Source organism: Pseudomonas sp. 2995-3 (genome assembly GCF_002742565.1).
In the GTDB taxonomy this organism is placed as follows: Bacteria; Pseudomonadota; Gammaproteobacteria; order Pseudomonadales; family Pseudomonadaceae; genus Aquipseudomonas; species Aquipseudomonas edaphica.
The window spans coordinates 1-56,086 of record NZ_LJSB01000462.1 but is presented as its reverse complement, the minus strand read 5'-3'; the positions used below and the strand labels follow the sequence as shown (position 1 = coordinate 56,086).

The following is a 56,086-nucleotide window of genomic DNA, read 5'->3' as shown; positions in this document are numbered from 1 at the left end:
GGCCTCTGGGGCATCACTATTCCCAAGGCCTACGGCGGCGCCGAGGTGTCTTATGTAACGGTGGCCGAGGTGATCAAGTTGATCTCCGCTGCCGACCCGTCGCTGGGGCAAATCCCGCAAAACCACCTGGGCGTGGTGGACATCCTGCTGCAAACCGCCAGCGAGGAACAAAAGCGTCACTATTTCGGCAAGGTCCTGGCCGGCTATCGTTTCGGTAATGCCTTTTCTGAAGCCAAGAGCAAAAACGCCGGCACCTTCGACACTCAGATTCGTTTTGACGGCGACACGGCCTCTATCAACGGCGAGAAGTTCTACTGCACCGGCGCGCTGTTTGCCCACCTCGTGCCCACGGTCGGCAACAACGAGAACGGCCAGGCGTTTATTGCCTTTGTCGAACGCGATGCGCCGGGCCTAACCGTGATTGATAGCTGGGACGGCTTCGGCCAGCGCACCACCGCCAGTGGCGGCGTGACCCTCGACGGCGTCAGTGTGCCCCTTAGCGCGATCATTCCTGCGCACCAAGCCTTCGACCAGCCCACCGCCAACGGCCCGATCTCGCAGATTATCCAGGCCGCCGTCGACACCGGCATCGCCCTGGAGGCCCTCGAACAGGCAAAAATCTACGCACGCCAAGCTCGCCCCTGGATCGACAGCCAACAGGACCACGGCTGGCAAGACCCGTTCACCATCGCCGCCATCGGCGACCTGCAATGGCGCGTGCATGGCACCGAAGCGATCCTCGCCAAGGCCGGCAAGGCCGTCGACCTGGCCCTGGCCGAGCCCAACGAAGACACCGTCGCCAACGCCTCGCTGGTGGTTGCCCAGGCCAAAGTGCTGTCGGCCGAAACCGCCTTGCTTGCCAGCAGCAAACTGTTCGAACTGGCCGGCACCCGCTCGGTCACCGGCAAGCACAACCTCGACCGCTTCTGGCGCAACGCGCGCACCCACACCCTGCACGACCCGGCCCGCTGGAAATACCACCTGATCGGCAACTTCGTGCTCAACGGCGTGAAGCCTGCGCGCCACGCCTGGAACTGAGGATATTTATTCATGACCGCCCTGAATCAAGCGCGCCAACTGCTGGAAAGTACCCGACGGTTTGTACACGCCAGCGATGACCCGTACGTGATCAGCCGCTTTGGCGACTTGCAGATCCGCGTCGACGTAGCCGCCGCCTTGTTTGAACGCGCTGAAACCCACCCAAGCCCGGTGGCGTTGACCGAAGCACAAATCGCCGCTGCCGAAGCCTTGATTGCCGCCAGTAATGCCGAATTTGAACTCACCGGCCAACGTACCGCGCTGGCGTCGACCCTCGACGACCCACTGCGGCGCAAATATCAGATCGTCGGCAGCTACCACCTCAACGGAGTGCTTTGATGTCCCGTGAAATCCGCTTGAATGCCTTCGACATGAACTGCGTAGGCCATCAATCTCCCGGCTTGTGGGCGCACCCGCGTGACCGCTCGTGGCAGTACAAGGATCTGGAGTACTGGACGGACCTCGCCAAAATTCTTGAGCGTGGCAAGTTTGACGGCCTGTTTATCGCCGACGTGCTGGGCATCTACGACGTGTACAACGGCAATGGCGACGCGGCGATTCGCCAGGCCGCACAAGTGCCGGTCAACGACCCGCTGTCGCTGATTGCGCCGATGGCGTTGGTCACCGAACACCTGGGGTTTGGCCTGACCGCTTCTTTGTCATTTGAACATCCGTATCCGTTCGCCCGCAGGCTCTCGACCCTCGACCACCTGACCAAAGGGCGTGTCGGCTGGAACATCGTCACGTCCTACCTGGAAAGCGGCGCCAAGAACCTCGGTCAGAAAGCCCAGACCGAACACGATGCGCGCTACGACTATGCCGAGGAATACCTGGAGGTTTGCTACAAACTCTGGGAAGGCAGTTGGGAAGAGGGCGCCGTGCTGCGTGATCGCGAGCGTCGCATTTTCAGCGACCCGAGCAAAATCCACGAGATCCGCCACGTCGGCAAACACTTCCAGGTGCCCGGCATTCACCTCTGCGAACCGTCGCCGCAACGCACGCCGGTGCTGTACCAGGCCGGGGCCTCCAGCCGTGGCAAGCAGTTCGCCGCCGAACAGGCCGAGTGCGTGTTCGTGGCCGCACCGTCCAAGGTGCTGCTGAAAAAAACGGTGGCCGACATCCGCCGCCGAGCCGCTGAGGCCGGGCGAGATCCGAAGAAAATCCTGATCTTCAACTTGCAAACGGTGATCGTCGGCGAGACCGATGCCAAGGCCAAAGCCAAGTTTGACGAATACAAATCCTACGTCAGCTACGAGGGCGCAATGGCGCTGATCTCCGGCTGGACCGGCATCGACTTCAGCCAGTTCAAGCCCGATGAACCGCTCAAGCATGTACACACCAACGCGATTCAATCGGCGGTGGAAGCCTTCTCCACGGCGGACCCGAACAAGGTCTGGACGCCGAATGAACTGGCCGATTGGGTTGGCATCGGCGGCTTTGGCCCGTTGTTCGTGGGCGGCCCGGAAACCGTGGCCGACCTGTTGCAGGAGTGGGTCGAAGAGACCGACGTGGACGGTTTTAACCTGGCCTACGCGCTGACCCATGAAACCTTCATCGACGCCGTGGACCTGCTCGTGCCGGAGTTGCAAAAGCGCGGCGTATACAAGACCGAGTACGCCCAGGGCACCCTGCGCGAAAAGTTATTCGGCGACGGTGCGCGGCTGGCCCCAAACCATCCGGGTGCAAGCTACCGCGACCTCAAAGCCACTGCAATCTAACTGAAGCACCTCGGTCAATGTGGGAGCTGGCTTGCCTGCGAAAGCGGTAGATCAGTTAGAAATGAGCCAACTGACAAGCCGCCATCGCAGGCAAGCCAGCTCCCACAGTTGATTGGTGTTGATCCAACTGACTAGGCCAGCGGACCACCGCGACCTCAAAGCCAGCGCAATCTAACTGAAGCACCTCGGTCCATGTGGGAGCTGGCTTGCCTGCGAAAGCGTTAGGTCAGCCAGAAATGAGCCAGCTGATACGCCGCCATCGCAGGCAAGCCAGCTCCCACAGTTGATTGGTGTTGATCCACCTGACTAGGCCAGCGGACCACCGCGACCTCAAAGCCAGCGCAATCTAACTGAAGCACCTCGGTCCATGTGGGAGCTGGCTTGCCACAGTTGATCGCTGTTGAACCACCTGACCTGGCCAGCGGACCACCGCACGCACACTACTTGAATAGGAGCGTTACCCCTATGAGCGTGCACGAACTCAAACGTCCGCAGGCGCTGGAATGGCCTGCCGAACTGCTCGGCAACCTGCCCAAAGCCTTGGAGCATTTGCAGCACTGGGCGCAGCTCACCCCGCTGCACATCGCCCTGCGTCACAAGCGCCAGGGGCAGTGGTATGCCTGGCGCTGGATCGACGTGCTGCGCGACGTCGAGCGCCTGGCCGATGGTTTGCGCCAGCAAGGTTTCAGCGCGCAATCACGCTTGGCCTTAAGCGGCACGTTCGAGCCTGACCTGCTGCTGTTGGCGCTGGCCGCGCAGTCTGCCGGCGGGCAGGTGTTGACCCTGGCCGATGACCTGGAGCCAGAAGCCCTGTACCAACAGCTATGGCGCATTCACCCCAGCCATTCGTATGCCCAGGGGCGGCAGCAGGTGCGGCACTGGCAGTCCGCCAATCCGTTGGATTTCACCCAATTGCTCGGCCCGGCAGACCCGGCGCAACACCTGCAGCGCTGGTGGCAACCGAGCGGTGAAACCGTGTTGTGGAGCGAGGAGGGCACCCACTGGCAAGGCGGCCTGGCGGTAGTCCTGGAGCAATGGTTGAACAGCGGCCACGGCCTGGCTTTTCCGGAAAGCCCGGCCTCGGCCCGACGTGATCGCGGTGAGGTCGCGCCGACCGGCCTGCTGCTGTCCCCCGAGCGTTTACAGCACCTGGCCGACGATATCGAAAGCCGCATGGCGCCCCACGGTACCTGGCGCCGACGCGTGTGTGAGTGGGCCATCGCTCACCCGCAAAGTGGCCTGCGGCGCCTGTTGAAAAATCGTGTACGCAGGTTGCTGGGCTTCCAACGGTTGACCTATATCTGGCAGCCAGCCAGCGCGCAAAAAACCAGCCGCGATCCAGCATGGCTGGCTGAATTCAAACGGGACATCGCATGAGCCAGACCATTCTCCAGGTGCGCGAGATCTCGCTGTCGTTCAAAGGCGTCAAGGCCATCAATGCCTTGTCCTTTGAGGTGCAGCGCGGCGAAATCTGTGCGCTGATCGGCCCCAACGGCGCCGGTAAAAGTTCGCTGCTCAATGTGCTTAACGGCGTGTACCGCTTCGATGCCGGTGAGATTGTGTTTGAGCAACAACACTTGCACCGCATCGACCCTTTGGGTGCGGCGCGTCGAGGTATCGGGCGTACTTTTCAGAACAACGCACTGTTCAAGAAAATGAGCGTGCTCGACAACATCCTTACCGGCCTGTCGCGGCATATGCGCACCAGCTTTATCGAGCAAGCCCTGGGCTTGCCCCGCGCCCGCCGTGAGGCCGAAGCCTTTCGCCTGCGCGGCCAAGGCATCCTCGAATTCCTCGAACTGCAAGCGCACCGCGATGTGCTGGTGGGCAACCTCTCTTACGGTTTGCAAAAGCGCGTAGAGCTGGGCCGTGCCTTGATCGCCGGCCCCAGCCTGTTGCTGCTGGACGAGCCCATGGCCGGCATGAACGCCGAGGAAAAACAGGAAATGGCGCGCTTTGTCGCCGACGTCAACCGCGACCTCGGCACCACCGTGGTGTTGATCGAACACGACATCGGCGTGGTGATGGGCCTGTCCGACCATGTGGTGGTGCTCGACTACGGACGCAAAGTCGGCGACGGCACACCTGCGCAGGTGCAGGCCGACCCCGAGGTGATCGCGGCGTACCTGGGAGTTGCACACTGATGACGTTCTTCTTTGAAACCCTGCTCGGCGGCCTGCTCGCCGGCACCATGTACTCGCTGGTCGCCATCGGTTTCGTGCTGATCTACAAGGCCAGCGGCGTGTTCAATTTCGCCCAGGGCTCGATGCTGCTGTTTGCCGCGCTGACCTTTGTCAGCCTGCATGACCAGGGCGTGCCCTTTGCCCTGGCGTTGCTGCTGACGGTAATCGTGATGATCATCGTCGCCTTGCTCATCGAGCGGCTGGTACTGCGCCCGCTGGTGAACCGCTCGCAGATCACCCTGTTCATGGCCACCTTGGGCCTTTCGTTCATCATCGAAGGCCTGGCCCAAGGGCTGATGGGCTCGCAGGTGCGTGCGCTGGACTTGGGCATCGACGACGTGCCGCTGTTTGTCGGGCCGCTGATGCTCAGCCAGTTTGATTTGATCGCCGCGGCGGCTGCCGTGGTGCTGGTAACCCTGCTGGCGTTGCTGTTCAACAAGACTCGCATCGGTGTGTCGTTGCGCGCCGTGGCGGATGACACCACGGCGGCGCTGTCCATCGGCATCAACCTCAACCGTATCTGGCAGATCGTCTGGGCCGTGGCCGGCATTGTCGGGTTGGTGGCGGGGTTGCTGTGGGGCGCACGCCAGGGCGTACAGTTTTCCCTTTCGCTGGTGGTGCTCAAGGCCTTGCCGGTGTTGATCATCGGCGGCTTTACCTCGATTGGCGGGGCGATTGTCGGCGGGCTGATTGTCGGTGCGGCGGAGAACCTCGCCGAGGTGTATGTCGGCCCCTTGATCGGTGGCGGTATCACGCCGTGGTTCGCTTATGTATTGGCCTTGGCCTTCCTGTATATCCGTCCCGCCGGCCTGTTCGGCGAGCGCGCCATCGAGCGAGTCTGAAACCATGTCGATACCCGTTGTTCAAGAAACCGCGCCGTTATTACTGATTCAGCGGCGTTTGCCCTGGGGTCTGATCGGCTTATTGGCCGTGGCCTTTATCGGGGTGCCGCTGTGGGGCAATGACTATTGGCTCAATGCGATCCTGATCCCGTTTCTGGTGCTGTCGCTGGCCGGTCTGGGCCTGAATCTGCTCACCGGCTATACCGGGCAAACCTCAGTGGGCGCGGCGGGTTTCATGGCCGTTGGCGCGTTTGCCACCTACGGTTTTCTGCTGCGTCTGCCCGAGCTGGGCCTGCCGGTGGCGCTGCTCGGCGGTGGGGTGATCAGCGCGCTGGTTGGGCTGCTGTTTGGTTTGCCCAGCTCACGGATCAAAGGCTTCTACTTGATGGTCACCACGCTGGCGGCGCAGTTCTTTTTGGAGTGGCTGTTCGTCAAATTCCCCTGGTTCTACAACTACGGCTCCTCCGGGACCATTTCGGCGCCGAAGCTTTCGCTGTTCGGCCATGACCTCAATACGCCGCTGGGCCGTTACTGGCTGACGTTGGTCACAGTGCTGCTGTTGACCTGGACCGCCATCAACCTGGTGCGCAGCCAGGTGGGGCGTAACTGGATGGCGATCCGCGACATGGACACCGCCGCCGCCGTGGTCGGTATCCCGGTGGTGCGCTACAAGCGCCTGGCCTTCGCGGTCAGTTCGTTCTACTTAGGCATCGCCGGCGCGTTGTGGGCCTTTGCCTACCTGGGCACGGCCAGCGCCAGCAGCTTCGATATCAACCGCTCGTTCCAGATCCTGTTCATCATCATTATCGGTGGCATGGGCAGCATTGCCGGCAACTTTGTCGGTGCGGCATTTATCAGTTTGCTGCCGATTTTTCTCAGCCATGCCGGGCAGGCGCTGTTCGGTGGCTCGGTGGATGCGGGGCAGTTGCAGAACCTGCAAAAAATCATCTTTGGCGTGTTGATCATCGTGTTCCTGATCAAGGAACCCGAAGGCTTGATTCGCCTCTTGCACAACCTGCGTGACCGTCTGCGGCAATGGCCGCTGCGTTTCTGACCTTGATGAGAACTCCTATGCGTACATCCTTGAAACGTTCCCTTGTCGGCGCTGCTTTTGCGTTGGCAGCTTTGGCCGGTGCTGTGCCCCAGGCAATCGCCTCGCCCGACCAGCAATTTATCCCGCTGGCCACCTACCGCGTCGGCGCCTATGCCTCCAGCGGCGTGCAGGTGTGGGCCGGGATGATCGACTACCTGCGTTATATCAATGAGGTCGAAGGCGGCATCAACGGCGTCAAACTGGTGTGGCAGGAATGCGAGACCGAATGGACGGCGGAGAAGGGCATCGAGTGCTACGAGCGCTTCAAGAATGGCCTGGATGGCGCGCCGGTCGCGGTCTACCAGCCTAACGGCGCACCGGCGGCGTATGCGCTGAGCGAGCGTGCGGAAGTCGACAAGATCCCGTTGATTACCCTCGGTTATGGCCGCACCGAAGCCACCGACGGCACGGTGTTTCCGTATAACTTCCCGGTGATGCTGACCTTCTACAGCGAAGCGTCCACACTGGTGAATTACATTGCCCAGCGCGAAGGCGGCTTCGACAAACTCAAGGGCAAGAAGATCGCCACGGTCTATCACGATTCGGCTTACGGCCGTGAAACCCTCGGCCCGTTGAAGTTACTGGCCGAGAAATACGGCTTTGAAAATATCCAGATTCCCGTGGCCGACCCGGGCAACGAGCAGTCGGCGCAATGGCGCCAGGTGCGCCAGGCCAATCCGGACTGGGTGTTTTTGCGCACCTGGGGCGTGTCCACGCCGGTGGCGGTGAAGACCGCTGCGCGCTTTGGCTTCCCGGTTGACCACATCATTGGCGATATCTGGGCCAGTTCCAGCGAAGACGTGCTGCCCGCAGGTGCCGCCGCCAAAGGTTACCTGGCGCTCACGCCTTACCCGGCAGGCGCTGATTTCGAGATCCATAAACGCCTCAAACAGTACATCCTCGACAAGGGCCACAGCGACCTCAAGGACCTGAAAAACTTCGGCAGCGTCTACTACAACTCCGGCCTCGTGAATGCCGCCGTGGCGGTGGAAGCGATTCGCACTGCCCAGGCCAAGTTCGGCAAGCGCCCACTCAATGGCGAGGAAGGCCGTTGGGGCCTGGAACACTTGAATATCGATGATGCGCGCCTTAAAGACATGGGCTATCTGGGCCTGATGCAGAACCTCAAGCTGTCGTGCCGCGACCACGAAGGCGGCGGCTCGGCGCGTGTGCAACAGTGGGACGGCGCCAACTGGACGCTGATCAGCGACTGGATCGCCGCCGACCGTGCGCTGCTGCGCCCGCTGATCGATGAAAAGTCCGCCGCGTTCGCCAAGGAAAAAGGCCTGACGCCGCGTACCTGCACCGGGGATGAATAAGCCATGAGCCAGCCCGCCGCTGAACCTGCGAGCCCGTCACTGTTAAACGTCAATGACATCGAAGTGATCTACGACGGCGCCATACTGGCGGTGGCCGGGGTCTCGCTGCACGTGCCCAAGGGCGCCATCGTGGCGTTGCTGGGTGCCAACGGTGCCGGCAAAAGCACCACGCTCAAGGCCATTTCGGGGCTGGTACGCGCCGAGCGCGCCGAAGTCAGCCGTGGCGTGATCGAGTATGCCGGCCGCGACCTGGCCGGCATCGACCCCAGCCAACGGGTGCGCCAGGGCATGGTCCACGTATTGGAAGGCCGCCATGTGTTCGGCCAACTGAGCGTGGAAGACAACCTGCGCAGCGGCGGCTTCGTGCGGCGCCTGAGCCGCCAAGACATGGAGCACGACCTGGAGCGTATCTACGCCTGGTTCCCACGGCTCAAGACCAAGCGCCACACCCGCGCCGGGCTGACCTCCGGCGGCGAGCAGCAAATGGTCGCCATTGGCCGCGCCTTGATGACCCGGCCGACGTTGGTGTTACTCGACGAACCCTCCATGGGTTTGGCGCCGATGATCGTGCAGGAGATTTTCGCAATCATCGCCCAGCTTAACCGCGAGCAACAGGTGAGCTTCCTGATCGCCGAGCAGAACATCAATGTCGCGCTCAACTATGCCTCCCACGGCTATGTGCTGGATACTGGGCGCGTGGTTTTGAGCGGCAGTGCGGCTGAACTGCTGGCGCGGGGTGATTTGCATGATATTTATCTGGGCAAACAGTAAGGGCGAATGTGCATGACTGAATCCATCCGCAACGCTGATGTGCTGATCATCGGCGGCGGCTTGAGCGGCACCATGCTGGCGGTGCAACTGCTGCGCCAGCCTGGCAAGCGGCAGATCCTGGTGATTGAACCACGCAAGGAACTTGGCCGTGGCGAGGCCTACAGTGCCGTCGAACTGGGGCACACCCTGAACGGCAATGCGGCGCGCATGAGTGTCGACCCGGACAACCCCGATGACTTGACCCAATGGCTCACCGACTACATCGGTGCTGGGGGCTGGCCGGAGTCGAATCAGCAGCCTGTACCCATCAGTGAGTTGTTCCCGCCACGCGGGATTTTTGGCGTGTATGCGCAACAGCGTCTGGCTGAGGCCAAGGCGCTCTCGGCTTCCACGGTCGAGCATATTCGTGCCGAGGTGGTCGACCTGCAAGTGGATGCCGACTCAACTCGGCTGACGCTGGATAACGGCCAACAATTGCGCGGTGCTCAGGCCGTATTGGCCACTGGCATGTTCCCGGCGGCACGCACGCCGCAGACCGAATCCAGCGGCTTGAATGCAGCGGCAGTGGACCCGTGGGACGTCAAGGCCATGCGCCAGATCGAGCCGCAGTCGACGGTGCTGATCATCGGTTCCGGGCTTACCATGGTGGATGCCGTGGTGTCCCTGGAACAGGCCGGCCATCGCGGGCCGATCGAGATATTTTCGCGCCATGGCCTGCTACCCCATGTGCGCCGGCAACCGCCGAGCTGGGTGGACTTCCTCGCCGACGACCACAACCTGCGCAGCCCTCGACAGTTGCTGCGCGAGGTGCGGCGCCAATGCCAACTGGCGGTGGAACAGGGCATTGATTGGCAAGCGCCGCTGGACACGGTGCGAGCGCATATCGGCCGCTTGTGGAGCCAGGCCAGTGAGCGCGAGAAACGCCAGTTCGTGCGCCATGTAAGGCCGTGGTGGGAGAGCCATCACCATCGCTCGCCGCCATTGAGCGCGCAGTTGGTGGCGCGGTTGCATGAAGCAGGACGGTTGCGGATTCAGGCGGCGTCGTTCAAGGGGCTGGTGGCGTCGGACAACGGCGTGACGATCAAGCTGCGACGGCGCGGCGAACAAGCTGTCACCCAGGTGTCGGGTGCTGCGTTGATTAACTCCAGCGGTATTGAGTACGACTGGCGGCGAGTGGCCAAACCGCTGCCGCAGCAGTTGCTCAAACGTGGGTTGATCAAGCCTGGGCCGTTGGCGTTGGGAATTGCGGCGGATACATCAGGTGCAGTGCTGGATGCTCAAGGCCAGGTCAGCCAACGCCTGTTTGCCATGGGCCCGCCCTTGCGGGGGATGTGGTGGGAGAGCACGGCAGTCACCGACGTGGCGATTCAAGCCAAGGCCCTGGCCGCCAAACTCACCTCAGCATGAATGTGGGAGCTGGCTTGCCTGCGATAGCGGTGGGTCAGGCACAGCTGTTCTAACTGACAGTCCGCCATCGCAGGCAAGCCAGCTCCCACCTTTGGATCTCCAGCTATTTTGATGTTTTTACAAACCCCGGCTTGAGCCCAAACACCTCGACACCTTCGGCGGTTGACTGTCCTGTGGTGACTTTCACCCGCTCAACCGGCTTATCCATCGCGGCCCGATATTCCACGCTCATGTCCGGCTGGATCGCCTGGCTCGGCACCACAATCGCCTGCGCATTGTTGTAGGTGACGATGGTCAACCGCGCACTCATCCCCAGCCGCACCCGCTGCAATTGCTGCGCAGTGAGCGTGGGGATCGACAAGGTGACCGGAAACTGCGCGCTGCCCTGGCTATCGCTGGCAATCGCCAGGCCGCTGACCACGCTGACGGAGCCGGTCAGGCGCTCGCCGTCAAAGCCATCACCCATCACTTCCACGGCCTGGCCCTGATGCAACTGGTTGATGTCCAGTTCCGACACCTTGGCGACAATTTTCAGCCGTTCGATATTGGCCAGCCCGAACAGCACCTGCCCCTGGCTGACCTTGCTGCCGGCCTGCACCGGTGCGTTGTTATTGGCTCCCCCTGGCGAGGAGTTATTGCTGCCCGGCGCCGGCACGACGATGCCGGAGAAGGGCGCCTTGACCTCTTGGCCGTCGAGCAGCTTGTGCAGGGCGTCGTATTTCACCGTGGCGTTGGTCAGCTCCATCTCGGCGATTTGTCGGTATTCGCCTTTGCCCTGATCTTGCGCCTGCTGCAGCTCGCTGCGGGCCGAGGCCAGGTCCAGTTGTTGCTGTTGGGTCTGCTGCTTGAGATCGTCCAGCTCGTTGCGCGGGATGATGCCGCGCTTGAACAGGTTTTCACTCTCGGTGAGTTTGCGCTGGGTGTTGCCGGCGGTCATTTCTGCGGTGCGCAGGCTGCGGCGTGCGCGGCTGACGGCGGGGCTGCTGTCCCAGTCTTGCATCTCTTGCACGGTGCGTCGGGCCTTGAGCTGGGCGGAAAGCGCGTCGCGCAGTTGCACTTCGAGGGTGGAGGGGTCCATGCGCAACAGTACCTGGCCGGCCTCGACGCGTTGGCCTTGTTCAACCAGGTTGACCAGCACATTGCCGTCGAACGGCGCGGTGAGGGTGATGGTGGTGTCGGGTTCGATCTTGCCCACCAGGCCTATCTGGTGCACCAACGGGTCGGGCTTGACTGCCAGCCATTGCTCGGTTGCGGCCGGCTGATCGGTAGCCGGGCTGCGCAGGGCAATGCCTGCGCCCGCCAACAGCACGACGATCACGGCACCCAGCAGGTATTTTTTATTAGTAGTCATTGAGGGCGATTTCCCAACTTTCCAGCGTCATGCCCAGGGTCAAATCGAGCTGGGTCTGGGCGTTCAGATAAGCGATCAGTGCATTGAGCCGCGCGTTTTCGGCGTTGCGCAGGTCAGTTTCGTAACTCAACACCTGGAAGTTGGTGGAGCGCCCGGCACTGAGTTTTTCCCGCTCGATTTCGATCTTGCGCCGCGACAGCTCGACGGCGCGCTGGGAAATTTCATATTGGCGCCAACGCGTGCCCAGGTCGCGCACCACGTCGTTGACACTGCGTTCCAGTTCCTGGCGCGCATCGGTGATACGGATCTCCTGGTCTTCCACATTGACCCGCGCGCGCACCTCGGCCTGGCGGGTGCTGATGTCGCCGATGGGAATCTGCACCTGCACCCCGGCGTAGCTGTTCCAGGTGCGGTTATTGTTGTTGCCGCTGTCATTGTTGCTGTAGGCATCGCGCAGCTGGTTGGCGCCTGCCACCAGGTCCACCTGCCAGCGCCCGGAGTCTTTGGCGATCACCAGGTTGAGGTCGGCCTGTTGGCTGCCGAGCAGGGCGGCGAGGTACTCCGGCTGCTGGGTCTGCGCCAGGCTGAAGGCCTGGCGTTTGTCGATGGTCATCGGCTTGGCTTCCAGGGCTTCGCTGGCGCGGATCGGCGTCGACAGGTCCAGCGCCAGCAGGCGCAGCAAGGCCAGGCGGCTGGTGTCGAGTTGGTTCTGGGCCTCTTCCACGCCCAATTGCTGGGTGGCGATATCGGCTTCGGTCTGCACGATTTCGAACTCAGCCATGCGCCCCGCGCTGATCAGCGCCTTGTTCACGTCCAGCAAGGTGTTGGAGCGCTTGAGTGCGTCCTGGACGATGCTCAACTGCTCTTGGGCGCGCAGCAGTTCGCGGTAGGTGGCGATGATCTGGCTGATGGTCTGCGCCACGGTGGCCTTGAGGTTCAGGCGGTTGGCCTGCTCCGACAGGCGCGACAGGCGCAGCGGCGCGGTGGTGGCGTCCCAGCCGCCGCCGCGCATCAGCGGTTGGATCAGCGTGAGGTCGAGGCCGTCGCTGCGGTAGCGGCCGGCGCGGTCGGCGTTGTTCAGTTGTTGGGTCCAGGCCATGCTCAACTGGGTGCCGTACTCACTGAGCAAGGTCGCTCTCGGCGCCAGGTTGGCATTGCGCGCGTTGTCGGCCGAGCCGCGACTTTGGCGGTAGTAACTGTTCAGGGAGAGCTTGGGGTTGAAGGTGTCTTCGGCCACCCGCAGGTCGAACTTTTGCGCCACGCGTTGCAGGTACGCGCTGCGGATCGCCGGGTTTTTGCGCAGGCCCAGGTACACCGCATCACCCAGGGTCAGCGTCGTGACCTGGTTATTGAGCGACACACTGCGGTCATAGCCACTGCGGGTGGTGCTCGGCGCCGATGGGTTGATCACCACATCGGCGGCCATGGCTGGCAGGCTTGCCAGGGCGAGTAACCACAGCCATTTATTCATCGCGCAGGGCCTCCACCGGCTGCAGCCGCGAGGCCGAGACCGCCGGGTAGATGCCAAAGAACAAACCCACCAGCAAGGTGCTGCCCACCCCCAGCGGCAGGGCGGCGGCGGCCAGGGCAAATTCCCAGCCCGACAGCCAGGCGTAGAGCCACGCGGCGGTCATGCCCAGCACCGCACCGCACAGCGCACCCACCGCCGTCAGCGTGACCGCTTCGAGCAAAAACAGATTGCGGATGTCACGCTGGCGCGCGCCCAGGGCCATGCGGATGCCGATTTCGCGGCGGCGCTCCGAGACATTCATCAGCATCACGTTCATCACGCCGACACCGCCACCGACCAGGGAAATCGCGCCCAGCGCCAGCAGCAAGTAGGCGAACGTGCGGCTTTGCCGGGTCATGCCATCGATCATTTGCTGGGGCACCTGAATGTCGACATCGTGGTCGGTGAGCTGGCTTTTCAGGGCAACTGCGGCCTCACGGGCGATGCGCTCCATGTCCTGGCCGGGTGCGGCGCGGATGATCACATTGCCGATCTGCGGCGTCGGGTAGATGCGCCGCATGCCTTCGGCGGGGATAAACAGCGATTCGTTGGCCTGCACCGGCATCAGCATCGCGCGGGGTTGGTTGTGCAGGATGCCCACCACCAGGAACAGGTAATCGTTGATACGCACACGGTCGCCCAGCTTCAGCGGGTTGCCCGGCGTGCCCAAGGCCTGGGCGACTTGATCGCCGATCACGCCGTAGGTTTCGTTGGCGTCGAAGGCGGACAGAAATCGCCCCTCGCGCAGGGCCAGGCGCATGGCGTCCTTGATATCCGCGGTGCTGCCGACGAAGTTGGCGTTGGCCGTGCGGCCTTGGAACACCAGCGGCCCGCTGAACAGGCTGAGCGCGCCGATATGGGCAATGCCCGGCACCGCCTGGCGCACCGCGTCCAGGTCAAGGCTGGCGCGCATCGGTGCATTGCTGTTGCCTTTGGACGGGAACTGGGCGATCAGGGTGTCGGTGCCCATGTCCTTGAAAATCATCGCCGCGTCCACCGCCGCGTTATGGCCGATATTGATCAGGGCCACCACCGATGAGCTGCCGATCACGATGCCCAGCAACGCCAGGATCGAACGTTTGCCCAGGGTGCGCAGGCTCACAAAGGCTTCATGCAGCAGTTGGCTCAGGCTCTGTTCGACCCGCTGGCTCATAGGCGCCCAGCCTCATGCACCACGCCATTGCGTACCAGGATCTTGCGCTCCAGGCGCTCGGCGATGTGTGCATCGTGGGTGACGATAATCAGCGTCACCTGCTGCTCGCGGTTCAGGGCCAGGAGCAGGTCCATGATCTCCTGGGCAGTGGTGCTGTCGAGGTTGCCGGTGGGTTCGTCGGCGAGGATCACCGACGGCTTGCCGACCAGCGCGCGGGCGATCGCTACGCGTTGGCGCTGGCCACCGGAAAGATCGGCCGGGCGGTGGTGGGCGCGCTCGGCCAGGCCGACTTGCGCGAGCATGCGCAGCGCCTGTTCCACCGACTCATGGCGCGACACGCCACGGTAACTGAGGGGCAGGGCGACGTTGTCCAGGGCACTGAGGCGGGGCAGCAGGTTGAAACTCTGGAACACAAAGCCGATCTGCTGGTTGCGGATCGCCGCCAGCTCATCCGGCGTGGCGCTGAAGATATCGTGGCCGGCAAAGTGGTACTGGCCGCCGTCGGGCAAGTCCAGCAGGCCAAGAATATTGAGCAGGGTACTTTTGCCGGAGCCTGAGGCGCCGAGAATGCCGCAGCTGTCGCCGGGGGCGATGGACAGGCACACGTCATTGAGAATCGACAGGTGTTGCCCGGCGAGCTGATAGCTCTTGCCGATGCCTTGCAGGGAGATCAAGCCTGGGTGCGCGGGGGTATCTGTCATCATGACTACGCCTGCAGTCTCGACGCTATCGCCACGCCCCCGGCAAAGCCTTGTAACAAGTTCGGGAACTGCCTGATACGCGCCACGGACTGGTTTTATTTCTTGTTTTTAAAATATTGTTTGAATAGTAACCGCGATCAACGCGCTTCGCCAGCCATGGATGTAGAGCGGTTTCACCTCTTGTGACGATTTGCCGGTCGTTCGGCTGCGGCGCCTGAAAATCCCTTCGGCTACCCTCGACAGGCCTGTTTATACAGGCCTTTCGTAGCATGGCGCAGTGTCACTACTTGCTTTCGAAGGGCTGCCCCGGTATAAAAAATCAAATTATTTTTTAAAACAATATTTCCCACGTGGAACCTTTCATGGTCGCGAAGAAACTCAGCGCTCCAAACGTTACCAAGACTCGACTGCTGGATGCGACAGAGGCTCTTTTCATCAAATACGGCTATGACGCCGTGTTGCTCCGGCAGATTACCGAGCGCGCCCAGGTGAACCTGGCCGCCGTGAACTACCACTTCGGGGACAAGGACTCCCTGATGAAAACCCTGCTGATGCAACGCCTGGAGCCGCTCAACGAGCAGCGCCTGGAACTGCTCGCGCGCTGCGAAGCCGAGGCCGATGGCCCGCTCGACTGCGACACCTTGCTCGGCGTGCTGTTCGCCCCGGCCATGGGCCTGGAACGCAGTGACCCGGCCAGCGGGGAAGGGCGATCATTTATCCGTTTCCTGGGCCGGGTGTACAGCGACACCTCGCCGTTTATCCAGGAATACCTCAAGGTGCATTACCAGCCGGTGTTCCAGCGCTTCTTCGAAGCCTTCGCCCTGGCCCTGCCGGATCTGCCACGCAATGAGCTGGGCGTGCGCCTGCAATTTGCCCTCAAGGCGATTTCCGGGGTAATGGCCGGCACTGAACTGCGCCTGCTGATGAACTCCATGAGCCTGGGCCGCCCGGCCACGGATGCCGAGGTCATGGCCAAGCTGATCACCCTGGTCTCGGCCGCAATTCGCGTACCGCAGCAAAGCCCCGAAGCGGAAACCGCACTGGCCAAGGTGCTCGACACCCAGCGCGCCATTCGCGAACAAGCCGCTGCGCCCGCCACCAAAGCCGCACGTTAAATCCCTAAATCCAAAGCAAAAAAAAACCCGCTGGGGCGGCGGGTTTTGATGTGCAGCGTTTGTAACGGATGAGGCTTCACCCTACGGCTGCGGATGTGAATAAATCGTGAAAAAAATGTAAGAAAATGGCTGGGGTAGACAGATTTACGCTGGTCGCGTGGTCTGTCGGATTTTACCTACGCGCCAGCCACTCGTCGCCACTGTCAGTTCTGACAGTAGATTTGCCGATTGCTCCAAGCGCCTTATTTACCTTGCTCGTCGCGCTATTCCTGCGCGGCCTTAATCCAGCAAGGTGATAGTTATGTCTACCCCTCCAGATAACTTCGATAGGCTAGATGTTGGCCCCTACCCGCCGTCCGACGGAATAAACCTGAGCAATACGAAGTATAAGGAACTGGCCCGTATAGGCCTGGGGCGTAATGAATTACTGCCCATCTGTTATTGGATTTTTGAGCCGTGGACAGACTGGGCTCAGTTTGACCGCTGTGCCGTTCAGTTGGGTCTGCCTAATCCAATGAAGGCCGAAGCCGTTACCGTGGAGATAAAAAAACGATATTCTGTTAGCTTCGATGGATACAAGATTTCCGACGGAAACCATAGATTCTATGGGCAGGTCTTTCGAGCGGGTTCGGGGCAAGAAGTTCGTTCGGACGAAGATTTGGTTTTTTGCAAACAGAGTATACCGGGCGGTAATGATCCCAACCCCGGGGAACCGTGGCATAGCGGCCTGTTGATGAAAGTTGTAGATCTTCCGGAAGGCTCGAGCATCACGAAAAAAATTGCTGAAAGTGGCATTCAGATCTGGGTGTATCCTTATTTGGACATCCGCCAGAATGACAGCAATATATTCTATTTCGGTACGTTTTCGTATACGCATACGGTCAGTCCGACAGAGGCGTCCCAAAAGGGCGGCTACCCTGTGTCAGTTCCCTACGAGGGCTACCTGGAAAAGCTTCCATCGCGCGGAACTTTCACTGTTCGCATGGGCGTGAAGGACGTAGTGGGGAATGAGCCTCTGGGGGCGTACACCCTTTCCAAGCCCTATATGTTGCGCAGCGAAATAGATCCCAACTTACTCAACGCCCCCGTGGTGATGAAGAACAGCGATGAAATTACCGTCGTTGATCTGGATGTCCCATTTGATGCTGAAGTTATAGTGTTGATCCACCCCCCCAAATCAAAACCGGCACCCAAGCCGCTCAACAAAATCGTATTGGTTGTGGAAGCTTCCCCGGAGGGCGGTTCACCCGTCATTACGCGCTTCGACGCCATCACGGACAGAAATTTTGAATCAGAGACGATCTCACTCCCCAGTAAATTTTTCCATGACATAGGCCGCGGCACGATACGCCTATGGTGGGAGTGGAGGACTGCTAAGGATGTCTTCATTAAAGAATCGGGTAGTTACTCGCTCGATATAACCGGTACACCGACACGGATGCCGGCGCTGAAACTTCTCCACCCTTTTAACGCCGGGCTGATTTCAGCAGATGTGAATGGAGTCGCTGAGGTTCCGATATATTCACCTTATGCAGCGAACAACCTCGAGCTTATACAAGCGGTGCACAAAGGCGGCCAAAACGGTGCGACACTCGTTACTTTGAGTAGGCAGCGCGCCGGTGCTGAGGGCGGAACACAGGTATTGCCGGCAGACCTCTTGAAACAGTTCGATGGGCTGGGGCCGTTTGATGTTTTTTTAGACGTAAGAATGTTCAATGGGAACAGTCCTCGTCAATCAGAAGTCGTGATGGCTGAGGTGGGCAAGGCGCTTCCAGTATTGCCTGAAGTGTATATTAAAGAGGCTAAAAAATTCTACGGTAACTGGAACCTTGACCTGAAGGATTTGAATGGCTATTCGGTTGGGGTCTACTTTAATTATGCCAATACAAAAGTCGGGGACACGATAGTCCTTACCCTTGCAGGGGAATCGCCGAGAAACTATCTTCAAATTGAAATTGATATCTTTGAGGATATTGCAGGGGAGGCCTTGTTGGAACTTGAGACACCCATTGAGCAGGCGTTTATTGAGCATAACCTAGGCAAGAGTCTCGATATCTATTACAGCGTGATGAGCCCAGGGGCGCCGCCCGTCACCCTGCGCTCGGAAGTGCTCAAGCTTAGTATCGGTGAGCCGGTGAACCTCGAAAGCTTTAAACTGCTTGAGGCGAACGCCACCGCGATGACGATTAACCCGGTGGCTGTCATCAACGGCGCGAATGGCGAGGTGAGGTACTCGAAGGCCGCAAAAGGTGACCGCCTTCTTATTTCCTGGCTTGGGCAGTATGGTATCAGCCAACATAAGCTAGAAATAACGGTTGATCCGAAGCTCGGTGTTTTCACATTTAAAATTCCGGTTGAAGTGATCACACTGGCGGTGCGGCCTGATGGCAATAATATCCTGATGAATTGCACGTTGCTTCGCGGGTCATTCAGCTACGCGTTCGAGCCTTTGCAGTTATTGCTGTTGCCTCTCGATGCACTGCCCAGGCCGTATATCAGCAAATACGCACATACCACGGTGCTGCCGGTCTACGAGCTGGATGCGCCTCGCTGGATTATTGATGTATGGAAATTTATCAGCGTGGGTCAGTTCATGTTCATGACGATCACTGGCGAATTCGCTGATGGCGGACTTTACGAAAATAAAATTTTTACGCCGAACGAGGTCATCGCAGATCACCTTGCCAAGGGCGTCTCCGTTCCTTTGGCGATGGATAAAATACCTCTGCTTAAGGACGGCTCATTGTTAAAAGTTTCGTTCTCGGTCAGTTTTGTAAAAATTCCTCTTATGCAGACGGCGATACCTTTTGGCGAAACAGCCTATGTGATCCAGCAACTTCCTACCGTGCTGGCCTTCCCGACCCTTATTGGCGCCGCCACGATCGCACAAGAAACAACGGTTGACCCACTGGCCATTGAGAAAAGCGTTGTCGTCAAAATAGTACTTAAAGGTATGCGCGCCTCGGACATTTTATTGTGTAAATGGATACAGGAAAATGGAGAGGTTGTAGAGTTGGAGGTTCCAGGCAGTGCGACGGGCTCAGTGTTGGCCGATTTTACTGGGGAGCAGGCGCTGCACAATGGTGTTGGGCGCAGGGTACAGTTGATGTACGTACTCGTGCGTGATGGAAAATCCACGCCCTCTGAAGTTCAAACAGTATCGGTTGCTGCGATTGCGCCCGCTAACCTTCCGAAGGCAACGATCAATAATCAAGCTGCTGGTACCACTGTCGATTTGAATACCTTTGCCGGTAATACACGAGCGGACATGGTCAAGGTCCCGCTGTGTAAAGCAGGGCAAACAATATGGATAACCCTTATTGGTGGTGGCAGGTCGGTGGAAATATTACCCGCTCATACCATCAATGTGGATGAAGTAAAAAATGGTTTTGTAAATATACCCGTATTGCGTGGCACGCTGACGGCACTGCCTAATGGTACAACGTTTCAGCTGGAGGTGAGGGTTGCCTTCGATGGCGGTGTGGACAAAACCCGAGCGTTGGTGTTTCCGTTAGTGCAGTACACTAAGTCTGATTCATTTGCGACACTGGGTACTAACTTTGTCTACGGGTTAGGCCCTTGGACGCCAGGCAATGGAGCAGATCGATATAAGTTTTCGGGATCAGGACTTGATTTGTCTACTATTGCAGATAGACCGCCCACTTATGCGGGGCCGGTAATCACGACCTATCTAAATCTTAACGCTGTTCATATCTATCAAGTTTCATTTACTATATTTAATTATTCGCCGTCAGGTGGATGGAACTTGGATCCTTCTCTCGCAATACATGTAGGAGGGCGATTGATTTCTGGCGTGGTCTCGCCGCCCAAGAATACTTGGTACACGCTAGCCGCTAACGTTAAGGTTCCTGCAAACGGGGTAACGGCCGTTACCCTTCATAACTATCAGAATAGTGGCTTAGGTAACGATTTCATCGTCAACTCCGCCAGCATCATTCGCCTGACATGATCCTTCCTCGCTGAACAATCGGGACAGCTCTACCTAACCGTAGGCTGTCCCTTTTTTCACCGCTCTCAAATCTTCCAATGACTTGCCGTCTTCGCCAGCAACTGCCGCATCGCCTCCACATTGCCGACCAGTTGCAACGTCAACAACCGATACCCATCCAATGCACTTTGCACCGGTGCATCCAACCCAGCTTCATCCGCTGCGTGCACCGCAGGCCGCTCCAGGCGCTCGGTAAAGCCGGATTTCAGTGCGCGCGCCATCCCCACCAATTGCACGCGAATCTGCCGGTGCTCGGCCTTTAACATCACTTGCATCCGCGCCATTGCCTGCTCATCACGCGGGTCCGGCCGGGTGTTGCCAAGAATCTCCAGGGTACTGATGCACATGCGCAGGTGCCGTTGAATCATGTCCAGCTCGGTCATCGAGATACGCACTTCCTTGGACACCGAAGGCATCAGCGAGCGCAGTTGCAGTATGGCGGCATTCAGGCGGTTGAGCAGCTTGAAGTGTTCATCGTCAGTGACTGACTGGCCGTTGATGATGCGGCTGTAAATCGCCGCACAGTCGCGCAGTGCGCTGGCCATGTTGTAGCGCCACGAATACACCGCGTACAGCGGCAGGGCAAAGGAAAACGCCAGTGCCAACACGATGCCGATAAGGATATCGACGGTGCGCCACAAGCCATCCGAGATCGGGTTGTCGCCGTGGCCGGCGACGATAAACACCGTAATCGCCGACAGCAGCGCGATGTAACCGCCCTTGCCGATGGCGTGATAGGAAAAGAACCCGCACACCACCGACATCAGCAGATAGGTCAGCAGCGGTATGCCGAAATAGGCCTGTTGCACCACCAGCAGCAGGCCGACGCTGGCACCGATCAGGGTGCCGTAGGCGCGCTCCACGGCTTTTTTGCCGATATTGCCGTGGTGCTGCAAGCCGCCGATCACGATCAGCATGGTCACCGAGGCCCACTCGCCGTGGGGCAGGTTGATGCCGGTGGTGAGCAGGATGGTCGCCAGCAGGCCGATGGACACGCGCACGGCGTGGATCAGCTTGGCGTGGCGGTAGCGGCGGTAGGGGTCGAGCAAGGGGCGCAACAAGCGCCGGGCGAAGAAGGGCAGGTTCATCGGTATTAAAGTGGCCTCATTATGCAGGGTGGACCGGATCGCGTGTGGGAGCCGGGCTTGCCCGCGATGCAGGCACTTCGGTCTTTCAGTCAGACCGCAGTGATGCTATCGCAGGCAAGCCAGCTCCCACTCTGACCTGTTTATACAGGGAGCGGCGCTGTCTTCAGAAAATGTAATCCGTGGTCAAGAAACTCGAATCTCGATTACGCAAAATATCGCTGACCAACGCCTTGTTGCTCTCCTGGAACTTGGTCGCCACCAACGTGCGGATCGAGAACACGCGCAGCGCGTCATGCACCGACAGCGTGCCCTCGGCCGAGTTCTTGCGCCCGTTGAACGGGAAGGTGTCCGGCCCGCGCTGGCACTGGGCGTTGATGTTGATACGCCCGACCTGGTTGGCAAAGGTGTCCACCAGCCGCCCGACTTCCACGGCGTTGGTGCCGAAGATGCTCAACTGTTGGCCGAAGTCCGAGTCCAGTACGTATTCGATCACGGTATCCAGGTCACGGTACGGCACGATCGGTACAACCGGGCCGAACTGTTCCTCGTTGTAAACGCGCATTTGCGGGTTCACCGGGTACAAAACGGCGGGGTAGAAGAACGAACCGCGACTTTCGCCGCCATTGGGGTTCACCACCTTGGCGCCGTGCTGCGCGGCGTCGGCCACCAACGCGTTGAGGTAATCGACCTTGCCGACTTCCGGCAACGGCGTCAGCGATACGCCGTCTTCCCAGGGCATACCGGGTTTGAGCGTCGCCAGTTTGCTGTTGAATTTCTGGATGAAGCTGTCGACTACCGCTTCGTGCACAAACAGGATCTTCAGCGCAGTGCAGCGTTGGCCGTTGAACGACAGGGAACCGGTAAGCGCTTCGCTCACGGCATTGTCCAGGTCGACCTCGGGCAGCACGATGCCGGGGTTTTTTGCGTCCAGGCCCAAGGCTGCGCGCAGGCGGTGTGGCTTGGGGTGCAGCTTTTTCAGGTCGCTGGCGGCCTTGTTGGTACCGATAAACGCAAAGATATCGATTTTGCCGCTGGCCATCAGCGCGCTGACGGTTTCGCGGCCGCTGCCGTAGATCACGTTGATCACGCCGGCCGGGAAGCTGTCGCGGAACGCCTCCAGCAGCGGGCGAATTAACAGCACGCCGAGCTTGGCCGGCTTGAACACCACGGTATTGCCCATGATCAACGCGGGGATCAGCGTGGTGAAGGTCTCGTTGAGCGGGTAGTTGTAAGGCCCCATGCACAGCGCCACGCCCAGTGGCACGCGGCGGATCTGGCCGAGGGTGTCCTGTTCCAGCTCAAAGCGGCTGCTGCGGCGATCGAGTTCCTTGAGGGCGTTGATGGTGTCGGTGATGTAGTCGCAGGTACGGTCGAATTCTTTCTGCGAGTCCTTGAGGTTCTTGCCGATCTCCCACATCAGCAGCTTGACCACCGCGTCGCGCTGTTCGCGCATGCGTCGTAAAAAGGCTTCGACATGCTGGATACGTTCGGCCACGCGCATCGTCGGCCATTCACCCTGGCCGCGGTTATAGGCGCGCACGGCGGCGTCCAGGGCGGTGAGGGCGGTGTCGGCATCCAGCAGCGGCGTGCTGCCGATGTGTACGCGCTCATCGCCCAGTTGCACCGGGCTTTGCACCTTGGCCAGCGGGCCGTTCCACACCTGCAACTGGCCGTCGACCAGGTAATCACGCTGTTCGATGGGCGCGGCCAGGCGGAATTGCTCGGGAATTTCGCTGGCGGCGGTGGGAAACAGCTGGGCGAGCAGGTTACTGGTGGTCATATCGCTACCCCTGGAATAGTTGCAAAACATGACTAGAGAGTCACCCATCCAAGGGCTGTGTGGCAAGCGCCAGACGCGTTACGAAGGCGCGCACGCACTCGCCGGCCGTCAGGCTGCCGATGCTCACCAACACCGTCAGTGGCAGGAACGCCACGCCGGTGCGCAGCGGCGAGACGCCCAGAAATACAGGCTGAGTACAAACAGCAGGCCATACAGCAGGCCGTGGCGCACGCCTGATTGATCAGCGCCAGGGATTCGCGTGCGGTGCGGGTCACGCCCAAAGGCTGGGGCGCAGTTCAAGGCGCAATTGGGCCTGGAACCGCGTGATCTGGAAAACCTTGAGCAAAAGCCCGCGCTGGCCGGTTAAACTGCGCGGCTTTTCAGAAGGAGTTCACATGAGTCACTACCAGCCGGGCATTCTTGCCGCACCGGTGCCGTTGCAGGCACGCCATCTGTTTTTTGCCGTTGATGCACTGGCAGCCGTACCCGCCGCGTTAGACGCGCTGGTGCAGTTGGCGGACGCGGGCGCAGTGGTCGGTGTTGGCGAGCCGCTGGTAACTTCGCTCGGCGCGCACATTGAAGGGCTGCGCGCATTCCCCGCCGTTACTGGCCCAGGCGCCCATAACCCGTCCACCCAGCAGGCGTTGTGGGTGTGGCTGCACGGTGTGGATCGCGGTGAACTGCTGCTGCGCAGCCGCGCATTTGAAAAGGCCCTAGCTCCGGCATTCCGGCTGGTGCAGATGACCGAAGGCTTCCGCTACAAAACCGGCTTCGATTTGACCGATTACGAAGACGGCACCGAAAACCCCCACGACGCCGCCGCCGTCGAAGCCGCCCTGACCGACAGCGGCGCCAGCTTTGCCGCGATCCAGCAATGGCAACACGACCTCGATGGTTTTGCCGCGTTGCCCGCCCAGGAGCGTGACCACATCATCGGCCGCCGCCATGGCGATAACGAAGAGCTGGACGACGCCCCCGAATCCGCTCACACCAAGCGTACCGCCCAGGAAAGTTTTACCCCGCAAGCCTTTGTGGTGCGCCGCTCGATGCCGTGGGCCGAGAACGGCCAGGCGGGGTTGATGTTCCTGGCGTTTGGGCATTCCTTCGATGCGTTTGAAGCGCAACTGCGGCGCATGAGCGGGTTGGAAGACGGGATTGTGGATGGGTTGTATCGGATCAGTACGCCGCTGACCGGTGGCTATTACTGGTGCCCACCGGTGAAGGATGGGCATTTGGACGTGAGCGCACTCGTCTGATCCCCCAGATCTGAAACAGTGTGGGGGGCTGTGGCGAGGGCGCTTGCTCCCGTTCGACTGCGCAGCAGTCGCAGCTATCCTGGGGGCGCTTCGCATCCCAGCGGGAGCAAGCTCCCTCGCCACACAAGCCAGCTCCCACAGTTTGATTGTGTGGGGGCGTAGATCACGCCACCCACTGGCGCTTATCGTCACCATCCACCGACGGTTTCATCACCTGCACCGGCTCGGGTTCCAACCAGGTGGGCGCGACGAACCGATAACCCAGGCCCGCTGCGGTGGCGATGTAGAACGAGTCATTGTCGCCCAGCGCGCGGCGCAGGGTCTTGATCTGTGTGCGCAGGTTGCATTCCTCCACCACCAGCCTGGGCCAGGCGATGTCGAGCAATTGGTGTTTATGCAGCAATTCACCAGGCCGGGAGGCGAGGGCGATCAGCAAGGTCAGGGCGCGGTTGCCCAGGTTCACGGGTTGCCCATGCTTGAGCAGCAGATAACGGTGGGGCAGCAGTTGGAACGGGCCGAAGTGAATGCCGAAAGAGGCGTCATCGGTGAGGTGGCTGCGAGTCGAGTACGTCATGTCAGTTAACCTTTGTGCGTGGACATTGCAGCCCGACGCGGCTCCTTTTTACGCCGGGTTGCCAGGGAGAGTCAGGTGTTGATCGCCGGGATCGGGTCAGACGGATAATCGCCATCCATCGTCGGGCCACCGGTGAGGCCGTATTGCTGCAGCACAGGTGTCAGTTGCCCGTAGAACGCGTCTTGCGCCTTGCCATGGGCATCGGCCAGGGCGAACGGCAGGAACGCGCTGCCGATACCCCCGAGAATCGCCGTGGCGCCGCCAAGGATGCCGCTGATGGTGCCGGCCACTGCACCGATTTCGGTGGCGCCATACAAACCGGCACCGGCTTCCACCAGGCCGGCGACGGCCGCACCTGTGCCGAGCACACCGGTGGCCACCGAGAAACTGCCGGTGAGGTAGTCGCCTTTTTTCAAGGAGTCGACCCCGCCGATAATCCCGATCACGCCGCCGATAATGCCGCCGGCCGAACCGATGATCTTGCCCGCCGCGCCGATATTGGCGATCTGTTGCGCCGACAGCGGGCCTTTGCCCACCGGCACTTTGCCGGGAAAATCGCCAATGGTACCGCCGTCCGGGCGGTTGACCCAGGTGACGCCATAGCCGGCTTCCTTGGCGTATTTGGTCCCGCCTTCGAGCAGCAACCCGGCAAATTGCAGGCCCGCCGATACGCGGTTGGCATCCGCCACCGGGGTGGTGCTGCCGCTGGCCGAACGCGCCATCAGCACGCCGCTCATCAACACCGCGCTGCCAATGTGCAGCAGGCCTTGCTTGAACGCCGGGCTGACATCCCCGAATTTCATACCTTCGATAGCCTTGGGCAAGGCATCGGCAATCTTGTTGCCCTGACGGCCGATGTCCCATACCGACCGCAGCATCGACACCACCTGTGCCGGGTCGATCTTGCCGCCGTCGGAGGTGGTGAACATCTCGGGGTCTTTTTGCTGCGCGTCGTTGATCGCAGCGGTGACTTTGGCGTCGTCGAAGTTGCCGTTGCCATCGCCGAGCGTGACGTTCAACGTGTCGGTGGTCGCACCGCCGAGCAACGCATCGCCGAGGTTTTCGTTGAAGTTGACCTGCAAGGTCGCCGCGTCATCCGCCGTGGCCTTGTCACCCAGAAAGGCCTGGGCCGACGCGGTGCTGGCGGCGAAACTGCTGGCCGCCACGGTCGGGTCCAGGCCACCGGCTACCGCATCGGTGAAGGCTTTGCCGGTCACCAGCTGGTTCTTGTAGTAGCTGAGAATCGCGTCACTTTGCCCGGCGTTGGCCGCCACCTTGGTCAGGTCCACATGGCCGTTGCCACCCAGTACGAGGTTGGCGATCGTCGCGTCGTTGGCGGCGTTTTGCAGGCCCATGCCCATGTCGATCTGCTTGCCGTTCTGGTCCTTGGCATTGAGGTTGTCGTTGAGGTTCTTGCCCGACTCGATGCCACCTTCAAAGTAGTTCTGCATCGCGACCTTCATGCTCGGGTCGCTGCTAACGATATCCCTGAGCGCGGGGCCGCGATTGTTCTGCAGGAAGCTTTGCACATCCGGGTCTGCCGACAGGGTCTCGATGCCGCTTTGCAGCTGCGCCTTGATCTTGTCTTCGTTGGGGTTCAGGCCCCAGTTGGGCGAGGTGTACTTGTCCATCAAGCCTGCGTTGCCGACGTAGTCGCTGACCAGCAGGCGCGTTTGTGCATCGGTCAGTTGCACCATCACGGCGGCTTTTTGTTCGCCGGTGTAGTTCTGCGGGTTGGCCAGGATATCGGCGGTGAGCTTGGAGGTATCCACACGGGCGACGGCATCGCGGGTGGCGGCGCCGTCGAGGAAGGTCAGGGTGTCACTGTCGTTTTTCGGCGCCTGTTTCTCCAGCCATGCGCCGATGTTGTCGCGGGTGCCGATGTTGTCGGGTTTGCCGGTGGCGGGGTTGTCACCGCCGGTTTCCAGGGCGTGGAACAGGCCGGGGCGCGACCACATTGCTGCAGCGCCGGTCAGCTCGTTGCTCAAGGCCGAATCACTGCCCAGGGCTTGCAGGTTATCGGGGCGGATCATGCCGTCGTTGCTGCGCTGGTTATCACCTGGACGCATGGCAGTGCCGGAACTGGCGACCAGGCTTTCGTTGGCCATCACGATGGCGGCGGACTTGGCGTTGGCCTTGGCCAAGTCGCCTGGGTGGCTGCCCATAAAGCTGCCATAGGACTTCGCCGCCGCGCCGATATCGCTGTTGGTGTTGCTGATGAAATGGTCAACGTCGGAATGGGTAATCACATTGTCAGCTTTGCCGCGACCACCGCTGTCCAGCGCAGCCATCAGGTTCGGGCTGCTGGCCACGTACTTGAGCACGGCCTGAGCCTGGGGCGGCAAGGTGGTCGGCGGGTTGGCAAAGTCGATCGGCGCGCCGTGCAGGCCCCAGGCGTCCCAGTTCTGCGAGAGCAATTGTGCGGCGGCGCGCGGGCGGTTCAGGTCGAGTTCTTCTTTGGTCGGTGTCGTGCTGGTGTTGCCAGTGATGCTGTTCCAGTCCTTGGCGCCGGCCACACCGAACGACGAGTTGTCGATCCACGAAGTATCGCAGGCGCCTGCGGCACCGGTAGTACCGGCGTAAAGCTTGGCCACTTGGTCGTACAGGGCAGGGGTGATGTCCTGGGACACGATCACTTTGTCGCCGGACGCGGTCTGGTAGCGGATCAACCCTGGCCCGACTTCCTCGGGCGGGCCGATATGGGTGGCTGGGTCGATGCTCTCGTTGGCACCGGCCAGGCGATAGCCTTCGGCGCCGCTGGCATTGATCGCCGACAGCTTGGTGAAGTCGCCGCTGACCTGATCGAACAGCTGCGGCGTGTCTTTCTGGCTGACCACCACCTTGTGACCCGAGGCGGTCTCATAGCGGATCAGCCCGGGGCCGAGTTCAGTCGGGCTGCCGATGGCCGTGTAGTTGCCCAGCCCCGGCGCCACGGTGCTCGCATCGGCCTGGGTGTAGCCGGCCGCTTTACTGTCACTGAGGTTTTTTTCGAAGCTCGCATCGTTCTGTTGGGTGTTGTACTGGTTGACCAGTGTTTCGTAGAGACGCGGGTTGTCGCTCTGCTTGAGAGTGACTGGCTTGTCGCTGCCCAACGGTGTGTAGGTGATGCTGTTGTTCACCGGCGCCTGAACGTTTTGATAGGGCAGTGGGATCGACGGGCCACGGATCTTCGACGGGTCGAAGGTCGGCTGGTTGACGGCGGTGTACAACGCGGTTTCGAATTTTTTCTGCGAGCCGTCTGTGCCCGGTGTTTGCGCAGGGTCACGACTACTTGGGATCGCTGGCATACATGCTCACCTGGAAGTTGTTTCATATATCAGGGCCTGCACACTGACTATTTAGCTATTAGTGCATCTGTACTAATCAGGCGCAGGAAATTAGTTGCCCGCGAGCATTAAGGTCGCTCGCGCCGAGCTATGAAACGCGATGAGTAAGTCTCTTTTGTTACAAATGGAAATATCTGCGAAGTTGGGCAGAAGGCTATTAGCGAAAAATGTGAAGTCGATACAAAAAAGACGTCGACGTCGTGACGGACTGCGCGTTTTTACGCTGTAAACCTGCCGCCTATTGTTCAAGAGAATGTCGGGGTGTGCGTGCAACGCCGCGTAATAAGGGGCTTTGGCCTTGTTTGAATGTTTCGCTAAAAGTTCCGCGGGCGAACCGGCATGAGTTTTTTTCAACGCCGGGTTGAGCCAAACAATTCACACCCTGTAGCCGAAACGTTTCACAAGCTTTCACAGCGAAGGCGTTTTGATCGTGAGTAGTATGGCCCCCATGCAAACCAACGACGGTTCAAACGCTCACTGTCTGACGTATTGGGCATTTACCGGGTTTGCATACTTTCAGCTTGCTGTTGCGCAACTGAATAACTTCCCTATCGATGCAAGGAGATGAACATGGCTGATGTCCCACCAGTAAAAGCCGGCGGCGCCGACGACGCTATCGCGAAGATGGAAGCGACCTTCAACATGGCTATCGAGAAGTCGGCCAAGATCACCGAAATCAGCACCGCGAAAAAAGCTGAGCTCGACGCCACCAAACAGCGTCCGCAGAACTGATTTGCCAAACGGGCGGCGCTGGCGCTGCCCGTTTACCTGCTGATTCTTGACCCCGTTGCACATTTTCAAGGGGGCAAACCCACACATGACAGCCTTGATTTCTTTGGGGTCGGTGGCTGCGACTGGCGCACCGACCCTCACTGTGACCGCCGGTTTGCACCAGGGCAGTTCCCTGGTGCTTGATCAGCCTGTCTACACCATCGGCGCGGACCTCGCGGCCGACCTTGTGCTCAGCGACCCCGGTATCGCCAGCCTGCACCTGCGCCTGCGTTTTGAGGGCGGCCATGTGGCGGTCGAAGCCTTGGGCGGTGAGGTGCTGGTCGCCGGCACTGTGCGAATTCCCCAGGGCAATGGTCATCGCGCGCGACTGCCTTTGCAACTGCGCATCGGCACCGCCGGTGTGAGCCTGGCGCTGCCTGAAGAGGCAGAACAACCCCGCGCTCCGCGCAGATTAACGCCTTGGATTGTCGCGCTCGGCCTGCTGTTTATCTGTGCAGGGGCACTGGCCTTTCGCAGTGACCCGCCGTTGGCGCAGGCGGCGGCAGTGGTCGATGTGCCAGCGATTAAGCAGCCGTCCCGCGAACAGGCCAAAGCCTGGCTGGAGCAACAGTTGCAAGCCGCCCGCCTGGATGCGGTGAGCGTCACCAACAGCAACGGCCAGCTCAGCGCCGAGGGCAGTTTCGAACAGTCACAAAAGCCTCAATGGCTGGCCCTGCAACAAGCCTTCGACCAGCGCTACGGCCAGCAGATCGTGCTCAACCCCCGCGTTGCCGCGCGTGCCGATGCCGCGAGCCCACGCGTGCGCTTCCAGGCCGTGTGGTTCGGCGCCCACCCCTACGTGATCAATGACAGCGGCAAGCGCCTGTACCCCGGCGCTGCGCTGGCGGACAGCTGGGTGCTGGAACGCATCGAGAACAACCAAGTGATCCTCGCCCGTGGCGATGAGCGCTTTACCTTCACCTTATGAGTCGGTCTATGGGACGTATACACATGATCGTTCCCACGCTCTGCGTGGTAATGCCGCCCCGGACGCTCCGCGTCCTGAAATCAGCGCAATGCGTGACCCCTGCGCAAGGTGACGCAGAGCGTCACAGGATGCATGCCCACGCAGAACGTGGGAACGATCAACAGGCCCCGGCATGAAAGTCGAACCCCGCCCGCTAATTCCCAGTGATGTGCGCAGCGCGCCTATCGAAGCGATTCGCCCGGTCAATTCACGCCAGGCCACCGCCTTCGAAGCGGTGCTCAAGACCCGCAAGACCCAAACTCGCCGCTCGCTGCGCAGCGACCTCGAAGCCCTCACCAGCGCCGCCGGGGTGGACTCCCTGCTGTTCGGCAGCGCGCGTTCCCTGGAGCTGTTGGAGCATGTGATGGAACACATCCTGCCGAGCCTGGACGCTGAGCCCGAGATCAAGGCCCTGGCCCATGACCTGATCAGCGAAGAGATCGAGATGCGCCGCAACCTCGAACAGCAGCGCTCACAGGTGCATGCCTGATGGCCCGCGATAACGAGGACGCCGTGCAACTGCTCAAGGGCATTGGCGAGCTGTACCGGCGCAATGGTCAGTCCCAGCGCGCGCTGGTGATGTTGCTGATTGCCGTGAGTGTCGCGCCCCACGACTGCGTGCTGTTGCGTGCGCTGGTGCTGGCGTTCACCGACAGTGGCGATGCCGCGCGGGCACTCGGCGCCCTCGACCGCCTGGTGGCGCTGGAAGGTGAGTCCGCCAGCCTGTTGCTGCTGCGCGCGCGTGCGCTGTGGTACGGCGAGCGCAAGGACGAAGCGCGCCAGTGCTTCAAACGCTACTTAGCCGCACGCAGGGCCAACCCATGAGCGTACTCAATCGTCTGAACAATGTGGCGCGCTTGGCTGCGCAGCGCACTGACGTGATCATCGTCGCGTTTATGCTGATGGCGATTGTGATGATGATCATCCCGCTGCCCACCTACCTGGTGGACATGCTGATCGGCCTCAATATTGCCCTGAGCATCCTGATCCTGATCGTAGCGTTCTACATCGGCCACTCCGTGGAGTTCTCTGCGCTGCCGCCGCTGATTCTGCTCAGCACCTTGTTTCGCCTGTCGCTGTCGATCACCACCACGCGCCTGATTCTGCTGCACGGTGACGCCGGGCATATCGTCAAGGCGTTCGGTGACTTCGTGATTGCCGGGCAAGTGGTGGTCGGCATGGTGGTGTTCCTGATCATCACCGTGGCGCAGTTCGTGGTTATCACCAAAGGTGCCGAGCGCGTCGCGGAAGTGGCGGCGCGCTTTACCCTGGACGCCATGCCCGGCAAGCAGATGAGCATCGACAACGACCTGCGCAATGGCGATATCGACCAGGCCGAAGCCCGCCGTCGGCGCTCGCGCCTGGAGCGGGAAAGCCAGATGTTCGGCGCAATGGACGGCGCGATGAAGTTCGTCAAAGGCGACGCCATCGCAGGGCTGGTGATCCTCGCGGTCAACCTGCTGGGCGGCATGCTGATCGGCATGCTCGAACGCGACATGCCGTTCGGCGTGGCGGTGCACACCTATTCGCTGCTGACCGTGGGTGACGGCCTGATCGCCCAGATCCCGGCGCTGTTGATTTCAGTCGCGGCGGGCACCGTCGTGACGCGCGTCAACAGCGACGGCGAGGCCGGCGACCTGGGCAGCGAGATCATCAAGCAACTGGGCGCCAGCTACCGTGCGCTGGGCCTGACGGCGCTGATCATGATCGGCGTAAGCCTGCTGCCGGGTTTTCCGACCTGGGTATTTATCGGTTTGTCCTTAGCCTTTGGCAGTGCGGCATTTTTGATGTATCGCCGGCAGGCCCGTCAACCCCAGGGCGAACTTGAAGCGTTGGTGCAAGCACCTGAGCCGGTGGTCGAGGTACCGGCCGAACAGGATGACAACCTGCTGCCCGACACCCGTGTACTGCTGACCCTCGGCAGCGGCCTGTCCCAAAGCGCGCCGCGCCAGATGCTGCGCCAGCGTGTCGAAGCGCTGTGTCACGACATTCGCACCGAGCTTGGCGTGGACGTACCAGTGCCAGGCATCTACATGGAAGCCAAGGCCACGCCGGGCAGTTTTCGCGTGTCTTTGGAAGGCGTGCCGGTGAGCGAGGGCGAATTGCCGATCAACTGCCTGCTGTTGCAGGACGACCCGGTGCATGTGCAGTTGCTCGATATCGCTACCGTACAAGCCGATTCGCCGCTCAATGGCCGCCCTGCGCACTGGATCGAGCGTCAGCACGAAGACACCTTGCGCAATGCCGGCATCGGCTTTTTGCTGCCTGACGAAGTGCTGCGCGGTGTGCTGGAACGCAGCCTGCGCCGCTATGCCGCGGACTTCCTCGGCATCCAGGAAACCCGTCTGTTGCTCGAGCGCACCGAAGCCACTTACGGCGAGCTGGTCAAAGAGGCCCTGCGCCTGGTGCCGCTGCAACGCGTGGCCGAAACCCTGCGCTTGCTGGTCGGCGAAGGCGTGTCGATCCGCAACCAGCGCGCCTTGCTCGAAGCCATGGTGGAGTGGGGCGCGCGTGAAACTGATGCCGGGCGCCTGGCTGAGCATTTGCGTGCAGCGCTGGCGCGGCAGATCAGTCATCAGTATGCGGATCGCAACCGGGTGATCGGCGCACTGGTACTGGCGCCGGGCCTGGAAGACCAGCTTCGTGCGTCCTTGCGTCGCCAGGAGCCGCAGCGCGAGTTGATCCCCGAAGACGTCAGCCGCGCCTTGCTTGCGCAACTGCGTCAGGCTTGCGAGAACACCCGTGAGGCCAACAGCGCCGTGTTGCTGGTGCACCCGGAACTGCGCCGCAGCTTGCGTCGCCTGGTACTGCGCGGCGAGCTGGAACTGGCGGTGCTGTCGTTCCGCGAATTGGCCACCGAGTACAACCTGCAAGCGCTGGTGACCATTAGCCTCACCGATATTTCCAATCGCCGCGCGCCTGCTGCGGCTTCTGTCACTCCCCTGGCGTCTGCCTCATGATGCGTTTTTGTGTGTTGTTACTCGCTTTGGTTGCGTGTGCCAGTCAGGCCCAGGACATTGCCCGAGGTGCTGGCGGCTCGATCAACCTGGCGTCCGGTGAAGGGCGCATTTTGCATTTCGTGGCGCCGGTGGATTCGGTGCTGGTGGCCGAACCCAATGTGGCCGACCTGCAAGTGGTGTCGCCCGGCACTATCTATATCTTCGGCAAGGCGCCGGGCAACACCAGCCTGATAGCCCTGGGCAACGACGGCAAACAACTGGCCAGCCTGACGCTTTCGGTCAGCAGTGACAGCCAGGCGGTGACCACGCCGATGCAGACCCTGCACCCCGGCAACGGTGCGCAGATCAGTGGCGCCGGCAACCGCCTGATTGCCAAGGGCACGCTCGGTTCGGTGGCCGAGGCCACCGACCTCAACGCGCTGCTCAACCCTCAGGGCCAAGGTTTCCAGAGCGCGATCAACACCACCGAATATGCCGGTGCCGCCCAGGTCAACCTGCGGGTGCGCTTTGCCGAAGTGTCGCGTTCCGAGTTGCTGCACTACGGCGTTAACTGGAACGCGATGTTCAATAACGGCACGTTTTCCTTCGGCCTGATCACGGGCGGCCCATTGGCGGCAGCGACGGCCGGTGGCTTGGCAACGGCGGGCACCGGTTCCGGCAATGTGAATATCGATGGCATGCTCGATGCGCTGCAAGCCAATGGCATCTTGCAGATCCTGGCCGAGCCGAATATCACCGCCATGACCGGCCAGACCGCGAGCTTTCTCGCCGGTGGCGAAGTGGCGATCCCGGTGCCGGTCAACCGCGACCTGGTGGGCATCGAATACAAGTCCTTCGGTGTGTCGTTGTTGTTCAACCCGACCTTGCTGCCTAACGGGCGCATCGCCCTGCAAGTGCGCCCGGAAGTCAGCAGCGTGGTCAGCGGCGGCACTGTGGACTTCGGCAATTTCCATGTGCCGTCCTTCAGCGTGCGCCGCGCCGACACGCGGGTGGAAGTCGGCAGCGGGCAGACGTTCGCCATCGCCGGGTTGTTCCAGCGCGAGAGCAGCCAGGACATCGAAAAACTGCCATTGCTGGGCGACCTGCCGATCCTCGGCAACCTGTTTCGCTCCAAGCGCTTCCAACGCAATGAAACCGAACTGGTGATTCTGATTACCCCGTACCTGGTCGAGCCGGTACGCGGTCGCGGTTTGGCCACGCCCCTGGACGCCTTACCGACCACCGCCGCAGCCAGCGGACCGCGCAGCGGCGGGGCGTTCGGTTTCTACATGAATTGACTAAGGGGCCTGCCATGACTGTTTTGCGTGTGTTGATGCTGTTGCCCTTGGTGTTGGTGGGCTGCAAGACCCATTTGGCGCCGACGTATTACTCGCCCGAATACCGCGCCGATGGCGTGCCGAGCCAGTGCCAGCAACCGGCGGCCAAGGATGAGATTGGGTTGGATGAAGACTTCAAACCGACCTTGCCGTTGGGCTGCGCGAACAATTTGAACCTGATGCAGATGGTCGAGCGCAAGCAGGACCTGACCCAGGGCCGCGCGACCGGGCCAGCAATGGCCGCGCCGGTGGGCCGGGCAGCGCAGGTGTATATCGAAGGGTTCGACCGCGAGCAGTTGCAGCGGCGCAAGGACCAGCAGGAAGCCAAGGCCGGCGCTGCAGGAGGCCAGCAATGAGGCCCCAATGTGGGAGCGGGCTTGCTCGCGAAAGCGGCCTCATGGTCGACCACTACCCAACTGAAGCTACCCGGTCTAACTGTGGGAGCTGGCTTGTCGGATCGCCGCACCGCTGCGATAGCGGTGAGTCGGCGTACATATCCGTTGTTGTAGTAACGGCCACTTATGGTTCCGCTCTTACAGCGGCTCACTTTTGGAAAGACCCAAAAGTAAGCAAAAGGTCTTCGCCCCACCACTCGGCACCTCGCTTAGGCTCGGTGTGCCCTCACTCCGGCTTTGGAGCGTGGGCCGCCGCGATGGGCCATCCTTGGCCCAGCGCGGCTAACCCGGCGTCCTGCCGGGTTACCCTCGCTCCAAAGCCTGCGTTCGGCCAGCGTGGTTTAACGGGGCGACTCAGATCAACATCAAAAGCAGATCAAAAGCCAGATCACAAGCCAGATCAAAAGCGGGTTGGTCGTGTATCAGCGCGGGTCCACCAACCCCAGCTCCTTGGCTTGCGCCACCGGATCACTGATCGCTTTGATGCGCTTGGCTTCGGTCACCAACTGTGCCCGCTCAGCCGCCGGAATATCATCCAGCGCCAGCCCGGCAACCTTTTGTTCATACCCCGCCAACACCATCACCAACAGTTCATTACGCTGATGCCGTGGCAAGGCCCGGGGCGATTGGGTGACGGGGGCGATGGTGTCCAGCGCCTGTTGCGATTGCCCACCCAGCGCATAAGCCAGGGCCAGGTTGCAGCGGCTGTCGAGGTTGTCGGGTTGCAGGCTGAGGCTTTGGGCGAAGGCGGTTTGTGCGGCGACGGCCTGGCCGTTCAAGACCTGCGCGATGCCCAGGCGTGTGTAGGCGACCGGCAGGTGGTTGATCTCGGCGGCCTGGCCCAGCGCCGTGACGGCGCGTTGGGTCTTGCCCAGTTGCAACTGCGCGGTGCCAAGACCGAGCAGGGCGTCGGCGTTGCGGGCGTCCAAACCCAGGGCTTGCTGGAAGGCGCGCTCGGCGCCCAACGCGTCCTTGGCGTCGAGCCTGGCCTGGCCGAGCTTGAGCCACAGGTCGATGCCGGCGCCGGGTTGCTGGGTGGCGCGCTCGTACAGCGCAGCCGCGCTGGCGTAATCGCCGCGCTTGTTCAGGTCGTTGGCCAGTTGCAGGGACTTGTCGGAATCGGTCGCAGGTTTGCTGGAGCAGGCAGCCAACAGCAGGGTACTGGCAAGCAGGAAATTCTTGGTCATCGTCACAACTCGTCGGGCGAAGGCGCAGGCCATGTAAGCATATTTTTCATGGCCATCCTATGCCTGTTCGGCGCCAGTTTGGCCCACGCGGCCGAAGCGCCCGAATGGTTTTCCAAACCCTATGCCTACGTGTTGGTCGACCAGGATGTGCGCGGCGCACTGGAAGAGTTCGGCCACAACCTCGACATCCCCGTGGTGCTCTCGGACAAGGTGCGCGGCAAGGCGCGCAGCACGATTCGCGCCGCCAGCGCCGGTGAGTTCCTGCAAACCCTGTGCAACACCAACGGCCTGACCTGGTACTTCGACGGCAACCTTCTGTACCTCAACGCCAACGATGAGATCGGCACAAAACTGTTCAAGGCCAGCGCATTGAACCTCGACCAATTGCAGGCTTACCTCAACACCCTTGATGTGTTCGGCCAGCAGCTGTCGATGCGCAATGGCCCCGAAGGCGATGAAGTGTTCGTGTCCGGGCCACCGCCGTACCTGGCGCTGGTGCAACAGCACGTCGATCACCTGCAACCCAACGCCGTGGCCGCCCCGGTGGCCCGCGAGCGGGGTGTGCGGGTGTTTCGCGGCGCGCAAGTCAGTACCGAAACCCCAACCCAGTAAAGGAGCAGCACCATGTCCGTAACGGCCGTAGACAGCAACCTCGCCCCCGGTGGCGCCAGCCCTGAAGCCAAGTTCAATGCCGCGGTGGATAACGCCAAGGCCGCCGACAAACCGGCGGACACCTCGGACGCCGACGACGCCAAATTCAACGACGCGTTGATTACCCAGGCCGTCACCATCGGCGGCCAGTTCATCATCATGCCGAAGATGCAGGAACTGCTGAACGACGCCATGTCCGATGACGACGACGAGTAGGAGGCCCCTATGACTATCAGTCTCGCCGCCGGCGCCACGGCCTTGCCGCCGTCCGCCGGTGCGGGGCCCGCCGGGGTCTCGCAGAACCTGTTCGAACACATGGCCAACACCGCCAAGGGCATGCCCGAGGGCGCCAGCCCGCACCAGATCGGTTCGGGCTTGATGGAGCGCATGAACAGCTTTATCGACCGTTCGCGAGCGTTCTCCGAGCGTGCGGATTTGCTCACCAACAACCCCTCGGCGCCGCCACCCGCGCAGGCCGAAATCCGCACGGCCAGTGCTTCTCCCCAGGCTGAGTCGGGAAAAAAAGTCGGCGAGCAGCAGGTCGACCAGATCGTCCATTCCCTGGGCAAGATGTTCGACTACTCCATCGAAACCCAGATGGTGGTGCGCGGTGCAACGCAGATTTCCGGCTCCGCCAACACGCTGCTCAAGGGTCAATAACGCCATGCCAAGCCCAAACCGCGCCCTGCGCCTGTTGCTGATCGGCCTGCTGGCCAGTCTGTTGCAGGCGTGCAACACCGACCTCTATACCAACCTCAGCGAGCGCGATGCCAACGCCATGGTCGCGGTGCTGCTGCGCGGTGGTATCCCGGCGGAGCGCAAGACCCAGGACAACGGCCAGCTCAAAGTGGTGGTCGACGAGGAGCGTTTCGCCGAAGCCATGACGCTGCTCGACAACGCCGGCCTGCCGCAACAGAGCTTTTCCAATATGGGCCAAGTGTTCAAGGGCAACGGCCTGGTGTCGTCGCCGGTGCAGGAGCGCGCGCAGATGATCTATGCGCTGAGCGAGGAGCTCTCGCATTCGGTGTCGCAGATCGACGGCATCGTCGCTGCGCGCGTGCATGTGGTGCTGCCCGATAACGACCTGCTCAAACGCGTGATTTCACCCTCGTCGGCCTCGGTACTGGTGCGTTACGACCCGGGTACCGACATCAATACGCTGATCCCGCAGATCAAGACGCTGGTGGCCAACGGCATTTCCGGTCTGAGCTACGAAGGCGTTTCGGTCACGGCGATCAAGGCAGCTGTCGCCATCAGCCAGAACCCGGCACAACCACGGCTGGCGCGCTTTATGGGCTTGTGGATGCTGGAAGACAACGTGCCTCAGGCGCGTTTCATGTTCGGCACGTTGTTGCTGATTGCGCTTGGCGCCCTCGGTGTATTGGCACGCCAGCAGTGGGCGCGGCGCCAGTCCCAGGCGCTGTATGTGCTCAAGGAGGGTGAATGAGTTTATTCGAACGCTGGCAGGGGTTGATCGCCGAGCCTTTGCAGTTTGTGCGCGGGCCTAGCCTGGGCGCGTGTTTTGCCGCTGAGCTGCCAGATGACGTGTTGCAGGCCATGCAGGCCCAGCCACGTTTTCGCCCGCGCCTGCAGCAGTTGCTGGTCAAGCACTACCAGTTGGCGCCGATCGAGCAATTGGTCACGCCGTTGGCGGCCGACCTGCCGGTGTTGCTGCTGTCGCCTGCGCAATTTGCGCGCCTGCCGAGGTTATGCGGGGCTATCTGGCACGGCGCAACCTTGAGCCGTGAGATCCGCCGCGAGGTGGTCAATGAGCTGCGTGAAGGCCTCGGCGCCGAGGTCTTTGTGGCCGCCCTGGCTCTGCGCCAACTGGGGGGCGCGGCGGATCTGCTGCGTGAACCGGTCGAGTTGATCGAAGCCATCGACCGTGACGGCCTTGGCTGTGTCGCCGCCTGGCTGCAGGCCCAGCACGCTGACTGGCAAGGCTGGCTGCGCTTGCGTTTTGACTTTCCCCAGGGCTACAGCGCACGCGTGCCGCGTGACCTGGAAATCGTCCAGGCCGCCGCTGCTTGCCTGCTGGCCGAGGAGATTGCCCCATGAATGAACTACCGAGCCGTCCGGCTGCGCGTATTTTGCGGGCCGAAGAAGCCGCGTTGTGGACCGACGGTTTTGCCTTCCTGCAAGCGGCCAAAGACCAGGCCGAACAGATCAAGGCCGACAGCGACCAGTGGCTGCACGCCGCCCGCGCCGAGGGCTTTGAAAGCGCCCGGCAGGCCGGTGCCGAGCAGGTCGCGCAATTGCTGGTGCAGACCCAATCCCAGGTGCAGCACTACCTGAGCAGCCTGGAGACTTCGCTGGCCGATTTGGCGTTGGGCATCGTGCGTGAAGTGCTGGGCGAATTGGATAACGCCGAGCGCGTCGTGCGCTGCACCCGCCAAGCCTTGAGCGCGTTTCGCCAGGACCAGGCACTGACCCTGTGGGTGCCACCCGCCGAGGTCGACGCATTGCGCCAACGCCTTAAGCTTGAAGGCTTGGCGCTTGCAGTGGACGCCGATGAACAGCTTGGCGCCGGCCAGGCACGCCTCAGCAGCCCGGCCGGCTCGGTGGAGCTGGGCCTGGACGCGCAATTGCAAACCCTGCGCCGCAGCTTGCTGCCCTTTGCCGAAGAAGGTGTGGCATGAACCTGGAGCAGTTGCTGCCACGCCTGACTGAGCGCCTGGCCCAGGCGCGCCCGCGACCAATGCACGGCACCGTGCTGAGCATTCGCGGCGTGCTGCTGCGCGCCAGCGTGGCCGGTGCGAGCATTGGTGAGCTGTGCCAATTGCGCGATCCCGGCAGCAGCCGCAGCTTGAGTGCCGAGGTCATTGGTTTTGATGGTGACGAGGCGATTCTGTCGCCCATCGGCTCGATGGAAGGGTTGTCGACCCGCACGCAGATCACCGCCACCGGCGAAACCCTCGGCGTGGCGGTCGGTGATGCGCAGTTGGGGCGTGTGATCAGCCCTATGGGCGATTTTCTCGACGGTGATGGCCTGCCACTGACTCTGGCCCTGAAAAGCTATCCGCTGCACACCGAGCCTCCGGCACCGTTTTCGCGGCAGCTGATCGTGCGCTCCATGGCCTTGGGCATCCGCTCCATCGACGGCTTGCTGACCTTGGCCCAGGGCCAACGCATGGGCATCTTTGGCGAGCCAGGCGTGGGCAAATCGTCGCTGCTTGCCAGCATCATCCGCAACAGCGAAGCCGATGTGATTGTGATCGGCCTGATCGGCGAGCGGGGCAGGGAAGTGCGCGAGTTGCTCGACGTGCAACTCGATGCCCAGGCGCGCGCACGCACGGTGGCGGTGGTCGCCACCTCGGATCGCCCGGCGGCCGAGCGTGTACGTGCCGCGTTCGTCGCCACCACCCTGGCCGAATACCACCGCGACCAAGGCCGCAATGTATTGCTGCTAATGGACAGCCTCACGCGTTTTGCCCGCGCCCAGCGCGAAATCGGCCTGGCCGTGGGCGAGCCACCGACCCGTCGCGGTTACCCGCCGTCGTTCTTCTCGGCGTTGCCACGCCTGCTCGAACGCGCCGGCCCCGGCCCTACCGGCAGCATTACCGCGCTGTACACCGTGCTCACTGAAGGCGATGCCGCCAGCGACCCGGTGGCCGAGGAAGCGCGTTCGATCCTCGACGGGCATATCGCCCTGAGCGCCGAGTTGGCCCAGCGCAATTACTTCCCGGCGGTGGACGTGCTGCGCAGTCGCAGCCGCTTGATGGAGCAGGTCGCCGGGGAGGAGCACAAGCGCCTGGCCATGCGAATCCGTGAGCTGATGGCGCGCTACGGCGAAATCGAAATGCTGATCCGTGTGGGCGAGTACTCCGCCGGCAGCGACCCGCTGGCGGACGAAGCCATTGCACGCCACGCCGCCATCGAAGCATTCCTGCGCCAGAACGCGGGCGAGCCCAGCAACCTGGAACAGACCCTGATGCACATGCGCCAGGTGTTGGCATGAGCCGCGCAATCGAGATACACGCAAAACCCTGTGGGAGCTGGCTTGCCTGCGATAGCGGTGGGTCAGCCAGCCCTGTTGTGACTGATACACCGCTATCGCAGGCAAGCCAGCTCCCACAGTCGATCTTCGCTGATCCGGAAACGGTAGTCGCTGGCATTAGAAAGGAGAACGCCCAATGAAAACCGACCAACTGCGCACCCTGCAAACCTTGCGGGTACTGCGCGAACAACGTGCTGCCAGCCAACTGGCCGCCCAGCAGCAACGCTGCGAGCAGACCCATGGCGTGTTGACCGATGCCAAGGAGCAACTGCGCCTGCACCGTGAGGCAATTGCCGAGGAAGCCCGTCAGGTGTACGCCTCGCTCACCGAGGGCTTGTCGGTAGCCAGTTGGCAGGCGGCTCAGGACCGTTTGCGTGGGTTGTCGGATGACCAGCAGCAGTTGGAAAACGACGTGAGCCACGTGTCCACCACCCTGCAAAGCCAGGAGCGTGAGCGCGACCTGTTCCGCCAGGAACGCCTGAGCCGCCAGCGTCAGTCCGATGCCTGGCAGAGCCTGCTGGAAGGGCGTGAAAGCGATGAGCGCCGCGTCGGTGAACTGCGTGATGAAGGCACCGGCACATGATTGCAGCCCTTGCCGACCCGCTGTCGCCATGGTTGACGCACTACGACCCGGCCTTGCTGGCGCTGCATAACCAACTGCACCGGCGCCGCCGCGCCTGGCGGGGCCGCTGCGCCGGGCAAGACCTGCGCGTGAACTGGGCCGCTGAACCGCAGCCGCTTGATGCGGCACGCGAGGTGCTGCTGTTGCTTGGTCGCGCGCCAGTGCGTTTGCGGCTGTCGGCTGCGGCATTGGAGCAGGTGTTGGTGCCGCTGGCGTTGCAGTTTGACGTGCAACTGCTGCCGGCGCTGCCGCGTGCATTGCTGCTGGAACTGGCGGTACTGGACCTGATCGAGCGTCTCGAACCGCTGCTGGGTCAGCCGCTGCAATTGCTCGAAGCGCCGCAAGACCAACAGCCTTATGCGCTGCACCTGGCGCTGGAATTGTCCTTCGCCAACCAGCCTGCCACGCACGCGCAACTGGACCTGAGCGAAGGCGCCGCCGTGTTGTTGGCGCCGTTGCTGGATCAACACGCCCAGCTTGAGCCGGACCCTTTGCCCGACCTGCGCCAGAGCCTGGCGCTGCTGGCCGGGCAGCAGCACTTGAGCCTCGGTGAGCTGCGCAGCCTGCGCCCCGGCGATGTGCTGATGCTCGAACCCGGCCCGGGTTTGCTGCTGGAGCTGGCGGGTCGCCTGCAGGCCCGCTGCCAATACCAGGGTGAAGTCTTGCGCTTGCAGGAAGCCTTGCAAGCACCTCTTTTGCACATGGAGAACACGATGACTGATGTTGATGCGGCTGCGGCCCTGGATGATCTGCCGCTCAAACTGGTGTGCCAGGTCGGCAGCCTGGAATTGACCCTGGCGCAACTGCGTGAACTGGGCGCTGGCAGCTTGTTGCAGTTCAATACACCCGGCGTGGACAGCGTCGATTTGATGGTCAACGGGCGCCGCGTCGGCCAGGGCCAATTGGTGAAAATCGGTGACGGCCTGGGTGTGCGTCTGCTGAGTTTTGCCACCCCATGACCGGTTATCAGCCCAACCTGATCGAGATCATCTTGGTCGTTGCGACGATCGGGCTGATCCCGTTGGCGGTGGTGACACTCACCGGTTTCATGAAGATCTCGGTGGTGCTGTTCCTGATCCGCAACGCCCTCGGTGTGCAGCAGACCCCGCCGAACCTGGTGCTGTACGGCATCGCGCTGATCCTCTCGGTGTATGTGACCACGCCGTTGATTGGTGACATGTACCGGCAAGTGGAGGGCCGCGACCTTAATATCGAGCATGTGGAGCAGCTCAAGGATCTGGGCGATGCGCTGCGCCCGCCCTTGCAGGCGCATTTGAAGCGCTTTGCGAACGAGTCCGAGCGCGGTTTTTTTGTGCAGGCCACCGAGACCATCTGGTCGCCGGAGGCGCGGGCCGACTTGCGCGACGATGACCTGGTGGTGTTGATTCCGGCGTTCGTCAGTTCGGAACTGACGCGGGCCTTCGAGATCGGCTTTTTGCTCTATATCCCATTCCTGGTGGTGGACTTGCTGGTGTCCAACGTGCTGATGGCGATGGGCATGTCGATGGTTTCGCCGAACCTGATTTCGATCCCGCTGAAGATCTTTTTATTCGTGTCCTTGAGCGGCTGGTCGCGCTTGATGCACGGTTTGATTCTGAGTTACGGCTGAGGCACGACCCATGGGCCAGGATGTGTTCCTGTCATTGATGAAACAGGCACTGATGACGGTGCTGATGCTCTCGGCGCCGGCGCTGGGCGTGGCGATTATCGTGGGTTTGAGCGTAGGGCTGTTCCAGGCGCTGACGCAGATCCAGGACCAGACCCTGCCGCAGGTGGTAAAGCTGGTGGCGGTATTGCTGACCATCGTGTTTCTCGGCCCGGTATTGGCCGGGCAAGTCGCGGAACTGGGTGGCCAGGTGCTGGACAACTTCCCGATGTGGACGCGCTGACCGCCCATGGATGCCAGCCTGACCGCGCAGTTCCTGGAAGTCGCCTATCCGGTGATCAGTTCTGCCTCGCTCGCCGCCTGTCGAGCCATGGGCGTGGTGGTGATCACCCCGGCGTTTAACCGCCTGGGCCTCACCGGCATGATTCGCGGCTGTGTGGCCGTGGCGATTTCCATCCCGATGTTCTTTCCGGTGTTCGATGCGCTGACCCACATGCCCGAACACGGCAGCGTGTTTATCGCCGGCTTGCTGATCAAGGAGTTCCTGATCGGGATCCTGATCGGCTTGCTGTTCGGCATTCCGTTTTGGGCGGCGGAAGTGGCGGGGGGGGTGATCGACCTGCAACGCGGCTCGACCATGGCGCAGCTGGTGGACCCGCTGTCCACCGGCGAGTCGAGCGTGATGTCGACCTTGCTCACGGTGATGCTGATCACGCTGTTCTTTATGTCCGGCGGTTTTATCCTGATGGTCGACGGCTATTACCACAGTTACCAGTTATGGCCGGTGACCGCATTTACGCCGGTATTTGCCAGCTCCGCGTTGCTGGCGGTGCTGTCGATCCTCGACCAGATCATGCGGGTTGGCGTGCTGATGGTCTCGCCGTTGCTGATCGCGTTGCTGGTCACCGACTTGATGCTCGCGTACCTGTCGCGGATGGCGCCGAACCTGCATATTTTCGACTTGTCGTTGCCGGTGAAAAACCTGTTTTTCTCGATTCTGATGGTGATCTACATCGGCTTTTTGATCCCGCTGATGCTCGACCAACTGGCCGAGTTTCGTGGCACCGTCGAGCTGCTTAAAACCCTGGCGGGCGTGGAGTAGCCCATGGCCGATACCAGCGAAGAGAAATCCCAGCCGGCCACGGACAAAAAGCTCAGCGACGCGCGCAAGAAAGGCCAGGTCGCCAAGAGCCAGGACCTGGTGTCGGGCATGGTCATTTTGTTCTGCACCCTGTGCATCTCGATTCTGGCGCCACGGGCCATGGCCCAGGTGACGGCGCTGATCGACCTGACCGCGCAGATCTATATCGAGCCGTTCGCCACCGTGTGGCCGCGGGTGCTGGACCATGCCGAGCAGTTGATCATCGGTATTACCCTGCCAGTGATGGCGGTGACCACCGGGGTGGTGATCCTGACCAATATCATCACCATGCGCGGCTTTGTGTTCTCGGTGGACCCGATCAAGCCGGAGTTCAAGCGCATCAACCCGGCAGAGGGCATGAAGAAGATCTTCGCCCTGCGTAACCTGGTGGAGTTCATCAAGGGGTTGGTCAAGGTGCACGTGTTGGCGATTGCGTTCTATGTGGTCGGCAAGCACGCGCTGCAGGCGCTGATGGAGTCTTCGCGCTGTGGCGCCGAATGCATGGAGTCGACGTTTTTCCTGGTGCTCAAGCCGCTGGTGTTTACCGTGCTGTGCGCCTTTATCACCGTGGGCGCCGTTGACGTGTTAATGCAGCGTTGGCTGTTCGGCCGCGACATGAAAATGACCCGCAGCGAAACCAAACGTGAACGCAAGGACATCGACGGCGACCCGCTGATCAAGAGCGAGCGCCGGCGCCAGCGCAATGAAATGCAGGCACTTGCGACCAAGCTGGGGTTGGGCCGTGCGTCGATGATGATCGGGACTACCGATGGCTGGGTGATCGGCGTGCGCTATGTGCGCGGCGAAACGCCGGTGCCAGTGATTGTCTGCCGCGCCGCGCCGGAGGAGGCGTTGCTGATGTTGCAGGAGGCTTACGATTTAGGCATCCCGCATGCGCCGGACCGGGCCTTGGCGGCGGAGATTGCGCGCAGAACCGTACCCGGTGACCCGGTGCCCGACGCCTCATTCCAGGCCGTGGCGGATTGGCTGGTCGCCGCCCGCCTGATCTGACCCAACACACCACTCAGCCGTTACCCAAATGACGGATATATACCCACCCCATCACCGATGCTGAAACCGCGGCAACGCAGCAATCCGCAACTTAGGTTCCTGCAACCGCGCCAAGTCAGCAGCAATCTGCGCCCGCCAAAAATGCGCCCCCGCCAACTGCGCATCCACCCACGCCTGGCGCAGCAGCACCTTGGCCTTGTCAACCGAACCATAGTGACCTTGGCGCAAGATCAGTTGCGCCTTGATCCGCAACATCTGCGGCACAAACCAGCGTTCATGATGGCCAATCGCCAATTGCAGCGTATCTTCCAACACCTCCAAAGCCAGTTTTTCCAGGCCCAGGCGCGCCAGGCCCAAGGCGTATTCACAGCGCAGCAGGCTGTAGAGCTGGCTGTCGCCCTGGCTTTGCAGGTGTTGCAAGGCTTCACCCAGTTGCGGCACGCCCGTTTCCGGTGAGCCCTCGCGGATCAGCAGGATGTTCTCGAAGCACAGGCGAAATTGCCGCCAGATCGGCAAGTCCTGGAGCGTAGTGCTGCTTTGCAGCAGGCCCAGGTAATAGCGCACCTGCGGCAGGTTGGACGCCAACAGCGCCAGCGGCAGTGCGCCCAGGCACAGGGTGTACCAGAGGGTGGCGGGGTGGTCGAGGCTGATGGCATCGTCGACGCAGCTGGCGATCAGGCGCAGCGCCGGGTCGACGTCGCCTTCGAGCAATTGCACCTTGGCCTTGAGACAACGGGCGGCAATGCGTTGGTCAAAATGCACGTCGATGATGTGCGAGCGCGGTGCCGACGGCGAGCCAAGCGCTTCATCGATGTTTTGCCGCGCGCCCAGCAGGTCGCCCATATGAAACAGCGCCACGGCGCGCATGCGTTTGCCGAGCAATTGCTGATTGCCGCCGCTGTTGAGGGCGATATAACGCTCGGCCAGTTCCAGGGCTTCAGTGTATTGGTTGCAGCCGCAGCGGTCGGTCCACAGGCCCCACAAGGCGCGCATTTTGTGTTCGGCATCGCCCAGGTCGCGGGCATCTTCGCGGACTTGGCGCCAGGCTTCGCGCATTTCCGCGCCGGTGCCGTAGGTCAGCATCAGTACGCTGGCCAGGGCGGTTTGCAGCAGCATGCGCTGACGCACGGCCAAGGGTACGACGGCGTCGCTGGCCAGGCCCTTGTCGACCCAGGTTCGGCATTCACTGACCCGCGACAGGCGCAACCACAACGGCACGCCGCCCAGGGTCAGTTCGATGGCCAGGGGCAGCTCGCCGCTGGCGGAATAGGCCCAGTCCAGAGCCGAGCGAATGGTGCTGCTTTCGGGGCCGTAGAGGGCGATCCAGGTGTCTGGCGACAGGCCGTCCAGGGTTTGCCCGGCTTCTTGCAATACGCCGAGGGCATAGTGGGCGTGGCGCCGGCTGGTGGCATTGACTTCGCCGTGTTCTTCGAGCTTTTCCAGGGCATAGGCGCGGGTGGTTTCCAGCAGGCGATAGCGTTTGAGCAACTGCGCATCACCGGCGATCAACAGCGATTTGTCCATCAGGCTTTCGAGCAACGGCAGGGCGTTGCGTGGGTCCAGGCTGCTGCTGGCGGTCATGGCCTTGACCGCATCCAGGGTGAAGGAGCCAGTGAACACCGCCAGTTGACGCAACATGGCCTGCTCGTCACCACTGAGCATCGAGTAGGTCCAGTCCAGCGTGGCACTGAGTGTGCGATGGCGGGCGAGGGCGGTGCGTCGGCCGGTCATTTGCAGGCGGAAACTGCCGTCAAGCAGGCCGACCAGGTCCTGGACGCCAAAGGTCCGTACCCGGGCCGCGGCGATTTCGATGGCGAGCGCGTTGCTGTCGAGTTTGCGGCAGATGGCGCAGACGGCTGCCACGTCGGTGTCGTTGAACACAAAGTCGGGGTCGAGGGCGCGCACGCGCTCGACAAACAGGCGCACGCCGGACCAGGCCATTGCCTCACTGGCGTTGAGGCGGGTGCCTTCGTCGGGCACTTCCAGTGGCGCCAAATCATGCACCCGCTCACCGTCGGCGCGCAGTGGTTCGCGGCTGGTGGTCAGTACATAACATTGTGGGGCGCAGCGCAGCAGGGTCTCCACCGCGTCGGCGGCGGCCGGCAGTACGTGTTCGCAGTTGTCCAGTACCAGCAGCAGACGGCGTTCGGCCAAGGCGGCGGCGATGGTCGGCAGCGGTTCAGTGCTGACGGTCTGGATCCCCAGGGCGCTGGCGAGCATACCGGCCACCCATTGCCCGCTGGTGGCGGGCGCCAGGTCGACGAAGCAGGTGTCGAGCTTGGATTCATGCGCCAGCCGCTGCGCCACGGCGGTGGCCACGGTCGTCTTGCCGATGCCGCCGGGGCCGGTGAGGGTGACGAAGCGCTGGCTGAGCAACTGCTCGGCAAGGCTTGAAATCAAGCTGTCGCGGCCGATGACCTCGCAGGACGGCACTGGCGGCGCGGGCTCCTCGGTGCGTGCGCAGAGCACCGGCAGGCTTTCTTCGCCGGCGGTTTGCACGGTCACCGGCGCCACAAAGCGATAACCACGCCCCGGCACGGTGACGATATAGCTGAAGTTGCCATCGTCGCCCAGTGCCCGGCGCAATGCGACGATCTGTGCACGCAGGTTGCATTCCTCCACCACCACCTTGGGCCAGGCGAAGGCGATCAGCTCGGTCTTCTCCAGCAATTCACCGGCGCGGGTCGCCAGGGCGATCAACAGGTAGAGGGCGCGACTCCCCAGGCTGACCGGCTCGCCGTTACGCAGCAGCACGTGCTGCCTGGCCAGTAACAGGAAGGGGCCAAAGCCCAGGACATTCTCGGCGGCTGCCGGGGTCGGGTGATCGGCGTCCATCAAGGACACCGCGTGGTTCTTGCTCGAGCTCATCAAATCGTCCTTTTTATAGTCGGGCTTGTTATTGGCGATCAGGCCATTCGCCCTTTTTGGGGTACAGATGTGCAGCAGCAGTCTTGGAAAGTTGATGTCGATCAAAACGTCGGAAAGGCCGCCCTCCTTTGGGGCGTAGTCGTTGTTATGGGCGTATCACAGCGCATGTCCCGGAGGATGAGACTGTCGCAAAGCTGAAACATTTTATTACCAGAAACCCTGATAAAGCAGAATGTATGCCAGTTGGCATGTACCAAAGATGACAACAACCATATGAAATTTATGGTGATTTTTAGGGTCGTTGGCGACCAGCGAATGCCTTCGTTCGGAAACACGAATATTTCTAATTGTGTCGTTCGGGATGCCGACTAAAACGCTGGCGATTTGGCGGTGGTTTATTGGCTTTGTATTACAAAGTATCCCCGCACCACCTTGATACATCGGCATGACGTTCTGGCGTGTCGGCGACACAGAGCGGATACACGCCTGGCTTTAACTCTGTTCACCAGCTGGCGCAGGCGGTCACCCACCGCCACACGCGCCCTGGCCACACTCAGTCAAGCCAGGAGATCCACCGATGAAGCGACCCTACGCGGCCCTTGCGGCCACTTTCGCCCTGTCCCTCAGCGCCTTTGCGGCGATGGCCCATGCCGACGACGCCAAGCCCCAGGAAAAATGCTTCGGCGTCGCCCTCGCCGGTGCCAACGACTGCGCTGCCGGTAAAGGCACCTCGTGCGCCGGTACCGCCACCGCCGATTACCAGGGCAACGCCTGGGTATTGGTCGACAAGGGCACCTGCACCCAGATCAAGACGCCCAAAGGCTTCGGCAGCCTGACGGAACAGCCGTGATCCAGCGCCTGTTGCCCCAAGCGCTGCTGTTGCTGGTGGCCCGGCTGGGCATCGCAGCGGTGTTCTTCCTGTCGGGACGCACCAAGGTCAGCGGATTTATGAGCCTCAAACCGTCGACCTACACCTTGTTCCGTTCGGAATACGCCTTGCCGCTGATCCCGTCGGACTGGGCCGCGCACCTGGCGACCTACGCCGAACACCTGTTTCCGCTGTTGCTGCTAGTGGGCCTGCTGACGCGCCCGGCGGCCGCCGCGCTGCTGGGCATGACCCTGGTGATCGAGGTGTTCGTATACCCCGAGGCCTGGCCGACGCACCTGACCTGGGCGGGCCTGTTGCTGCCGCTGCTGGCCTATGGCGGCGGGGCGTGGTCGCTGGATCGCCGGCTGTTCGGCAAACCTTAACAACCCTGATGGAGATACCCGATGCGCATGCTTTCTTCTTTGGCCATGGCCATGGCCCTGACTGTCCCCGTGCTGGCCCAGGCGGCCGATACACCGCAGCCCGGCACCGGCAAAAGTGTGGTGATCGTGCCCGGCTCGTTTGTCGACGGTTCTGGCTGGCGCGTGGTGCACGACATCCTGATTCACAAGGGCTACAAGGTCACCGTGGTGCACCAGGGCCACGAAAACCTCGCGGCGGATGTGGCCGAGGCGCGTGAAGTGCTGGAGCAACAAGTCGGCCCCGTGGTGTTGGTGGGCCACAGTTCCGGTGGCGCGGTGATCTCGATTGCCGGCGACCGCGACAAGGTCAAGTCGATGGTCTACGTCTCGGCGCTGCAGCCGGAAGTGGGCGAGAACATGGCCCAGTTGATCGGCTCGATGCCGGCGCCCAGCGATGACATCAAGCAGAGTCGCGACGGCCACCTGTTCTTTGATCGCAGCAAATACAACGCCGATTTTGCCGCCGACCTGACCCCCAACCGCACCGACTTCATGGCCGCCTCCCAAGTGCCGGCTACCACCGCCTTGTTCGGCGGCACCGTGTGGGCGGCGGCGTGGCACAAAAAGCCGACGTATGCCGTGGTGTCCACCGAAGACCGTGCGCTGAGCCCCGCGCTGCAACGCTGGATGTACCAGCGCGCGGGTTCCAAGGTCACCGAAATCAAGGCTAGCCACTTGGTGTACATCTCCCAGCCTGAGGCTGTGGCGAAGGTCATCGAAGACGCGGCTTCCGTTATCAAATAATCCCTCTCTCCCTACACAAGACCTCAAAAGGAAATAACCATGAACACAGCACTTAAATCCCGTCTGAGCCTCGCCGCTGCCGCCGCCCTGATTGCCATGGCGTCGGCGTCATTCGCCAGTGCCGCCAGCGCCGCCGACCAGCAGGAAAAGCCCGGCCGCTGCTACGGCGTCAACAGTTGCAAGGGCGAAAGCCTGTGCGCCACCGCCAAGCACGACTGCAAGGGCCTCAACAGTTGCAAGGGCGAGGGCGTGATCGTCAAGACGCCGTCTGAATGCCTAAAGGCCGGTGGCACGTTGACTGAGCCGAAATAACGCCTTCCTGTGGCGAGCAAGCTTGGTTGTGCAGCGCCTCCAGAAACGGGCGACTGCTGCGCAGCCGAGCGGGAGCAAGCTCCCTCGCCACAGTTTTTGCTGGAGTACCGATGATGCCGACATTTAACCCGCGCTTTTCCGGCTATGGCCTGGGGCTGCGCAAGGAGCATTACTGCGACTTCCTGGAAACCTTGGTGCCCGTGGATTTTGTCGAAGTGATTTCTGAGAATTTTATGGTCGCAGGTGGGCAACCACGGCACATCCTGCGCCAGATTCGCGAGCGTTACCCGGTGGCGCTGCACGGGGTGTCGATGTCGATCGGCACGGCCGAAGGGCTGGACCCGGAGTACCTGCGGCGTCTCAAAGCGCTGGTGGATGAGGTGGAGCCGCTGTTTGTCTCCGACCACCTGAGTTGGTCGCGCAGCGGGGGGTTCAATGCCCACGATTTGTTGCCGGTGCCCTATACGGACGAGGCTCTGGACCGCGTTTGCGCCAATATCCACCAGGCCCAGGAGGTGTTGGGCCGCACGCTGCTGGTGGAAAACCCGTCCAGCTACCTGGCGTTTGACGGTGCCAGCATGAGCGAATGCGCATTTATCGCCGCTATGGCCGAGCGCACGGGGTGCGAGTTGTTACTGGACATCAATAATGTGTTTGTCAGTGCCAGCAATCATGGCTTTGATGCCCTGGCCTTTCTCGAAGACATTCCCGCTGAGCGCGTGCGCCAGATTCACTTGGCCGGCCATAGCCAGGGCCGTGAGCTGTTGATCGACAGCCACGACAGCCCGGTGTGCAGCGGGGTTTGGGCGTTGTATGCCAAGGCTGTCGGGTTGCTCGGGCCGGTGGCCACGATGATTGAGCGCGATGATGCCATCCCGCCGCTGGCCGAATTGCTTGAGGAACTGTCAATGGCGCGGGCTTTGGGGCTGGCGCAATGAACCTGGCGCAGTGGCAGCAGGCATTTCGCACGTGGCTGGTGAGTGCGTCGGATGATTCGGCCCGACTGCTGGGCGACCGGCACGCAGGCCTGGCGGTGTACCAGAACAACTATCGCGCGCAGCTGGTGGGTTGCCTGGAACAGGCGTTTCCGATTGTGCGACGTTGGCTGGGCGAGGAGGCGTTTCTGGCGGCCAGCATTACCCATATCGACCAGCAACCCCCGCATGCCTGGACCCTGGATGCGTATCCCGAAGGGTTTTACGCGACCTTGAAGACCGTATTGCCGAATAACCCGGATGTGCATGAACTGGCCTGGATCGAGTCGGCGCTGAATGAGGCGTTTGTCGCCGCCGATGCGACGCCCTTGCCGTTGCAAGCCCTGGCCGAGCTGGATTGGGACAGCGCAGTTTTGCGCCTGACGCCGTCGTTGCGCTGCCATGGGCTGACTACCAATGCTGAGGCTATCTGGTCGGCACTGTGGCAAGACGCGCTTGCGCCGCAGGCAATGATGCTGGAACAGGCAGGTGGATTGTTAGTGTGGCGGCGTCAGTACACCTCACGTTTACGTCAGGTCAGTGCGTTGGAGCTTGAGGCCGTGTTGCACCTGCAGGCCGACGGCAGCTTTGCCGGGCTGTGCGAGTTTCTGGTGGCGCGCCTGGGTGAAGAGGCGGGAGTGGCCCAGGCCGGTGAATACCTGGCCGGGTGGTTAGGCAGTGAGTTGATCGTTGACCCTGTGGCGAGCGGGCTTGCCCCGCGTTGGAGTGCGAAGCACTCCCAGTGAAGCCACCTCGGGTATTCCTGACGGACCTGGTCAGCCAGGTTTTGGGGCCGCTTCGCAGCCCAACGCGGGGCAAGCCCGCTCGCCACAACAAGCCAGTTCTCCACTACAGCCCCGTTCGCAGCGAAGGTCTGGATAGTCTTAGCCATCCAAAGATGAAAATTCGGACAGCCAGGCAATCGGCCACTGAAAAAAATTCGCGCAACCCTTAATCTAAGGGCCTTTGTCACCTGTGCGGATTGTTCATGTCTTCTGTTGCCGATGGGCTGCCTTCCAATAAACGCTTGCCGGCGGTGATCGCCTTGTCTTTGGGCATTGGCATGGCAACCCTGGACACCGCCATCGTCAATACGGCGCTGCCGACGCTGGCACAAGGTATCGGCACTGATTCGGCCTCGGTGATCTGGGTGGTGAACGCCTACCAGTTGGCGATTATCGCCACGGTGCTGCCGTTCGCGTCGCTCAGTGATGTGCTCGGCCACCGGCGCGTGTACCTCGGCGGCTTGCTGCTGTTTATTGTCTCGTCGCTGTTTTGCGGGTTGGCCGGTTCTTTGCTCACCCTGACTGCCGCGCGGGTGGCCCAAGGGCTCGGGGCGGCGGCGGTGATGAGTGTCAACACGGCGTTGTTGCGGCATATCTACCCGTCAAAAATGCTCGGGCGCGGCCTGGGCTATAACTCGCTGGTGGTGGGGTTGGCCTTCACGCTGGGGCCGACCGCCGCGTCGGCGATTCTGTCGGTGGCGAGCTGGCATTGGCTGTACCTGATCAACGTGCCGCTGGGGCTGCTGGCCCTGGGGCTGGGCCTGCGGTCATTGCCGACACTGCCGTTGACCGGTCACGCGTTCGATCGGTTTTCGGCGCTGTTGTGTGCTGGTCTGTTCGCGCTGTTGGTGCTGGGGCTGGGCACGGCGGTGCATGGCGCCCAAGGCACACTGACCCTCGGTTTGATTGCGCTGGCGATGGTGTGCGGCGCATTGCTGTTGCGCCGTGAAGCCGGTCACCCGGCGCCGATGCTGGCCGTGGACTTGTTCAAGCGCCCGGTGTTTGCGCTGTCTTCTCTCACGGCCATCTGTGCGTTCAGCGCCCAGGGCCTGGCCTTTGTATCGCTGCCGTTTCTGTTGCAGGCGGTGCTGGGGCACAGCCAGGTGGCAACCGGTTTTTTGATGACGCCGTGGCCTGCCGTGGTGGCGGTGATGGCCCTGGTGGCGGGGCGGCTGGCGGATCGTGTGTCGCTGGGCCTGTTGTGCGGCATCGGTTTGCTGATGCTCAGCGCGGGCATGGCGGCGTTGGCGACCTTGGGCAGCGGCGCAAGCGCCTTCGATATTGGCTGGCGCATGGCCTTGTGCGGAGCCGGTTTCGGTTTTTTCCAGTCACCCAACCTCAAGGCGATCATGACCAGCGCGCCGTTGGCCCGCAGCGGTGGGGCCAGTGGCATCGTCGCGATTTCACGCTTGCTGGGGCAAACGCTGGGGGCGTCGTTAGTGGCGTTCTGCTTTCACCTCTCCCTGGGCAGCGGCCCGCAATACGCGCTGTGGCTGGGCTGTGGGTTTGCGCTGGTGGGCAGTGTGGCCAGTGGGTTGCGCTTGTTGCCGTATAAACACAAGGTTTAGCCCTTGTAAAACACGCGGCGGCAACGCTAACGTGGCGGCCTGAATATTTCGGGATGTTTCAGATTTATGTCCAGCCTGGCTCTACGCACTGCTGATACCACCTCCCGACGTGCCGCACTGACCCTCGCGTTATGCCTGCCCAGTGATGTGTTGCTCTACTTGCTGCTGCCCATGGAATCCCAGGCCTTTGGCATCACCCTGGCCCAGGCCGGGGTATTGCTTGCAGCCAACCGCCTGGTGCGGATTTTCGGCTACCGCCATGTGTTGAATTTCTACGCCCGTAATGGCGACCGGCTGACCTGCATGATCGCCGCCGGTGCCGCCACGGTGTGCGCCTTGGGCAACTCGATGCTGTCAGGTTTTGCCGCTTTGTTGGGGCTGCGGCTGATCTGGGGCCTGTGTTTTGCCGCGCTGAACCTGTCGACCCAAGTGTTGGCCACCTCTGAGCCTGCGGGCGCGGCGCGCAGGGCAGGGCGCTCCAGGGCGGTGATCGCCCTCGGGCCGATGCTGGCGCTGCCGCTGGGGGGCTGGCTGACCCTGTGGGCCGGGCCGCGACCTATCTTCATGATTCTGGCCGGCTGCTGCCTGGCGGGCGTGTGGGTGGCACGTGGTTTGCCGACCGCTGGGCATGATTTGCACAGCACCGGGCGCCGCTTCAAGTGGCCGGACAGCGTGGCGGTGTGGTCGTTTATCGAAGGCGTGGCGTTGGACGGGCTGTTTATCTTTGGCCTGTCGATCCAGGCGCAGAAGATTCTTGGCGGCGATGCGGTACTGATCGCCGGCGGCCTGATGGCACTGCGCTATGCCTCGGAGATGCTCCTGAGCCCGCTGGGTGGGCGTGCGGCGCAGCGTTTTGGTGCCACCTCGATGCTGCTGTTGTTTTCGTTCTTGAGTGCCTTGGCGCTGACGGCATTTGGCAGTTATTGGGTGATCGTCGGCGCGGCCGCGGTACTGGTGTTGCGCGCCTTGCAATTGCCGTTGGTGACCACTTTGGTGGCTGAGCGCAACCCTGGTTCGATGCGCGTTTCGGCCCTGGCCTCCAACGCGGTGTGGCGCGATGTCGGCGCTGGCCTTGGGCCGCTGATGGCGGGGTTGCTGCTACCGGTGGCGTCGGCGCCGTGGGTGTTCGGTCTGGCAGGCGCGGCGATTGCCGTCAGCGCCGTGTTCTGCTGGCGCGCGAAGGTTTCCAACTGATTATGGTTTTTTGAAGCCTTCCAGCCAGGCGGGGTCGAAGCGGGTTTGTTCGGTGTCGATGCCCAGTGCCTGCATTTTCGCCCTATGCGCTTCCATCTCGCCGACCAGTTGCGCCTGGGCGCTGGAGTTGGCGTCCAGGTCATGCATCTGCGTCAGGCCCAAGTGGTAAAAACGCAGCACTTTGAGGGCAGTGGGGTCGTTGGCCTGTGCGCGGTCCTTGAGGGTGTGCATCACATTGGTCACGCGCATCAGGTTGCGCTTGAGCTGCCAGCCGTACACTGCAGGCGCCAGCCATGGTTGGGTCCAAAATGGGCCGCGCACCAGGGCGACGGTGATCAGCACCCCGGCGAATACGCCGCCGATGTTGAAACGCAAATTATCGCCGCCGGGTTCGCCGAACAGCATCACCGCCAGGGTTGATAGCAGCATGGCCAGGGCCATGAACAGCACGGCGATGATCAGCGTGCTGCGGCGGGTTTGTTGGCGGAAGGTTGCGGGGTCGCAGGGTTTGAGCTCGAACATCCGGGTCAGGTCTCAAGAAAGGCGGGGTGGCATCTTCGCATGCTTTGGGCAAACAAGTTGAACGATGGCTTGGGGTGGTTTCTCTAAATCCGTGTAGCCCTTTTGAGGTAAGCCATCATGTCTGAGTACAAGCAACCGCCGCCGGGTACACCTGACCCTGACCGTACGCCGGGAGAGGAGGAGCGTGACAACGATGCGTTGCGGCCCAATGACCCGGCCGAGCGTCAGGACGAAGATGATGTGGAGCGGGTTGAGGAAGACCTGGAAAACCTGCATGACAGGGCGCGCCCGCTATAGGTTCAGGAGGTGACTGTGAGTAATCATCCGAAAGGCCCGGGTTCGGGCGAGCATGCCAGCGGCGAGAATGAATTGGGGTTTGATCCGGATTCGCCTGATGTGTCGGACCCGCAGGTTGATCCTGTTGGGCCGGCGATTGCGCCGTTGGATAAGGACAAGGAGCAGCGGAAAAAGGTGGATTATGATCCGTTGGGGGATCTTAAGAAGCCTGGGTGATGTTGGCGCTTTTGGTGTACATATCCGTTGTTGCGGTAACGGCGGCTTATGGTTCCGCTCTTACAGCGGGTCACTTTTGGCAAACGCCCGGAATGCCGGCCCAGCCAAAAGTAACCAAAAGGTCTTCGCCCCACCACTCGGCACCTCGCTAATGCTCGGTGTGCCCTCACTCCGGCTTGAATCCGTGGGCCGCCGCGATGGGCCATCCTTGGCCCAGCGCGGCTAACCCGGCGTCCTGCCGGGTTACCCACGGATTCAAGCCTGCGTTCGGCCATCGTGGTTGACGGGGCGTCTCAGATATAAATCAAGATCTACAGCACGGCGGCCTGAAAGCCGACCTGAGTGGTTGAATCAAAAGCGAAAAGCGGATTTGCATACACTGAGGATCTGCTTTTCTGTGGGAGCTGGCTTGCCTGCGATGCAGACACCTCGGTACATCAGGCACACTGAGTTGATGC

At 61.6% G+C, this 56,086-nt stretch carries 54 protein-coding genes (1 of these 54 cut by a window edge); 43 read left to right on the top strand and 11 right to left on the bottom strand.

What is annotated here, in order from left to right:
- From AOA62_RS30950 to AOA62_RS30905, 10 genes are all read left to right on the top strand, one after another.
- Positions 1–1,038, top strand: partial view of an SfnB family sulfur acquisition oxidoreductase gene (locus AOA62_RS30950; RefSeq protein ID WP_099550537.1) — the 3' portion only. 159 nt of this gene lie to the left of the window's left edge; 1,038 of the gene's 1,197 nt are visible here — the last part of the coding sequence; the start codon falls outside the window, past its left edge; it ends in the stop codon at positions 1,036–1,038.
- 12 nt (positions 1,039–1,050) lie between these two features.
- A complete protein-coding gene (locus tag AOA62_RS30945) occupies positions 1,051–1,377 on the top strand; it encodes an acyl-CoA dehydrogenase (protein ID WP_099550536.1) in 327 nt (108 codons plus the stop codon).
- Positions 1,377–2,756, top strand: a complete 1,380-nt coding sequence (locus AOA62_RS30940) for an LLM class flavin-dependent oxidoreductase (RefSeq protein WP_099550535.1) — start codon at positions 1,377–1,379, stop codon at positions 2,754–2,756. The genes AOA62_RS30945 and AOA62_RS30940 overlap by 1 nt, the downstream gene beginning before the upstream one ends.
- Positions 2,757–3,221: 465 nt before the next feature.
- Positions 3,222–4,133, top strand: a complete 912-nt coding sequence (locus AOA62_RS30935; RefSeq protein ID WP_099550534.1) for an AMP-binding protein — start codon at positions 3,222–3,224, stop codon at positions 4,131–4,133.
- Positions 4,130–4,900 carry an ABC transporter ATP-binding protein gene (locus tag AOA62_RS30930; RefSeq protein WP_099550533.1) on the top strand — a complete coding sequence of 257 codons (771 nt, stop codon included), beginning with the start codon at positions 4,130–4,132 and terminating at the stop codon, positions 4,898–4,900. Before AOA62_RS30935 ends, AOA62_RS30930 begins: the two co-directional genes overlap by 4 nt.
- A complete protein-coding gene (locus AOA62_RS30925) occupies positions 4,900–5,781 on the top strand; it encodes a branched-chain amino acid ABC transporter permease (protein ID WP_099550532.1) in 882 nt (293 codons plus the stop codon). The genes AOA62_RS30930 and AOA62_RS30925 overlap by 1 nt, the downstream gene beginning before the upstream one ends.
- Positions 5,782–5,785: 4 nt before the next feature.
- Entirely contained in the window at positions 5,786–6,835 is a 1,050-nt protein-coding gene (locus AOA62_RS30920) for a branched-chain amino acid ABC transporter permease (protein WP_099550531.1), read from the top strand.
- A gap of 17 nt (positions 6,836–6,852) precedes the next feature.
- Positions 6,853–8,193 carry an ABC transporter substrate-binding protein gene (locus AOA62_RS30915; protein ID WP_017137549.1) on the top strand — a complete coding sequence of 447 codons (1,341 nt, stop codon included), beginning with the start codon at positions 6,853–6,855 and terminating at the stop codon, positions 8,191–8,193.
- Between the two features lie 3 nt (positions 8,194–8,196).
- Complete coding sequence (locus tag AOA62_RS30910; protein ID WP_017137550.1) at positions 8,197–8,964, top strand: ABC transporter ATP-binding protein; 768 nt, start codon at positions 8,197–8,199, stop codon at positions 8,962–8,964.
- Between the two features lie 12 nt (positions 8,965–8,976).
- On the top strand, positions 8,977–10,371 hold the full coding sequence (locus AOA62_RS30905; RefSeq protein ID WP_099550530.1) for an FAD/NAD(P)-binding protein: 1,395 nt from the start codon (positions 8,977–8,979) through the stop codon (positions 10,369–10,371).
- A gap of 103 nt (positions 10,372–10,474) precedes the next feature.
- On the opposite strand, the gene AOA62_RS30900 is transcribed toward AOA62_RS30905, so the two are convergent.
- Genes AOA62_RS30900 through AOA62_RS30885 form a run of 4 tightly spaced genes read right to left on the bottom strand, consistent with a single transcriptional unit; the run spans position 10,475 to position 15,089 of the window.
- Complete coding sequence (locus AOA62_RS30900; RefSeq protein ID WP_099550529.1) at positions 10,475–11,722, bottom strand: efflux RND transporter periplasmic adaptor subunit; 1,248 nt, start codon at positions 11,720–11,722, stop codon at positions 10,475–10,477.
- Complete coding sequence (locus tag AOA62_RS30895; RefSeq protein WP_099550528.1) at positions 11,712–13,193, bottom strand: TolC family protein; 1,482 nt, start codon at positions 13,191–13,193, stop codon at positions 11,712–11,714. Before AOA62_RS30895 ends, AOA62_RS30900 begins: the two co-directional genes overlap by 11 nt.
- Positions 13,186–14,385 (bottom strand): ABC transporter permease, encoded by a 1,200-nt coding sequence (locus tag AOA62_RS30890; RefSeq protein ID WP_017137554.1) that lies wholly within the window; start codon positions 14,383–14,385, stop codon positions 13,186–13,188. Before AOA62_RS30890 ends, AOA62_RS30895 begins: the two co-directional genes overlap by 8 nt.
- Positions 14,382–15,089, bottom strand: coding sequence for an ABC transporter ATP-binding protein (locus AOA62_RS30885; protein WP_017137555.1), 708 nt, complete (start codon positions 15,087–15,089; stop codon positions 14,382–14,384). The genes AOA62_RS30890 and AOA62_RS30885 overlap by 4 nt, the downstream gene beginning before the upstream one ends.
- A 359-nt stretch (positions 15,090–15,448) precedes the next feature.
- On the opposite strand from AOA62_RS30885, the gene AOA62_RS30880 reads away from it, so the two are divergent.
- Together AOA62_RS30880 and AOA62_RS30875 are read left to right on the top strand one after the other, a co-directional pair.
- Positions 15,449–16,201: a TetR/AcrR family transcriptional regulator gene (locus AOA62_RS30880; protein WP_099550527.1), complete on the top strand. Its 753-nt coding sequence runs from the start codon at positions 15,449–15,451 to the stop codon at positions 16,199–16,201.
- A gap of 301 nt (positions 16,202–16,502) precedes the next feature.
- Positions 16,503–20,171 (top strand): hypothetical protein, encoded by a 3,669-nt coding sequence (locus AOA62_RS30875; protein WP_017137557.1) that lies wholly within the window; start codon positions 16,503–16,505, stop codon positions 20,169–20,171.
- Between the two features lie 65 nt (positions 20,172–20,236).
- On the opposite strand, the gene AOA62_RS30870 is transcribed toward AOA62_RS30875, so the two are convergent.
- Both AOA62_RS30870 and AOA62_RS30865 read right to left on the bottom strand, forming a co-directional pair.
- Positions 20,237–21,298, bottom strand: coding sequence for an FUSC family protein (locus AOA62_RS30870; protein ID WP_017137558.1), 1,062 nt, complete (start codon positions 21,296–21,298; stop codon positions 20,237–20,239).
- 163 nt (positions 21,299–21,461) lie between these two features.
- Positions 21,462–23,078, bottom strand: a complete 1,617-nt coding sequence (locus tag AOA62_RS30865) for an NADP-dependent glyceraldehyde-3-phosphate dehydrogenase (protein ID WP_099550526.1) — start codon at positions 23,076–23,078, stop codon at positions 21,462–21,464.
- Positions 23,079–23,473: 395 nt separating this feature from the next.
- Between AOA62_RS30865 and AOA62_RS30860 the strand changes: the two genes are divergently transcribed.
- Positions 23,474–24,334 (top strand): Dyp-type peroxidase, encoded by an 861-nt coding sequence (locus tag AOA62_RS30860; protein ID WP_099550525.1) that lies wholly within the window; start codon positions 23,474–23,476, stop codon positions 24,332–24,334.
- Between the two features lie 163 nt (positions 24,335–24,497).
- Here AOA62_RS30860 and AOA62_RS30855 read toward each other — a convergent pair whose 3' ends face one another.
- Both AOA62_RS30855 and AOA62_RS30850 read right to left on the bottom strand, forming a co-directional pair.
- Complete coding sequence (locus tag AOA62_RS30855) at positions 24,498–24,908, bottom strand: winged helix-turn-helix domain-containing protein (protein ID WP_017137562.1); 411 nt, start codon at positions 24,906–24,908, stop codon at positions 24,498–24,500.
- Positions 24,909–24,979: 71 nt separating this feature from the next.
- The gene (locus AOA62_RS30850) at positions 24,980–28,195 is read right to left on the bottom strand and encodes a type III effector HrpK domain-containing protein (RefSeq protein WP_099550524.1); all 3,216 of its coding nucleotides are present in this window, start codon (positions 28,193–28,195) and stop codon (positions 24,980–24,982) included.
- Positions 28,196–28,804: 609 nt separating this feature from the next.
- Between AOA62_RS30850 and AOA62_RS32115 the strand changes: the two genes are divergently transcribed.
- From AOA62_RS32115 to AOA62_RS30820, 7 genes are all read left to right on the top strand, one after another.
- Complete coding sequence (locus tag AOA62_RS32115; protein ID WP_016969018.1) at positions 28,805–28,966, top strand: hypothetical protein; 162 nt, start codon at positions 28,805–28,807, stop codon at positions 28,964–28,966.
- Positions 28,967–29,051: 85 nt separating this feature from the next.
- A complete protein-coding gene (locus tag AOA62_RS30845) occupies positions 29,052–29,933 on the top strand; it encodes an FHA domain-containing protein (protein WP_099550523.1) in 882 nt (293 codons plus the stop codon).
- 172 nt (positions 29,934–30,105) lie between these two features.
- Positions 30,106–30,462, top strand: a complete 357-nt coding sequence (locus AOA62_RS30840; protein ID WP_099550522.1) for a hypothetical protein — start codon at positions 30,106–30,108, stop codon at positions 30,460–30,462.
- Positions 30,459–30,797 carry a lipopolysaccharide assembly protein LapB gene (locus AOA62_RS30835; RefSeq protein WP_169988247.1) on the top strand — a complete coding sequence of 113 codons (339 nt, stop codon included), beginning with the start codon at positions 30,459–30,461 and terminating at the stop codon, positions 30,795–30,797. Before AOA62_RS30840 ends, AOA62_RS30835 begins: the two co-directional genes overlap by 4 nt.
- A complete protein-coding gene (sctV, locus tag AOA62_RS30830; RefSeq protein WP_099550520.1) occupies positions 30,794–32,932 on the top strand; it encodes a type III secretion system export apparatus subunit SctV in 2,139 nt (712 codons plus the stop codon). Before AOA62_RS30835 ends, sctV begins: the two co-directional genes overlap by 4 nt.
- On the top strand, positions 32,929–34,209 hold the full coding sequence (locus AOA62_RS30825) for a type II and III secretion system protein family protein (RefSeq protein WP_099550519.1): 1,281 nt from the start codon (positions 32,929–32,931) through the stop codon (positions 34,207–34,209). The genes sctV and AOA62_RS30825 overlap by 4 nt, the downstream gene beginning before the upstream one ends.
- A 14-nt stretch (positions 34,210–34,223) precedes the next feature.
- Positions 34,224–34,604 (top strand): hypothetical protein, encoded by a 381-nt coding sequence (locus AOA62_RS30820; protein ID WP_017137569.1) that lies wholly within the window; start codon positions 34,224–34,226, stop codon positions 34,602–34,604.
- A 461-nt stretch (positions 34,605–35,065) separates the two neighbouring features.
- On the opposite strand, the gene AOA62_RS30810 is transcribed toward AOA62_RS30820, so the two are convergent.
- Positions 35,066–35,830 carry a tetratricopeptide repeat protein gene (locus AOA62_RS30810; RefSeq protein WP_099550518.1) on the bottom strand — a complete coding sequence of 255 codons (765 nt, stop codon included), beginning with the start codon at positions 35,828–35,830 and terminating at the stop codon, positions 35,066–35,068.
- 48 nt (positions 35,831–35,878) lie between these two features.
- Here AOA62_RS30810 and AOA62_RS30805 point away from each other — a divergent pair, with 48 nt between their 5' ends.
- The 13 genes from AOA62_RS30805 to AOA62_RS30745 all read left to right on the top strand — a co-directional run bounded on the left by AOA62_RS30805 (position 35,879) and on the right by AOA62_RS30745 (position 44,858).
- Complete coding sequence (locus AOA62_RS30805; RefSeq protein WP_017137571.1) at positions 35,879–36,442, top strand: hypothetical protein; 564 nt, start codon at positions 35,879–35,881, stop codon at positions 36,440–36,442.
- Positions 36,443–36,454: 12 nt separating this feature from the next.
- Positions 36,455–36,697 carry a hypothetical protein gene (locus AOA62_RS30800; RefSeq protein ID WP_017137572.1) on the top strand — a complete coding sequence of 81 codons (243 nt, stop codon included), beginning with the start codon at positions 36,455–36,457 and terminating at the stop codon, positions 36,695–36,697.
- Positions 36,698–36,706: 9 nt separating this feature from the next.
- Positions 36,707–37,141: a hypothetical protein gene (locus AOA62_RS30795; protein WP_099550517.1), complete on the top strand. Its 435-nt coding sequence runs from the start codon at positions 36,707–36,709 to the stop codon at positions 37,139–37,141.
- A 4-nt stretch (positions 37,142–37,145) separates the two neighbouring features.
- Complete coding sequence (gene sctJ / locus AOA62_RS30790; protein ID WP_017137574.1) at positions 37,146–37,928, top strand: type III secretion system inner membrane ring lipoprotein SctJ; 783 nt, start codon at positions 37,146–37,148, stop codon at positions 37,926–37,928.
- Positions 37,925–38,539, top strand: coding sequence for a type III secretion protein (locus AOA62_RS30785; protein ID WP_099550516.1), 615 nt, complete (start codon positions 37,925–37,927; stop codon positions 38,537–38,539). The genes sctJ and AOA62_RS30785 overlap by 4 nt, the downstream gene beginning before the upstream one ends.
- Positions 38,536–39,120, top strand: a complete 585-nt coding sequence (sctL, locus tag AOA62_RS30780) for a type III secretion system stator protein SctL (RefSeq protein ID WP_017137576.1) — start codon at positions 38,536–38,538, stop codon at positions 39,118–39,120. Before AOA62_RS30785 ends, sctL begins: the two co-directional genes overlap by 4 nt.
- Positions 39,117–40,439 carry a FliI/YscN family ATPase gene (locus AOA62_RS30775; RefSeq protein WP_099550515.1) on the top strand — a complete coding sequence of 441 codons (1,323 nt, stop codon included), beginning with the start codon at positions 39,117–39,119 and terminating at the stop codon, positions 40,437–40,439. Before sctL ends, AOA62_RS30775 begins: the two co-directional genes overlap by 4 nt.
- A gap of 175 nt (positions 40,440–40,614) precedes the next feature.
- Complete coding sequence (locus tag AOA62_RS30770) at positions 40,615–41,061, top strand: hypothetical protein (protein WP_017137578.1); 447 nt, start codon at positions 40,615–40,617, stop codon at positions 41,059–41,061.
- A complete protein-coding gene (gene sctQ, locus AOA62_RS30765; protein WP_099550514.1) occupies positions 41,058–42,059 on the top strand; it encodes a type III secretion system cytoplasmic ring protein SctQ in 1,002 nt (333 codons plus the stop codon). The genes AOA62_RS30770 and sctQ overlap by 4 nt, the downstream gene beginning before the upstream one ends.
- Entirely contained in the window at positions 42,056–42,709 is a 654-nt protein-coding gene (gene sctR, locus AOA62_RS30760; RefSeq protein WP_017137580.1) for a type III secretion system export apparatus subunit SctR, read from the top strand. Before sctQ ends, sctR begins: the two co-directional genes overlap by 4 nt.
- Positions 42,710–42,719: 10 nt before the next feature.
- Positions 42,720–42,989, top strand: coding sequence for an EscS/YscS/HrcS family type III secretion system export apparatus protein (locus AOA62_RS30755; protein ID WP_016969171.1), 270 nt, complete (start codon positions 42,720–42,722; stop codon positions 42,987–42,989).
- Positions 42,990–42,995: 6 nt separating this feature from the next.
- Positions 42,996–43,808: a type III secretion system export apparatus subunit SctT gene (gene sctT / locus AOA62_RS30750; protein ID WP_099550513.1), complete on the top strand. Its 813-nt coding sequence runs from the start codon at positions 42,996–42,998 to the stop codon at positions 43,806–43,808.
- 3 nt (positions 43,809–43,811) lie between these two features.
- Positions 43,812–44,858, top strand: coding sequence for an EscU/YscU/HrcU family type III secretion system export apparatus switch protein (locus AOA62_RS30745; protein WP_099550512.1), 1,047 nt, complete (start codon positions 43,812–43,814; stop codon positions 44,856–44,858).
- Between the two features lie 51 nt (positions 44,859–44,909).
- On the opposite strand, the gene AOA62_RS30740 is transcribed toward AOA62_RS30745, so the two are convergent.
- Entirely contained in the window at positions 44,910–47,726 is a 2,817-nt protein-coding gene (locus AOA62_RS30740) for a winged helix-turn-helix domain-containing protein (RefSeq protein ID WP_178075679.1), read from the bottom strand.
- Positions 47,727–48,303: 577 nt separating this feature from the next.
- Here AOA62_RS30740 and AOA62_RS30730 point away from each other — a divergent pair.
- The 8 genes from AOA62_RS30730 to AOA62_RS30695 all read left to right on the top strand — a co-directional run bounded on the left by AOA62_RS30730 (position 48,304) and on the right by AOA62_RS30695 (position 54,593).
- On the top strand, positions 48,304–48,576 hold the full coding sequence (locus tag AOA62_RS30730; protein ID WP_017137583.1) for a DUF2282 domain-containing protein: 273 nt from the start codon (positions 48,304–48,306) through the stop codon (positions 48,574–48,576).
- Positions 48,573–48,977 (top strand): DoxX family protein, encoded by a 405-nt coding sequence (locus tag AOA62_RS30725; protein WP_017137584.1) that lies wholly within the window; start codon positions 48,573–48,575, stop codon positions 48,975–48,977. Before AOA62_RS30730 ends, AOA62_RS30725 begins: the two co-directional genes overlap by 4 nt.
- Before the next feature lie 21 nt (positions 48,978–48,998).
- Positions 48,999–49,760 carry an alpha/beta fold hydrolase gene (locus AOA62_RS30720; protein ID WP_017137585.1) on the top strand — a complete coding sequence of 254 codons (762 nt, stop codon included), beginning with the start codon at positions 48,999–49,001 and terminating at the stop codon, positions 49,758–49,760.
- A gap of 39 nt (positions 49,761–49,799) precedes the next feature.
- Positions 49,800–50,072: a hypothetical protein gene (locus tag AOA62_RS30715; RefSeq protein ID WP_017137586.1), complete on the top strand. Its 273-nt coding sequence runs from the start codon at positions 49,800–49,802 to the stop codon at positions 50,070–50,072.
- 113 nt (positions 50,073–50,185) lie between these two features.
- The gene (locus tag AOA62_RS30710) at positions 50,186–51,010 is read left to right on the top strand and encodes a DUF692 domain-containing protein (RefSeq protein ID WP_099550547.1); all 825 of its coding nucleotides are present in this window, start codon (positions 50,186–50,188) and stop codon (positions 51,008–51,010) included.
- Complete coding sequence (locus tag AOA62_RS30705; RefSeq protein WP_099550510.1) at positions 51,007–51,792, top strand: DNA-binding domain-containing protein; 786 nt, start codon at positions 51,007–51,009, stop codon at positions 51,790–51,792. Before AOA62_RS30710 ends, AOA62_RS30705 begins: the two co-directional genes overlap by 4 nt.
- A 242-nt stretch (positions 51,793–52,034) precedes the next feature.
- A complete protein-coding gene (locus tag AOA62_RS30700) occupies positions 52,035–53,399 on the top strand; it encodes an MFS transporter (protein ID WP_099550509.1) in 1,365 nt (454 codons plus the stop codon).
- Positions 53,400–53,465: 66 nt separating this feature from the next.
- Positions 53,466–54,593, top strand: coding sequence for an MFS transporter (locus AOA62_RS30695; protein ID WP_017137590.1), 1,128 nt, complete (start codon positions 53,466–53,468; stop codon positions 54,591–54,593).
- Here the strand turns inward: AOA62_RS30695 and AOA62_RS30690 are convergent, their stop codons facing one another.
- Positions 54,594–55,115 carry a DUF3087 domain-containing protein gene (locus AOA62_RS30690; protein WP_099550508.1) on the bottom strand — a complete coding sequence of 174 codons (522 nt, stop codon included), beginning with the start codon at positions 55,113–55,115 and terminating at the stop codon, positions 54,594–54,596.
- A gap of 117 nt (positions 55,116–55,232) precedes the next feature.
- Here AOA62_RS30690 and AOA62_RS30685 point away from each other — a divergent pair, with 117 nt between their 5' ends.
- A complete protein-coding gene (locus AOA62_RS30685; RefSeq protein ID WP_099550507.1) occupies positions 55,233–55,412 on the top strand; it encodes a hypothetical protein in 180 nt (59 codons plus the stop codon).
- 15 nt (positions 55,413–55,427) lie between these two features.
- Positions 55,428–55,628 (top strand): DUF6021 family protein, encoded by a 201-nt coding sequence (locus AOA62_RS30680; RefSeq protein ID WP_017137593.1) that lies wholly within the window; start codon positions 55,428–55,430, stop codon positions 55,626–55,628.
- Positions 55,629–56,086 lie beyond the last annotated feature (458 nt).

Coding starts and splice junctions, on each gene's coding strand:
- AOA62_RS30945 (WP_099550536.1), top strand. CDS start 1,051: ATGACCGCCCTGAATCAAGCGCGCCAACTGCTGGAAAGTACCCGACGG.
- AOA62_RS30940 (WP_099550535.1), top strand. CDS start 1,377: ATGTCCCGTGAAATCCGCTTGAATGCCTTCGACATGAACTGCGTAGGC.
- AOA62_RS30935 (WP_099550534.1), top strand. CDS start 3,222: ATGAGCGTGCACGAACTCAAACGTCCGCAGGCGCTGGAATGGCCTGCC.
- AOA62_RS30930 (WP_099550533.1), top strand. CDS start 4,130: ATGAGCCAGACCATTCTCCAGGTGCGCGAGATCTCGCTGTCGTTCAAA.
- AOA62_RS30925 (WP_099550532.1), top strand. CDS start 4,900: ATGACGTTCTTCTTTGAAACCCTGCTCGGCGGCCTGCTCGCCGGCACC.
- AOA62_RS30920 (WP_099550531.1), top strand. CDS start 5,786: ATGTCGATACCCGTTGTTCAAGAAACCGCGCCGTTATTACTGATTCAG.
- AOA62_RS30915 (WP_017137549.1), top strand. CDS start 6,853: ATGCGTACATCCTTGAAACGTTCCCTTGTCGGCGCTGCTTTTGCGTTG.
- AOA62_RS30910 (WP_017137550.1), top strand. CDS start 8,197: ATGAGCCAGCCCGCCGCTGAACCTGCGAGCCCGTCACTGTTAAACGTC.
- AOA62_RS30905 (WP_099550530.1), top strand. CDS start 8,977: ATGACTGAATCCATCCGCAACGCTGATGTGCTGATCATCGGCGGCGGC.
- AOA62_RS30900 (WP_099550529.1), bottom strand. CDS start 11,722: ATGACTACTAATAAAAAATACCTGCTGGGTGCCGTGATCGTCGTGCTG.
- AOA62_RS30895 (WP_099550528.1), bottom strand. CDS start 13,193: ATGAATAAATGGCTGTGGTTACTCGCCCTGGCAAGCCTGCCAGCCATG.
- AOA62_RS30890 (WP_017137554.1), bottom strand. CDS start 14,385: ATGAGCCAGCGGGTCGAACAGAGCCTGAGCCAACTGCTGCATGAAGCC.
- AOA62_RS30885 (WP_017137555.1), bottom strand. CDS start 15,089: ATGATGACAGATACCCCCGCGCACCCAGGCTTGATCTCCCTGCAAGGC.
- AOA62_RS30880 (WP_099550527.1), top strand. CDS start 15,449: ATGGTCGCGAAGAAACTCAGCGCTCCAAACGTTACCAAGACTCGACTG.
- AOA62_RS30875 (WP_017137557.1), top strand. CDS start 16,503: ATGTCTACCCCTCCAGATAACTTCGATAGGCTAGATGTTGGCCCCTAC.
- AOA62_RS30870 (WP_017137558.1), bottom strand. CDS start 21,298: ATGAACCTGCCCTTCTTCGCCCGGCGCTTGTTGCGCCCCTTGCTCGAC.
- AOA62_RS30865 (WP_099550526.1), bottom strand. CDS start 23,078: ATGACCACCAGTAACCTGCTCGCCCAGCTGTTTCCCACCGCCGCCAGC.
- AOA62_RS30860 (WP_099550525.1), top strand. CDS start 23,474: ATGAGTCACTACCAGCCGGGCATTCTTGCCGCACCGGTGCCGTTGCAG.
- AOA62_RS30855 (WP_017137562.1), bottom strand. CDS start 24,908: ATGACGTACTCGACTCGCAGCCACCTCACCGATGACGCCTCTTTCGGC.
- AOA62_RS30850 (WP_099550524.1), bottom strand. CDS start 28,195: ATGCCAGCGATCCCAAGTAGTCGTGACCCTGCGCAAACACCGGGCACA.
- AOA62_RS32115 (WP_016969018.1), top strand. CDS start 28,805: ATGGCTGATGTCCCACCAGTAAAAGCCGGCGGCGCCGACGACGCTATC.
- AOA62_RS30845 (WP_099550523.1), top strand. CDS start 29,052: ATGACAGCCTTGATTTCTTTGGGGTCGGTGGCTGCGACTGGCGCACCG.
- AOA62_RS30840 (WP_099550522.1), top strand. CDS start 30,106: ATGAAAGTCGAACCCCGCCCGCTAATTCCCAGTGATGTGCGCAGCGCG.
- sctV (WP_099550520.1), top strand. CDS start 30,794: ATGAGCGTACTCAATCGTCTGAACAATGTGGCGCGCTTGGCTGCGCAG.
- AOA62_RS30825 (WP_099550519.1), top strand. CDS start 32,929: ATGATGCGTTTTTGTGTGTTGTTACTCGCTTTGGTTGCGTGTGCCAGT.
- AOA62_RS30820 (WP_017137569.1), top strand. CDS start 34,224: ATGACTGTTTTGCGTGTGTTGATGCTGTTGCCCTTGGTGTTGGTGGGC.
- AOA62_RS30810 (WP_099550518.1), bottom strand. CDS start 35,830: ATGACCAAGAATTTCCTGCTTGCCAGTACCCTGCTGTTGGCTGCCTGC.
- AOA62_RS30805 (WP_017137571.1), top strand. CDS start 35,879: ATGGCCATCCTATGCCTGTTCGGCGCCAGTTTGGCCCACGCGGCCGAA.
- AOA62_RS30800 (WP_017137572.1), top strand. CDS start 36,455: ATGTCCGTAACGGCCGTAGACAGCAACCTCGCCCCCGGTGGCGCCAGC.
- AOA62_RS30795 (WP_099550517.1), top strand. CDS start 36,707: ATGACTATCAGTCTCGCCGCCGGCGCCACGGCCTTGCCGCCGTCCGCC.
- sctJ (WP_017137574.1), top strand. CDS start 37,146: ATGCCAAGCCCAAACCGCGCCCTGCGCCTGTTGCTGATCGGCCTGCTG.
- AOA62_RS30785 (WP_099550516.1), top strand. CDS start 37,925: ATGAGTTTATTCGAACGCTGGCAGGGGTTGATCGCCGAGCCTTTGCAG.
- sctL (WP_017137576.1), top strand. CDS start 38,536: ATGAATGAACTACCGAGCCGTCCGGCTGCGCGTATTTTGCGGGCCGAA.
- AOA62_RS30775 (WP_099550515.1), top strand. CDS start 39,117: ATGAACCTGGAGCAGTTGCTGCCACGCCTGACTGAGCGCCTGGCCCAG.
- AOA62_RS30770 (WP_017137578.1), top strand. CDS start 40,615: ATGAAAACCGACCAACTGCGCACCCTGCAAACCTTGCGGGTACTGCGC.
- sctQ (WP_099550514.1), top strand. CDS start 41,058: ATGATTGCAGCCCTTGCCGACCCGCTGTCGCCATGGTTGACGCACTAC.
- sctR (WP_017137580.1), top strand. CDS start 42,056: ATGACCGGTTATCAGCCCAACCTGATCGAGATCATCTTGGTCGTTGCG.
- AOA62_RS30755 (WP_016969171.1), top strand. CDS start 42,720: ATGGGCCAGGATGTGTTCCTGTCATTGATGAAACAGGCACTGATGACG.
- sctT (WP_099550513.1), top strand. CDS start 42,996: ATGGATGCCAGCCTGACCGCGCAGTTCCTGGAAGTCGCCTATCCGGTG.
- AOA62_RS30745 (WP_099550512.1), top strand. CDS start 43,812: ATGGCCGATACCAGCGAAGAGAAATCCCAGCCGGCCACGGACAAAAAG.
- AOA62_RS30740 (WP_178075679.1), bottom strand. CDS start 47,726: ATGAGCTCGAGCAAGAACCACGCGGTGTCCTTGATGGACGCCGATCAC.
- AOA62_RS30730 (WP_017137583.1), top strand. CDS start 48,304: ATGAAGCGACCCTACGCGGCCCTTGCGGCCACTTTCGCCCTGTCCCTC.
- AOA62_RS30720 (WP_017137585.1), top strand. CDS start 48,999: ATGCGCATGCTTTCTTCTTTGGCCATGGCCATGGCCCTGACTGTCCCC.
- AOA62_RS30715 (WP_017137586.1), top strand. CDS start 49,800: ATGAACACAGCACTTAAATCCCGTCTGAGCCTCGCCGCTGCCGCCGCC.
- AOA62_RS30710 (WP_099550547.1), top strand. CDS start 50,186: ATGCCGACATTTAACCCGCGCTTTTCCGGCTATGGCCTGGGGCTGCGC.
- AOA62_RS30705 (WP_099550510.1), top strand. CDS start 51,007: ATGAACCTGGCGCAGTGGCAGCAGGCATTTCGCACGTGGCTGGTGAGT.
- AOA62_RS30700 (WP_099550509.1), top strand. CDS start 52,035: ATGTCTTCTGTTGCCGATGGGCTGCCTTCCAATAAACGCTTGCCGGCG.
- AOA62_RS30695 (WP_017137590.1), top strand. CDS start 53,466: ATGTCCAGCCTGGCTCTACGCACTGCTGATACCACCTCCCGACGTGCC.
- AOA62_RS30690 (WP_099550508.1), bottom strand. CDS start 55,115: ATGTTCGAGCTCAAACCCTGCGACCCCGCAACCTTCCGCCAACAAACC.
- AOA62_RS30685 (WP_099550507.1), top strand. CDS start 55,233: ATGTCTGAGTACAAGCAACCGCCGCCGGGTACACCTGACCCTGACCGT.